The 57,340-nt window shown below is 58.2% G+C and carries 51 protein-coding genes (1 of these 51 running past the window's edge); 31 read left to right on the top strand and 20 right to left on the bottom strand.

Features of this window, described 5'->3' with window-relative positions; genetic code table 11:
* Window positions 1-43: 43 nt before the first annotated feature.
* Together rplK and rplA are read left to right on the top strand one after the other, a co-directional pair.
* On the top strand, window positions 44-493 hold the full coding sequence (rplK, locus tag AC2TAD_RS05290) for a 50S ribosomal protein L11 (protein WP_010440985.1): 450 nt from the start codon (window positions 44-46) through the stop codon (window positions 491-493).
* Window position 494: 1 nt separating this feature from the next.
* On the top strand, window positions 495-1,193 hold the full coding sequence (gene rplA, locus AC2TAD_RS05285; protein WP_170355304.1) for a 50S ribosomal protein L1: 699 nt from the start codon (window positions 495-497) through the stop codon (window positions 1,191-1,193).
* 63 nt (window positions 1,194-1,256) lie between these two features.
* Here the strand turns inward: rplA and AC2TAD_RS05280 are convergent, their stop codons facing one another.
* The 3 genes from AC2TAD_RS05280 to AC2TAD_RS05270 all read right to left on the bottom strand — a co-directional run bounded on the left by AC2TAD_RS05280 (window position 1,257) and on the right by AC2TAD_RS05270 (window position 4,543).
* Window positions 1,257-2,270 carry a phosphotransferase family protein gene (locus AC2TAD_RS05280; RefSeq protein ID WP_480866373.1) on the bottom strand — a complete coding sequence of 338 codons (1,014 nt, stop codon included), beginning with the start codon at window positions 2,268-2,270 and terminating at the stop codon, window positions 1,257-1,259.
* A 111-nt stretch (window positions 2,271-2,381) separates the two neighbouring features.
* On the bottom strand, window positions 2,382-3,407 hold the full coding sequence (locus tag AC2TAD_RS05275) for a Hint domain-containing protein (protein WP_480866372.1): 1,026 nt from the start codon (window positions 3,405-3,407) through the stop codon (window positions 2,382-2,384).
* Between the two features lie 164 nt (window positions 3,408-3,571).
* Window positions 3,572-4,543: a phosphotransferase family protein gene (locus AC2TAD_RS05270; RefSeq protein ID WP_480866370.1), complete on the bottom strand. Its 972-nt coding sequence runs from the start codon at window positions 4,541-4,543 to the stop codon at window positions 3,572-3,574.
* A 401-nt stretch (window positions 4,544-4,944) separates the two neighbouring features.
* Here AC2TAD_RS05270 and rplJ point away from each other — a divergent pair, with 401 nt between their 5' ends.
* The 5 genes from rplJ (at window position 4,945) to AC2TAD_RS05245 (ending at window position 16,170) form a co-directional block, all read left to right on the top strand.
* Window positions 4,945-5,463, top strand: a complete 519-nt coding sequence (rplJ, locus tag AC2TAD_RS05265) for a 50S ribosomal protein L10 (protein WP_170355300.1) — start codon at window positions 4,945-4,947, stop codon at window positions 5,461-5,463.
* A gap of 79 nt (window positions 5,464-5,542) precedes the next feature.
* Window positions 5,543-5,917: a 50S ribosomal protein L7/L12 gene (gene rplL / locus AC2TAD_RS05260; RefSeq protein ID WP_008755409.1), complete on the top strand. Its 375-nt coding sequence runs from the start codon at window positions 5,543-5,545 to the stop codon at window positions 5,915-5,917.
* Window positions 5,918-6,166: 249 nt separating this feature from the next.
* On the top strand, window positions 6,167-10,303 hold the full coding sequence (rpoB, locus tag AC2TAD_RS05255) for a DNA-directed RNA polymerase subunit beta (RefSeq protein WP_480866368.1): 4,137 nt from the start codon (window positions 6,167-6,169) through the stop codon (window positions 10,301-10,303).
* A 50-nt stretch (window positions 10,304-10,353) separates the two neighbouring features.
* Entirely contained in the window at window positions 10,354-14,595 is a 4,242-nt protein-coding gene (rpoC, locus tag AC2TAD_RS05250) for a DNA-directed RNA polymerase subunit beta' (protein ID WP_353393923.1), read from the top strand.
* Between the two features lie 705 nt (window positions 14,596-15,300).
* Window positions 15,301-16,170, top strand: a complete 870-nt coding sequence (locus AC2TAD_RS05245; RefSeq protein WP_480866366.1) for a DMT family transporter — start codon at window positions 15,301-15,303, stop codon at window positions 16,168-16,170.
* On the opposite strand, the gene AC2TAD_RS05240 is transcribed toward AC2TAD_RS05245, so the two are convergent.
* Window positions 16,155-16,961 carry a putative rhamnosyl transferase gene (locus AC2TAD_RS05240; protein WP_480866364.1) on the bottom strand — a complete coding sequence of 269 codons (807 nt, stop codon included), beginning with the start codon at window positions 16,959-16,961 and terminating at the stop codon, window positions 16,155-16,157. The genes AC2TAD_RS05245 and AC2TAD_RS05240 overlap by 16 nt on opposite strands.
* 398 nt (window positions 16,962-17,359) lie before the next feature.
* On the opposite strand from AC2TAD_RS05240, the gene rpsL reads away from it, so the two are divergent.
* The 6 genes from rpsL (at window position 17,360) to AC2TAD_RS05210 (ending at window position 24,672) form a co-directional block, all read left to right on the top strand.
* Window positions 17,360-17,731 carry a 30S ribosomal protein S12 gene (gene rpsL, locus AC2TAD_RS05235; RefSeq protein WP_005621086.1) on the top strand — a complete coding sequence of 124 codons (372 nt, stop codon included), beginning with the start codon at window positions 17,360-17,362 and terminating at the stop codon, window positions 17,729-17,731.
* Between the two features lie 15 nt (window positions 17,732-17,746).
* Complete coding sequence (gene rpsG / locus AC2TAD_RS05230; protein WP_039529242.1) at window positions 17,747-18,217, top strand: 30S ribosomal protein S7; 471 nt, start codon at window positions 17,747-17,749, stop codon at window positions 18,215-18,217.
* Between the two features lie 18 nt (window positions 18,218-18,235).
* A complete protein-coding gene (gene fusA, locus AC2TAD_RS05225; RefSeq protein ID WP_480866362.1) occupies window positions 18,236-20,353 on the top strand; it encodes an elongation factor G in 2,118 nt (705 codons plus the stop codon).
* A 60-nt stretch (window positions 20,354-20,413) separates the two neighbouring features.
* Entirely contained in the window at window positions 20,414-21,589 is a 1,176-nt protein-coding gene (gene tuf / locus AC2TAD_RS05220) for an elongation factor Tu (RefSeq protein WP_170356932.1), read from the top strand.
* A 274-nt stretch (window positions 21,590-21,863) separates the two neighbouring features.
* Window positions 21,864-23,576: an amidohydrolase gene (locus AC2TAD_RS05215; protein ID WP_480866361.1), complete on the top strand. Its 1,713-nt coding sequence runs from the start codon at window positions 21,864-21,866 to the stop codon at window positions 23,574-23,576.
* Between the two features lie 349 nt (window positions 23,577-23,925).
* A complete protein-coding gene (locus AC2TAD_RS05210) occupies window positions 23,926-24,672 on the top strand; it encodes an FkbM family methyltransferase (RefSeq protein WP_480866359.1) in 747 nt (248 codons plus the stop codon).
* An 85-nt stretch (window positions 24,673-24,757) separates the two neighbouring features.
* On the opposite strand, the gene AC2TAD_RS05205 is transcribed toward AC2TAD_RS05210, so the two are convergent.
* Together AC2TAD_RS05205 and rpe are read right to left on the bottom strand one after the other, a co-directional pair.
* Entirely contained in the window at window positions 24,758-24,976 is a 219-nt protein-coding gene (locus AC2TAD_RS05205) for a hypothetical protein (RefSeq protein WP_480866358.1), read from the bottom strand.
* A 113-nt stretch (window positions 24,977-25,089) separates the two neighbouring features.
* Window positions 25,090-25,776 carry a ribulose-phosphate 3-epimerase gene (gene rpe / locus AC2TAD_RS05200; protein WP_480866356.1) on the bottom strand — a complete coding sequence of 229 codons (687 nt, stop codon included), beginning with the start codon at window positions 25,774-25,776 and terminating at the stop codon, window positions 25,090-25,092.
* Window positions 25,777-25,944: 168 nt separating this feature from the next.
* Here rpe and phnC point away from each other — a divergent pair, with 168 nt between their 5' ends.
* From phnC to AC2TAD_RS05175, 5 genes are all read left to right on the top strand, one after another.
* Entirely contained in the window at window positions 25,945-26,766 is an 822-nt protein-coding gene (gene phnC, locus AC2TAD_RS05195) for a phosphonate ABC transporter ATP-binding protein (RefSeq protein WP_480866354.1), read from the top strand.
* A gap of 63 nt (window positions 26,767-26,829) precedes the next feature.
* The gene (phnD, locus tag AC2TAD_RS05190) at window positions 26,830-27,732 is read left to right on the top strand and encodes a phosphonate ABC transporter substrate-binding protein (protein WP_480866353.1); all 903 of its coding nucleotides are present in this window, start codon (window positions 26,830-26,832) and stop codon (window positions 27,730-27,732) included.
* Window positions 27,733-27,801: 69 nt separating this feature from the next.
* Entirely contained in the window at window positions 27,802-28,683 is an 882-nt protein-coding gene (gene phnE / locus AC2TAD_RS05185) for a phosphonate ABC transporter, permease protein PhnE (protein ID WP_170769857.1), read from the top strand.
* Window positions 28,680-30,026 (top strand): phosphonate ABC transporter, permease protein PhnE, encoded by a 1,347-nt coding sequence (gene phnE, locus AC2TAD_RS05180; protein WP_480866351.1) that lies wholly within the window; start codon window positions 28,680-28,682, stop codon window positions 30,024-30,026. The genes phnE (AC2TAD_RS05185) and phnE (AC2TAD_RS05180) overlap by 4 nt, the downstream gene beginning before the upstream one ends.
* Window positions 30,027-30,048: 22 nt before the next feature.
* Window positions 30,049-30,663 carry an LbetaH domain-containing protein gene (locus AC2TAD_RS05175; protein ID WP_480866349.1) on the top strand — a complete coding sequence of 205 codons (615 nt, stop codon included), beginning with the start codon at window positions 30,049-30,051 and terminating at the stop codon, window positions 30,661-30,663.
* Between the two features lie 162 nt (window positions 30,664-30,825).
* Here AC2TAD_RS05175 and phnF read toward each other — a convergent pair whose 3' ends face one another.
* Entirely contained in the window at window positions 30,826-31,536 is a 711-nt protein-coding gene (gene phnF, locus AC2TAD_RS05170; RefSeq protein WP_480866348.1) for a phosphonate metabolism transcriptional regulator PhnF, read from the bottom strand.
* Between the two features lie 103 nt (window positions 31,537-31,639).
* Here phnF and phnG point away from each other — a divergent pair, with 103 nt between their 5' ends.
* Genes phnG through phnN form a run of 9 tightly spaced genes read left to right on the top strand, consistent with a single transcriptional unit; the run spans window position 31,640 to window position 37,625 of the window.
* On the top strand, window positions 31,640-32,098 hold the full coding sequence (phnG, locus tag AC2TAD_RS05165; RefSeq protein WP_480866347.1) for a phosphonate C-P lyase system protein PhnG: 459 nt from the start codon (window positions 31,640-31,642) through the stop codon (window positions 32,096-32,098).
* Entirely contained in the window at window positions 32,098-32,673 is a 576-nt protein-coding gene (gene phnH, locus AC2TAD_RS05160) for a phosphonate C-P lyase system protein PhnH (protein ID WP_480866345.1), read from the top strand. Before phnG ends, phnH begins: the two co-directional genes overlap by 1 nt.
* Before the next feature lie 2 nt (window positions 32,674-32,675).
* A complete protein-coding gene (locus AC2TAD_RS05155; RefSeq protein WP_480866344.1) occupies window positions 32,676-33,767 on the top strand; it encodes a carbon-phosphorus lyase complex subunit in 1,092 nt (363 codons plus the stop codon).
* Entirely contained in the window at window positions 33,764-34,360 is a 597-nt protein-coding gene (locus tag AC2TAD_RS05150) for an HAD family hydrolase (RefSeq protein ID WP_480866342.1), read from the top strand. The genes AC2TAD_RS05155 and AC2TAD_RS05150 overlap by 4 nt, the downstream gene beginning before the upstream one ends.
* Window positions 34,357-35,217 (top strand): alpha-D-ribose 1-methylphosphonate 5-phosphate C-P-lyase PhnJ, encoded by an 861-nt coding sequence (locus tag AC2TAD_RS05145; RefSeq protein ID WP_480866340.1) that lies wholly within the window; start codon window positions 34,357-34,359, stop codon window positions 35,215-35,217. Before AC2TAD_RS05150 ends, AC2TAD_RS05145 begins: the two co-directional genes overlap by 4 nt.
* Complete coding sequence (locus tag AC2TAD_RS05140; protein WP_480866338.1) at window positions 35,214-35,618, top strand: VOC family protein; 405 nt, start codon at window positions 35,214-35,216, stop codon at window positions 35,616-35,618. Before AC2TAD_RS05145 ends, AC2TAD_RS05140 begins: the two co-directional genes overlap by 4 nt.
* Window positions 35,619-35,622: 4 nt before the next feature.
* Complete coding sequence (gene phnK / locus AC2TAD_RS05135; protein WP_480866336.1) at window positions 35,623-36,393, top strand: phosphonate C-P lyase system protein PhnK; 771 nt, start codon at window positions 35,623-35,625, stop codon at window positions 36,391-36,393.
* A gap of 3 nt (window positions 36,394-36,396) precedes the next feature.
* Complete coding sequence (gene phnL, locus AC2TAD_RS05130; protein ID WP_170790316.1) at window positions 36,397-37,080, top strand: phosphonate C-P lyase system protein PhnL; 684 nt, start codon at window positions 36,397-36,399, stop codon at window positions 37,078-37,080.
* Window positions 37,077-37,625 carry a phosphonate metabolism protein/1,5-bisphosphokinase (PRPP-forming) PhnN gene (gene phnN / locus AC2TAD_RS05125; protein WP_480866334.1) on the top strand — a complete coding sequence of 183 codons (549 nt, stop codon included), beginning with the start codon at window positions 37,077-37,079 and terminating at the stop codon, window positions 37,623-37,625. Before phnL ends, phnN begins: the two co-directional genes overlap by 4 nt.
* Here the strand turns inward: phnN and AC2TAD_RS05120 are convergent.
* A complete protein-coding gene (locus tag AC2TAD_RS05120) occupies window positions 37,607-38,290 on the bottom strand; it encodes a DUF1045 domain-containing protein (RefSeq protein ID WP_480866333.1) in 684 nt (227 codons plus the stop codon). The two genes, phnN and AC2TAD_RS05120, sit on opposite strands and share 19 nt — an antisense overlap.
* A gap of 52 nt (window positions 38,291-38,342) precedes the next feature.
* On the opposite strand from AC2TAD_RS05120, the gene AC2TAD_RS05115 reads away from it, so the two are divergent.
* Window positions 38,343-39,482, top strand: a complete 1,140-nt coding sequence (locus tag AC2TAD_RS05115) for an alpha-D-ribose 1-methylphosphonate 5-triphosphate diphosphatase (RefSeq protein WP_480866332.1) — start codon at window positions 38,343-38,345, stop codon at window positions 39,480-39,482.
* A 9-nt stretch (window positions 39,483-39,491) separates the two neighbouring features.
* Here the strand turns inward: AC2TAD_RS05115 and AC2TAD_RS05110 are convergent, their stop codons facing one another.
* Genes AC2TAD_RS05110 through AC2TAD_RS05080 form a run of 7 tightly spaced genes read right to left on the bottom strand, consistent with a single transcriptional unit; the run spans window position 39,492 to window position 45,995 of the window.
* On the bottom strand, window positions 39,492-39,983 hold the full coding sequence (locus AC2TAD_RS05110) for a class I SAM-dependent methyltransferase (protein ID WP_480866331.1): 492 nt from the start codon (window positions 39,981-39,983) through the stop codon (window positions 39,492-39,494).
* Window positions 39,980-40,744, bottom strand: a complete 765-nt coding sequence (locus AC2TAD_RS05105; RefSeq protein WP_480866330.1) for a polysaccharide deacetylase family protein — start codon at window positions 40,742-40,744, stop codon at window positions 39,980-39,982. The genes AC2TAD_RS05110 and AC2TAD_RS05105 overlap by 4 nt, the downstream gene beginning before the upstream one ends.
* Window positions 40,741-41,883 carry a glycosyltransferase family protein gene (locus AC2TAD_RS05100; protein ID WP_480866328.1) on the bottom strand — a complete coding sequence of 381 codons (1,143 nt, stop codon included), beginning with the start codon at window positions 41,881-41,883 and terminating at the stop codon, window positions 40,741-40,743. Before AC2TAD_RS05100 ends, AC2TAD_RS05105 begins: the two co-directional genes overlap by 4 nt.
* Entirely contained in the window at window positions 41,880-42,464 is a 585-nt protein-coding gene (locus AC2TAD_RS05095) for a histidine phosphatase family protein (protein ID WP_480866326.1), read from the bottom strand. The genes AC2TAD_RS05100 and AC2TAD_RS05095 overlap by 4 nt, the downstream gene beginning before the upstream one ends.
* Window positions 42,461-43,537 (bottom strand): glycosyltransferase family 4 protein, encoded by a 1,077-nt coding sequence (locus AC2TAD_RS05090; protein WP_480866324.1) that lies wholly within the window; start codon window positions 43,535-43,537, stop codon window positions 42,461-42,463. Before AC2TAD_RS05090 ends, AC2TAD_RS05095 begins: the two co-directional genes overlap by 4 nt.
* Complete coding sequence (locus AC2TAD_RS05085; RefSeq protein WP_480866322.1) at window positions 43,537-44,784, bottom strand: glycosyltransferase; 1,248 nt, start codon at window positions 44,782-44,784, stop codon at window positions 43,537-43,539. The genes AC2TAD_RS05090 and AC2TAD_RS05085 overlap by 1 nt, the downstream gene beginning before the upstream one ends.
* On the bottom strand, window positions 44,781-45,995 hold the full coding sequence (locus tag AC2TAD_RS05080; protein ID WP_480866320.1) for a glycosyltransferase family protein: 1,215 nt from the start codon (window positions 45,993-45,995) through the stop codon (window positions 44,781-44,783). Before AC2TAD_RS05080 ends, AC2TAD_RS05085 begins: the two co-directional genes overlap by 4 nt.
* Window positions 45,996-46,363: 368 nt before the next feature.
* On the opposite strand from AC2TAD_RS05080, the gene AC2TAD_RS05075 reads away from it, so the two are divergent.
* Window positions 46,364-48,739 carry a mechanosensitive ion channel domain-containing protein gene (locus tag AC2TAD_RS05075; RefSeq protein ID WP_480866319.1) on the top strand — a complete coding sequence of 792 codons (2,376 nt, stop codon included), beginning with the start codon at window positions 46,364-46,366 and terminating at the stop codon, window positions 48,737-48,739.
* A gap of 88 nt (window positions 48,740-48,827) precedes the next feature.
* Here AC2TAD_RS05075 and AC2TAD_RS05070 read toward each other — a convergent pair whose 3' ends face one another.
* The 5 genes from AC2TAD_RS05070 to AC2TAD_RS05050 are packed head-to-tail and all read right to left on the bottom strand — an operon-like array spanning window position 48,828 to window position 56,048.
* Window positions 48,828-50,183, bottom strand: coding sequence for a CoA transferase (locus tag AC2TAD_RS05070; RefSeq protein WP_480866318.1), 1,356 nt, complete (start codon window positions 50,181-50,183; stop codon window positions 48,828-48,830).
* Window positions 50,180-51,334 carry an ABC transporter permease gene (locus AC2TAD_RS05065; protein ID WP_170354822.1) on the bottom strand — a complete coding sequence of 385 codons (1,155 nt, stop codon included), beginning with the start codon at window positions 51,332-51,334 and terminating at the stop codon, window positions 50,180-50,182. The genes AC2TAD_RS05070 and AC2TAD_RS05065 overlap by 4 nt, the downstream gene beginning before the upstream one ends.
* A complete protein-coding gene (locus AC2TAD_RS05060) occupies window positions 51,331-52,359 on the bottom strand; it encodes an ABC transporter permease (protein WP_170753594.1) in 1,029 nt (342 codons plus the stop codon). The genes AC2TAD_RS05065 and AC2TAD_RS05060 overlap by 4 nt, the downstream gene beginning before the upstream one ends.
* A 13-nt stretch (window positions 52,360-52,372) precedes the next feature.
* Window positions 52,373-54,262, bottom strand: coding sequence for an ABC transporter substrate-binding protein (locus AC2TAD_RS05055; protein WP_480866656.1), 1,890 nt, complete (start codon window positions 54,260-54,262; stop codon window positions 52,373-52,375).
* A 13-nt stretch (window positions 54,263-54,275) separates the two neighbouring features.
* Window positions 54,276-56,048, bottom strand: coding sequence for an ABC transporter ATP-binding protein (locus AC2TAD_RS05050; protein ID WP_170354825.1), 1,773 nt, complete (start codon window positions 56,046-56,048; stop codon window positions 54,276-54,278).
* 200 nt (window positions 56,049-56,248) lie between these two features.
* Here AC2TAD_RS05050 and AC2TAD_RS05045 point away from each other — a divergent pair, with 200 nt between their 5' ends.
* Window positions 56,249-56,779 (top strand): class I SAM-dependent methyltransferase, encoded by a 531-nt coding sequence (locus AC2TAD_RS05045; RefSeq protein WP_170753598.1) that lies wholly within the window; start codon window positions 56,249-56,251, stop codon window positions 56,777-56,779.
* A gap of 11 nt (window positions 56,780-56,790) precedes the next feature.
* Window positions 56,791-57,340 carry the 5' portion of a glutathione S-transferase family protein gene (locus AC2TAD_RS05040; RefSeq protein ID WP_480866316.1) on the top strand. 80 nt of this gene lie beyond the right edge of the window, so only the first 550 of its 630 coding nucleotides appear in the window; its start codon is at window positions 56,791-56,793; its stop codon lies off the right edge, out of view.

Raw genomic sequence — 57,340 nt, 5'->3', positions numbered from 1 at the left:
AACCGGGTGGAACGCGTTTCACCTACGTTGAAAGGAAAACCAAATGGCTAAGAAGCTTGCTGGTACAATGAAACTGCAGGTTCCTGCAGGTCAGGCGAACCCGTCGCCGCCAGTTGGTCCGGCGCTGGGTCAGCGCGGCATCAACATCATGGAATTCTGCAAGGCGTTCAATGCCAAGACTGCAGACATGGAGCCCGGCGCCCCATGCCCCACCGTGATCACCTACTATCAGGACAAGTCCTTCACCATGGACATCAAGACGCCGCCCGCGTCTTATTACCTGAAAAAAGCAGCTGGTCTGAAGCCGGTTGGTAAGCGTAACCGCCCCCGTGGCGCGGAAAACCCAGGTCGTGAGACCGTGGCAACCGTGACCTCGAAGCAGGTTCGTGAAATCGCCGAAGCCAAAATGAAAGATCTGAACGCCAACGACGTCGAAGGCGCAATGCAGATCATCCTGGGCTCGGCCCGCTCTATGGGCATCGAGGTGAAGTAAGATGGCAAAACTTGGTAAACGCACCCGCGCTGCGCGCGAAGCTGTCGCCGGCAAGGAAAATCTGTCGATCGAAGACGCAGTTGCCCTGGTCAAAGCCAACGCAACCTCGAAATTCGACGAGACCATCGAAATCGCGATGAACCTGGGCGTTGACACCCGTCACGCTGACCAGATGGTTCGCGGCGTTGTTGGCCTGCCCAACGGCACCGGTAAAGCGATGCGCGTTGCTGTTTTCGCTCGTGGCCCCAAGGCTGACGAAGCGAAAGAAGCAGGCGCGGATATCGTTGGCGCAGAGGACCTGATGGAAACCATTCAGGGCGGCACCATCGAATTCGATCGCTGCATTGCCACCCCGGACATGATGCCCATCGTTGGCCGTCTGGGTAAGGTTCTGGGCCCCCGCAACCTGATGCCAAACCCCAAGGTTGGCACTGTGACCATGGACGTCAAAGCAGCCGTGGAAGCAGCCAAGGGCGGTGAAGTTCAGTTCAAGGCGGAAAAAGGCGGCGTTGTGCACGCTGGCGTTGGCAAAGCGTCGTTCGACGAAGCCAAGCTGGCCGAAAACGTGCGCGCATTCGTTTCGGCTGTGGCCAAGGCCAAGCCGTCGGGCGCAAAAGGCACCTACATGAAGAAAATCGCGCTGAGCTCGACTATGGGCCCAGGCGTGACTCTGGATGTGGCGGCTGCGGCGGGCGAATAAGCCCTGACGCACGACTACAAAGAATTGGTCCCGGGTGGTGAGAACTGCCCGGGATTTTTTGTGTCAATTGGTAAAGTGATCCGGCTGAAAAGCCCTTTTCGCAAAGGGTCGTAGCCGCCGCAGAGTTCTTTGTTTAGCCGCAGTGCGCAGCGCCTTTTTCTGTGGCACGCGGGCCAAAGTCGACAAGACGCGTGGATAAAGAAGAAAAGCCACGCTGGGATCATTTGGACCGACCAGTTTATACCCTTCGAAAAAAGCTGAGGTGACATCGTCGGGGACGACTCGGCCGGGCGCTACCTCGTTTGCAGAACGGGTCAGGGTGGTGAAATCCAGCAAGACTTTTGAAATGTCATGTCCGACCGGCGCCATTTGATCGCTGGAAAAGTCAAGCCCGAGTGTCCGCTGGTCGTCTCGTATCAGATTGGATAGGTGAAAGTCGCCGTGCTGAATTGCCGAAATCGTTTGCTGGCCCTCGAACTGTGGCGCCAGCTCGATGATCCGTCGGATACCGGCGAGAAACAGTTGCCGTGCGGGTACGGTTGCAGTGCCTGCGGTGATCTGTCTTTCCAGCTCCTGATAGTAGCAGACCGTGTATTTGGGCTGAAAGATGCGACGCTCTTCGATCTGTGTGCGGTGATAGGCATCCAGCCAGACCCCGGCTTGTTTTAAAAGGTCCAATTGTTGGACAGGCCGATCCTCAACCTTGCGGACGAGTTCAGCGAAGGTGTGACCCCTTATGTATTCAAAGAGGCTTGTTTGAGCGTCCTGTGACACGTGGATAGGTTTGGGCGCGGTCAGGGTGGCGTCTTCCCCCAGAGCATGAAACGCTCGTTCCTGACGCATGTGGTGGGCGACAAACCCCTGTTGCGACTCGGGTTTAAGCTGGAACTTGTAGGCGTAAGACAAACCCGACCTGTGTTTTGCGCGAAGAACAATCCGAGAGTTTTCCGGATCGTCTCGGCGGGACAGTTTGGTCAGCGTCCAGCCATGGCGAGACAACCCCGCCTTGGCGGCGAAACCTGGCCAAAGTTTTAAGGCTGTTTTGTCGAGGGTCGAGTCCTGAAAGTTCCACCACATGCCAAGGTTTTTCTCTTCGCATTAATCGTCTGCATTTGTATCTGCAGACAATGCAGCGTTCGGGTGCGTTGCGCAAATGCCGGGATTGGCGGCATCCCGCATCCTGTCAGTTCACATATACGCGCTTAGAACTGCTGCTTCACGGGCGTTGATCGTCGCGGCTGCAGTGTGACGGAAGGCGTCCCTTGCGTGGTCAAGCGAGGGGAACAGGGCCACAATCTCGGCTCGCTGCGCCGAGGACAAAGCATGTTTTGCGCTTTCGCCAAAGAAATAGCTTTCTGTCAACGCTCCGTTCGACCGAACGATGTGATGATGGTCGAACATGAAATGCGTGTAGGTGATCCTGTCCATCTCGCGGATTTCAACACCCGGCAGGCTGCAAAGATGCTTGGCCGCAACGAAAACCTCAGAAGACCCGAACAGCATGCTTATCGCGGGCGAAGCGACGAGAACCCGATGTTGCTGTGACAGAATAAGTTTTTTGGTGTTTCCGATGGCCCCCTGTTCAATGACAACAGGTGCAAAGGCGCCGCGCCCGGGGACTGTGGTCGTGTCGATCCACATGATTGGCTGAAAACCGGCATCGCGGGTCCAGATGTTCTGACCACGGCTGAGTTGCGCGATATCGACATCCCCTTCAGATGTTGCGATCAGAGTGCCTGGGCCAAAACAGGGGATGTAGTCGTCATAAGCCGAACTGCCTGCGTTGGATCCTGAAACCTTGATATAGGATGTTCCGGGGTCCAGTGGTGCAGACGTTGCAAATCCCCAAACGTCCGAGGTGACGCCGTTTTGCGAAAAAACGTAGACCTCGATTTCGGGTCCGACCGGGTTGCCATCACCGTCCAGGGCGCGCAGGACGATAATGGATTCTGACTCGACCGGCGTACCGTCGGCGACAATCCCGCCGCCATCCGTGATGATATGTCCGCCCGCCTGGTCGTCGTTGAAAATATCCGGGCTGCCGCTAGTGTCGTCCAGCGTGACGGTCGTCCCGCCGCCGCCAGAAAACGAAAAGATGGTCCCGTCCGGAGTATCCGAGTTGTTGATAATCGAGTTGCCTACGATGCCGCCAGAAGAACTGGAGGTCACAATCAGGCTAGAGCTGTCCTGAGCGAAAAAACTGCGAAGTACCATGTGCTCGACTTAACCTTACAGAAACTTGTTAACCAGGCGGAGGCTTTAGGTTGGAAACCGGCAAAACCTATATCCAGTACGCAATTTAATTTGCTTGGGTCTGATTTTGCCAGCCATTTCTTCAGCTCCGATCACACAATTTTGTTAGCAGCGCGAAAGTTGCGTTAATCAACACTGTCGTGAAATGCGATGCGCAGTCGGTTGCCCAGCCTGTGCCGTTTGTCTTCCTCGTACGGGCTGCAGCGATGGTTTAAGTGCCACAGTGCCAACCAGTCCAAAATCAACCGTCCTCGGATGCAGGTGTCCAGAATGTCCATATGGATGGGGTGTTCGTAACGCCGGAAAAACATCTCTTTGTTTGTTTTCAAAATGCCACTGCGATCCACTTCCTGAGGGGGAGCGTCGCGAAACACATCGGACTTCAGGAAGTCCACGATGTCATAGGGGGCCAGTTTCACCCTGACCTCGGTGAAATCCAAACCGATCATATGCCCTCGGCCGACGATCAGGTTCTGTGCATGGAAATCACCGTGTGAAAACACCTGCGTTTCCAGAGTGCCCCCGAGGCTCCATGCTTGGTTTGTCAGCACATCCAGCATTGCCGTGCTTTCGCGTTGAATCTCTTGTGGGACATGCGCCGCTGCGGCCTGAATGTTGTCGAGCATCCATTTCGGTCGAAATCCGTATTTCTGTAGCGGGCGGTACGCGTGCAAATGGTGCAGCCATTCTCCGGCGCGTCGATAAATCTGGGCGACCTGATCCGCATCAGGGCTTCTGTGAATAATATCCGCTGCGGTTGGACGGTCGATATACTCTGTCACGAAGAACGTCTGCGAGGGTGAGATGTGGACAGGGCGAACAACCCGCACAGTCTGCGTGTCTTCGAAATAAGCCGACAGGGTCGTCAGAAGGTCATATTCCTTCTGCAACCGACCCGTTTCCGGAGAGGTTGTATCAATCTTTAGGGCGTACTCCCCTGAACCGGTTCTCAGGCGCAGTAGGTACCGGGTGTCAGCAAAATCATGCGATCGGTAGACGCATTCAAACCCGGATAAGCTTAGGTTCCTGCCATGTGCAGAGAATTCTTTGACGCAACCTGTCGCAAATCGGTGTTCTTGCGGGGAGAGTTTCGGCATTTGCAGCGTGTTATCCGGGGTTTGGGTGCGCGAGACAGGACCTTAGCGTGAATGACATGTCAATGCCGCACAATACAGTTTGGACAGGGTGCCTCGCTGGGAAGGGATTGCAGCGATTTGATGTGATTTACCTCTTGGAAACCCCGCCTATCTGCCCTAAAGAGACTTGCGGAGTAAAGCGTGCGATTCGTCGTGCGCTTTATTTCGTTTCGTCCAAGACGGTGGGTGACCTTGCGAAAGGTCTTAATTCCCTGCCTGAGACGGGTAAGACCAAAGAATTCTGAGGGTCGCATTCCTCGGGCGCATTTTGGCCAATCCCGTAACAACGGACCTGAACGCTGGGGTTTCGGCCTCGGCAAATATGAGCCGGGATGTCCAACATCCCAAACTTGGAGAGAACTGTGGATAGAGCCCAGAAAGAGAAAGTGGTCGAGGAACTCGGCCAAATCTTCGAAAGCTCTGGCGTCGTAGTGGTTGCCCATTACGCCGGTCTGACAGTTGCCGAGATGCAGGACCTTCGCGCACGTGCTCGTGACGCGGGTGGCGCCGTGCGTGTTGCCAAGAACAGGCTCGCCAAAATCGCCCTCGACGGAAAGCCATGTGAAAGCATTGGTGACCTGCTGACGGGTATGACCGTTCTGACCTATTCCGAGGATCCCGTGGCAGCAGCCAAGGTGGCCGAGGACTTCGCCAAAGAGAACCAAAAGTTCGAAATCCTTGGCGGTGCAATGGGCGAGAACGCTCTGGACCGGGCTGGTGTTACAGCCGTGTCGAAAATGCCGTCGCGTGAAGAGCTTATTGCTACGATCGCGGGTATGCTTGGCGCGCCTGCTTCGAACATCGCCGGTGCAATTGGCGCACCTGCAAGCAACATCGCAAGCATCCTTTCCACCATCGAAGAGAAGGCGGAAGCTGCGTAAGCGGTTGGCACTGAATGATCTGCGTAGGGTGAGCACCCTGACGTTGGAACACACACTGTAAACGGAAAGAGCTGATAAAATGGCTGATCTGAAAGCACTCGCAGAAAGCATCGTGGGTCTGACCCTGCTGGAAGCACAAGAACTGAAAACCATCCTCAAAGACGAATACGGCATCGAGCCCGCAGCAGGCGGCGCAGTTGTCATGGCAGCTGGTGGCGACGCCGGCGGCGCAGCTGAGGAAGAAAAAACCGAATTCGACGTCGTTCTGAAGAACGCCGGCGCTTCGAAAATCAACGTGATCAAAGAAGTTCGCGGCATCACCGGTCTGGGCCTGAAAGAAGCCAAAGAGCTGGTTGAAGCTGGCGGCAAGATCAAAGAAGGCGTTGACAAGGCAGAAGCCGAAGAAGTCAAAGCCAAGCTGGAAGCAGCTGGCGCCGAAGTCGAGCTGGCCTAAGCCAACTGACAGGTGCATCGCTGATGTGCCGAAAATTCAGGCTGGGCCCGGAGAAATCCGGGTCCAGCCGAACCTGTCTTAGCAAGGGCCTCATATGTTGGGGCGTTTTCTAAGACGCGGTTCATGGATCGGGAGGCTGCCTTCGGGACGGTGGCCACGAATTGATCCGGACGTGTCGTCTCGAATGTGCAGGATGCCGGGGCCCGACGGTGTCTTTGCCCGCTGAGAACTTGAAAGGTGACATCTGACATGGCTCAAACGTTCCTTGGCCAGAAACGTCTTCGTAAATACTACGGCAAAATCCGCGAAGTGTTGGAAATGCCGAACCTCATTGAGGTACAGAAATCTTCTTATGATCTTTTCCTGCGCTCCGGCGATGCAGAACAGCCCACTGACGGCGAAGGCATCAAAGGCGTGTTCCAGTCGGTTTTCCCGATCAAGGATTTCAACGAGACCTCCGTTCTGGAGTTCGTGAAATACGATCTGGAAAAACCCAAATACGACGTCGAAGAGTGCATGCAGCGCGACATGACCTACAGCGCACCGCTGAAGGTCACTCTGCGTCTGATCGTGTTTGATGTCGATGAAGATACCGGCGCGAAGTCGGTCAAAGACATCAAAGAACAGGACGTGTTCATGGGCGACATGCCCCTGATGACGCCGAACGGTACGTTCATCGTGAACGGCACCGAGCGTGTGATCGTCAGCCAGATGCACCGCTCGCCCGGTGTGTTCTTTGACCACGACAAGGGCAAGACCCACTCGTCCGGTAAACTGCTGTTCGCCTGCCGCATCATCCCGTATCGCGGCAGCTGGCTGGACTTTGAGTTCGACGCCAAAGACATCGTTTTTGCCCGTATCGACCGTCGCCGCAAACTGCCTGTGACGACCCTGCTTTATGCGCTGGGTCTGGATCAGGAAGCGATCATGGACGCGTATTACAACACCGTCTCCTACAAGCTGGATGGAAAGAAAGGCTGGGTCACGCCGTTCTTTCCCGAGCGTGTCCGCGGCACTCGTCCGACATACGACCTGATCGACGCGAAATCGGGTGAAGTGATTGCCGAAGCGGGCAAGAAAGTCACTCCGCGCGCGGTCAAAAAGCTGATAGACGAAGGCAGCGTTACCGAATTGCTGGTTCCCTTTGACAACATCGTTGGGAAGTACGTCGCCAAGGACATCATCAACGAAGAAAACGGCGCGATCTATGTCGAAGCCGGTGATGAACTGACCCTGGAATACGACAAGGACGGCGACCTGATTGGTGGCACTGTCAAGGATCTGATGGATGCGGGCATCACCGACATCCCGGTTCTGGACATCGACAACGTCAATGTCGGCCCCTACATGCGCAACACCATGGCTCAGGACAAGAACATGAGCCGCGACACCGCGCTGATGGACATCTACCGCGTCATGCGTCCGGGTGAGCCGCCCACCGTTGAGGCTGCGTCGGCCCTGTTCGACACGCTGTTTTTCGACAGCGAGCGCTATGACCTGTCCGCTGTTGGCCGCGTGAAGATGAACATGCGTCTGGCTCTGGACGCGCCGGACACCCTGCGTACCCTGCGTCGCGAAGACATCGTGGCCTGCATCAAAGCGCTGGTGGAACTGCGTGACGGCAAGGGCGACATCGACGATATCGACCACTTGGGCAACCGTCGTGTGCGCTCGGTCGGCGAACTGATGGAAAACCAGTACCGCGTTGGCCTGCTGCGCATGGAGCGCGCGATCAAAGAGCGTATGTCGTCGGTCGAGATCGACACTGTCATGCCGCAGGACCTGATCAACGCGAAACCGGCTGCGGCTGCTGTTCGTGAATTCTTCGGCTCGTCGCAGCTGTCGCAGTTCATGGACCAGACCAACCCGCTGTCGGAAGTCACCCACAAACGCCGTCTCTCGGCGCTTGGCCCCGGTGGTTTGACGCGCGAGCGTGCGGGCTTTGAGGTGCGCGACGTACACCCGACCCACTATGGCCGGATGTGCCCGATTGAAACGCCCGAAGGTCCGAACATCGGTCTGATCAACTCGCTGGCCACCTTTGCCCGCGTGAACAAGTACGGCTTCATCGAAACACCCTATCGCGTTGTCAAAGACGCCGAGGTGACCGATGAGGTTCACTACATGTCCGCGACCGAAGAAATGCGTCACACCGTGGCGCAGGCGAACGCGACGCTGGACGCTGATGGTAAGTTCATCAACGATCTGGTATCGACCCGTCAGGCCGGTGACTACACTCTTGCCCCGCGCGAGAATGTTGACCTGATCGACGTAAGCCCAAAACAGCTGGTTTCGGTCGCTGCATCGCTGATCCCGTTCCTTGAAAATGACGACGCCAACCGCGCTCTGATGGGCTCGAACATGCAACGTCAGGCGGTTCCGCTGCTGCGCGCCGAGGCACCGCTGGTCGGTACCGGGATCGAGGAAAAGGTTGCGATCGACTCAGGCGCTGCGATTCAGGCGAAACGCGCCGGTATCATCGACCAGGTCGATGCCCAGCGTATCGTTATCCGCGCCACCGAAGATCTGGAACTGGGCGACGCTGGCGTTGACATCTATCGTCTGCGTAAATTCCAGCGTTCGAACCAGAACACCTGCATCAACCAGCGTCCGCTGATCAAGGTGGGTGACACCGTCCAGAAGGGCGAAGTCATTGCCGACGGTCCGTCGACCGACATGGGCGAACTGGCCCTTGGTAAGAACGTGGTCGTCGCGTTCATGCCGTGGAACGGTTACAACTACGAAGACTCGATCCTGATCTCGGAACGTATCGCGCGTGACGACGTCTTTACCTCGGTCCATATCGAGGAATTCGAAGTCGCCGCTCGTGACACCAAGCTGGGTCCGGAAGAGATCACCCGCGACATCCCGAACGTCGGTGAAGAAGCGCTGCGCAACCTCGACGAGGCGGGCATCGTTTACATCGGTGCGGATGTTGAGCCGGGCGATATTCTGGTCGGCAAGATCACTCCGAAGGGCGAAAGCCCGATGACCCCGGAAGAAAAGCTGCTGCGCGCCATCTTTGGCGAAAAAGCATCTGACGTGCGCGACACCTCGCTGCGCGTGAAGCCGGGTGACTACGGTACGGTCGTTGAGGTTCGCGTTTTCAACCGTCACGGCGTCGAAAAAGACGAGCGTGCGCTGCAGATCGAGCGTGAGGAAGTCGAACGTCTGGCCCGTGACCGGGACGACGAGCTGGCGATCCTGGACCGCAACATCTATGCGCGTCTGCAAGGTCTGATCCTGGGCAAAACCGCTGTGAAAGGCCCGAAAGGCGTCAAGCCGGGCTCGGTGATCACCGAAGAGCTGCTGGAAACCCTGACCCGTGGTCAGTGGTGGCAGCTGGCGCTGGAAGGTGAGCAAGACGCACAGATCGTTGAGGCTCTGAACGAGCAGTACGAAGTGCAGAAACGCGCTCTGGACGCCCGTTTTGAAGACAAGGTCGAGAAAGTCCGCCGTGGCGACGACCTGCCCCCGGGTGTGATGAAGATGGTCAAAGTCTTCATCGCCGTGAAGCGTAAGCTGCAGCCGGGCGACAAGATGGCCGGTCGTCACGGGAACAAAGGTGTGATCTCCAAGGTTGTTCCGATGGAAGACATGCCGTTCCTGGCCGATGGTACGCCGGTTGACTTCTGTCTGAACCCGCTGGGTGTGCCTTCGCGTATGAACGTTGGTCAGATCCTTGAAACCCATATGGGTTGGGCCGCGCGCGGTCTGGGTCTGAACATCGACGAAGCTCTGGGTGAATACCGCCGGTCCGGCGATCTGACCCCGGTGCGCGAAGCGATGAAGCTGGCCTATGGCGAGAATGTCTACGAAGAAGGCATCACCGGTCTGGACGAGGATGGCCTGATCGAGGCTGCGGGCAACGTGACCCGTGGTGTTCCGATCGCAACCCCGGTCTTCGACGGCGCCAAAGAGGCTGACGTCAACGACGCGCTGGTGCGTGCGGGCTTCTCGGAAAGCGGTCAGTCGGTTCTGTTCGACGGTCGCACCGGTGAGCAATTTGCACGTCCGGTCACCGTGGGCATCAAGTACTTGCTGAAACTGCACCACCTTGTGGACGACAAAATCCACGCGCGTTCGACCGGGCCGTACAGCCTGGTTACCCAGCAGCCGCTGGGTGGTAAGGCGCAGTTCGGTGGTCAGCGCTTTGGTGAAATGGAGGTCTGGGCTCTGGAAGCTTACGGTGCCGCCTACACCCTGCAGGAGATGCTCACCGTGAAATCGGATGACGTCGCCGGCCGGACCAAGGTCTATGAGTCGATCGTCAAGGGCGAGGATAACTTTGAAGCGGGCGTACCGGAATCGTTCAACGTTCTGGTTAAAGAAGTCCGTGGCCTTGGCCTGAATATGGAACTCCTGGATGCGGAGGTTGAGGAGTAAGGGCGCTGCCCTTTCTCCCGTCCCCCCTTCCGCAAGATTTGAGGTAACAAATGAACCAGGAAATCACCAACAACCCGTTCAACCCGCTGACGCCCCCGAAGGTTTTCGACGAGATCAAGGTCTCGTTGGCGTCGCCCGAGCGGATCCTGTCTTGGTCCTATGGCGAGATCAAGAAACCCGAAACCATCAACTACCGGACGTTCAAGCCTGAACGTGACGGCCTGTTCTGCGCGCGTATTTTTGGCCCGATCAAAGACTACGAATGTCTGTGCGGCAAATATAAGCGGATGAAGTATCGCGGCGTTGTCTGCGAGAAGTGTGGCGTTGAAGTCACTCTGCAAAAAGTCCGCCGCGAGCGTATGGGCCACATCGAACTGGCAGCACCCGTTGCGCACATCTGGTTCCTGAAATCGCTGCCGTCCCGCATCGGTCTGATGCTGGACATGACGCTGCGCGATCTGGAACGCGTCCTGTACTTTGAAAACTATGTCGTCATCGAGCCCGGTCTGACTGACCTGACCTACGGCCAGATGCTGACCGAAGAAGAGTACATGGATGCGCAGGATGCCTATGGCATGGACGCGTTCACCGCGAATATCGGTGCCGAAGCCATCCGTGAGATGCTGGCCCAGATCGATCTGGAAGCCGAAGCCGAGCAGCTGCGCGCTGATCTGGCCGAAGCAACCGGCGAACTTAAGCCCAAGAAGATCATCAAGCGCCTGAAGGTTGTTGAGAGCTTCCTCGAGTCGGGCAACCGACCCGAGTGGATGGTGATGACCGTGATCCCGGTCATTCCGCCGGAACTGCGTCCGCTGGTTCCGCTGGATGGTGGCCGTTTCGCGACTTCGGATCTGAACGATCTGTATCGCCGCGTCATCAACCGGAACAACCGTCTGAAGCGTCTGATCGAACTGCGCGCACCTGACATCATCGTCCGCAACGAAAAGCGGATGTTGCAGGAATCCGTTGACGCTCTGTTCGACAACGGCCGTCGTGGCCGCGTAATCACTGGCGCAAACAAGCGTCCGCTGAAATCGCTGTCGGACATGCTGAAGGGTAAGCAGGGTCGCTTCCGTCAGAACCTTCTGGGTAAGCGGGTCGACTTCTCGGGCCGTTCGGTCATTGTGACCGGTCCGGAACTCAAGCTGCACCAGTGTGGTCTGCCCAAGAAGATGGCGCTGGAGCTGTTCAAGCCGTTCATCTACTCGCGCCTTGAAGCCAAGGGTCTGTCTTCGACCGTGAAACAGGCGAAGAAACTGGTCGAAAAAGAGCGTCCCGAAGTGTGGGATATCCTCGACGAGGTGATCCGCGAACACCCTGTCATGCTGAACCGTGCACCGACGCTGCACCGTCTTGGCATTCAGGCGTTCGAGCCCGTTCTGATCGAAGGTAAAGCCATCCAGCTGCACCCGCTGGTCTGTTCGGCCTTTAACGCCGACTTCGACGGTGACCAGATGGCCGTTCACGTCCCGCTGAGCCTTGAGGCCCAGTTGGAAGCGCGTGTTCTGATGATGTCGACGAACAACGTTCTGTCGCCTGCAAACGGCGCGCCGATCATCGTTCCGTCGCAGGATATGATTCTGGGTCTCTACTATGTGACGCTGGAACGCGAAGGCATGCCGGGCGAAGGCAAGGTGTTCGGGTCGATCGACGAAGTTCAGCACGCGCTGGATTCCGGCGAAGTGCACCTGCACTCGAAAATCACCGCGCGGATCACGCAGATCGACGACGAAGGCAACGAGGTTCAGAAGCGTTTTGAAACCACTCCTGGCCGTCTGCGCCTGGGTGCATTGCTGCCGATGAACAACAAAGCACCGTTCGAGCTGGTCAACCGTCTGCTGCGGAAGAAAGAAGTGCAGCAGGTGATCGACACCGTCTACCGCTATTGCGGTCAGAAAGAGTCGGTTATCTTCTGTGACCAGATCATGTCGATGGGCTTCAAAGAAGCGTTCAAGGCGGGCATCTCGTTCGGTAAGGACGACATGGTCATTCCGGACGACAAGTGGGGCATTGTTGATGACACCCGCGGTCAGGTGAAGGACTTTGAACAGCAGTACATGGACGGCCTGATTACTCAGGGCGAAAAGTACAACAAAGTTGTCGATGCCTGGTCGAAGTGTAACGACCGCGTCACCGAGGCCATGATGTCGACGATTTCGTCGTCGGATCGGGCAGCGGACGGTTCTGAGCAGGAGCCGAACTCGGTCTACATGATGGCCCACTCGGGCGCGCGTGGCTCGGTCACTCAGATGAAACAGCTGGGCGGTATGCGCGGCCTGATGGCCAAGCCGAACGGTGACATCATCGAGACGCCGATCATCTCAAACTTTAAAGAAGGTCTGACCGTTCTCGAGTACTTCAACTCGACCCACGGTGCCCGTAAGGGTCTGTCGGATACCGCTCTTAAGACGGCGAACTCGGGTTACCTGACCCGTCGTCTGGTGGATGTGGCGCAAGACTGTATCGTTCGTGAGATCGACTGTGGCACCGAACGTGCGATCACTGCCGAAGCCGCCGTGAATGACGGTGAGGTTGTTGCTTCGCTGGCCGAGCGCGTGCTGGGCCGTGTATCTGCTGACGACGTTCTGCGTCCGGGTACGGATGAGGTGCTGGTTGCAGCTGGTCAGTTGATCGACGAACGCATGGCCGACACTATCGATGAAGCTGGCGTTGCCTCGATGCGCATCCGCTCGCCTCTGACCTGTGAGTCCGAGGAAGGCGTCTGTGCCACCTGCTACGGTCGTGACCTTGCACGCGGTACCATGGTGAACACGGGTGAGGCTGTCGGCATCATCGCCGCGCAGTCGATCGGTGAACCCGGTACACAGCTGACCATGCGGACCTTCCACATCGGTGGCGTTGCGCAAGGTGGTCAGCAGTCGTTCCAGGAAGCGAACCAAGAAGGTGTTGTCGCGTTCGAGAACCCGCAGATTCTGATCAATGCCGCAGGCGAAAGCCTGGTCATGGGCCGGAACATGAAGCTGGTGATCAACGACGAACACGGCGAAGAGCGTGCCAGCTTCAAGCTGGGCTACGGCTCCAAGCTGTTCGTCAAGGATGGCGCCAAGGTTGCTCGCGGCGACAAGCTGTATGAATGGGATCCCTACACTCTGCCGATCATCGCCGAGAAAGCCGGTACCGCGAAATATGTCGACCTTGTTTCGGGCATCGCTGTCCGGGATGAGACCGACGATGCAACCGGTATGACCCAGAAGATCGTGATCGACTGGCGCGCCGCCCCCAAAGGCAGCGACCTCAAGCCCGAGATCATTCTGGTCGGTGAAGATGGCGAACCAGTCCGCAACGATGCGGGCAACCCGGTTCACTATCCGATGTCGGTGGATGCGATCCTGTCGGTCGAAGATGGTCAAACTGTCGAAGCTGGTGACGTTGTCGCGCGTATCCCGCGTGAAGGCGCCAAGACCAAGGACATCACCGGTGGTCTGCCGCGTGTGGCCGAACTGTTCGAAGCCCGTCGTCCGAAAGATCACGCGATCATCGCAGAAGCCGATGGTTACGTGCGCTTTGGCCGCGACTACAAGAACAAGCGCCGCATCAGCATCGAGCCGGCTGACGAGTCCATGGAGACCATTGAATACATGGTGCCCAAGGGCAAGCACATCCCGGTCGCCGAAGGGGACTTCATCCAGAAGGGTGAGTACCTGATGGACGGTAACCCTGCTCCGCATGACATCCTGTCCATCATGGGTGTCGAAGCGCTGGCGGATTACATGATCGACGAGGTGCAGGACGTGTATCGTCTGCAGGGCGTGAAGATCAACGATAAGCACATCGAGGTTATCGTGCGCCAGATGCTGCAGAAGTGGGAGATCTTGGATTCAGGCGACACCACCCTGCTGAAAGGCGAGCATGTCGACAAGCAAGAGTTCGATGCGGCCAACGAGAAGACCATCGCCCGCGGTGGTCGTCCGGCACAGGGCGAGCCGATCCTTCTGGGGATCACCAAAGCCTCGCTGCAAACGCGTTCGTTCATCTCGGCGGCGTCGTTCCAGGAAACCACTCGCGTGCTGACCGAAGCCTCGGTTCAGGGCAAGAAAGACAAGCTGGTTGGCCTGAAAGAGAACGTCATCGTTGGTCGTCTGATCCCCGCTGGTACCGGTGGCGCGACTCAGGCCGTGCGTCAGGTGGCCCAAGGTCGCGACAACGTCGTCATCGAGGCGCGCCGGGAAGAGGCCGAAGCAGCCGCTGCTCTGGCTGCTCCGGTTATTGACGACGACATGGTCGGTGATGAGCTGGACATCGTGGTCGACGCCCCCGAAAGCCGCGAATAAACACGGTTTCAGAGCAAAGAACAGGCCCTGCGGAAACGCGGGGCCTTTTTTTGTTGTTGTGGTCTTGCCGAACAGAGCGCCGATCGTATCAAAAAAGGCGCGCGGTGGGCTCAGGCAATGCGACAGATGTGCGTTCAAGTGCTCAGATTCAGGAACAGAACGCCAAGCGCAACCTCCACAAACGCGCCCGTCGCAAACCAATTAAGAAGTAGTTTTCCGCTTAGCGCACTTCGATAGACGCCGAGAACAAACAAGACTGGAATGGCGGCGATCCAAACAATGGTCAATATGGCAACAGGCACTCCAAACGCGCCCGGCGTGTCACCGTTTTTCACGGATTCCGGTGCCAGATCAGAAATTGCTTGAAGGTTGAAAAATAGGAAAAACACAACAACGAGCTGAGAGCGCCCCAAAACACTAAGTCAAATCTGATAGGGGTCGGGCCAGGCTGAGATCTGCGGGTTTTCGACTGTGTCACGCGCGCCTTTGGTTGCGGCTGATCACCACGGGTTTGGTAGCGATGTGGTCGCTGACCAAAACCTTGAGAATTCTTCTCAAACACAATGTCTCCAGAAAATTAGCTTTAGAATGGTCAAACCGTTCAACACATTGGTGCGATCTGCAATTCACTTTTCCAGCCACGTCTATTGACTTGCAGCGCGTCATCCCCGCGAATGAGCACGAAAATATCTGAGTTCTGTTTCCATGTCTCCAAACATAAAAGGCGCCCTGCTGATGATGGGCAGCATGGCGGGCTTTACCATCAATGATACGCTGATCAAGCTGGCAGGGGAGCAGGTGCCTTTGTTCCAGATGGTGGCGATGCGCGGGGCTTTGGCGACGGTTCTGGTCTATCTCTTGGCGCGGCATTTGGGGGCTTTGCATCTGAACTTTCCACGCCACGACAAATGGCTGATCGCCGCGCGTTGTCTGGCCGAGTTGTCGGCCACGTTCTTCTTTTTGACTGCGTTGTTGCACATGCCATTGGCCAATGTGACCGCCGTGTTGCAGGCGCTACCACTGACAGTGACTTTAGGCGCGGTGCTGTTCTTTCGGGAGCAAATCGGTTGGCGGCGGATCGTGGCTATCGGGTTGGGCTTTACTGGCATGCTGCTGATCGTCCGGCCGGGCCCCGAAGGTTTCAGCATCTATGCCATCTACGCTCTGATTGCGGTATTGTCCGTCACTGTGAGGGATCTGATCACGCGGCGCATGACCGTTCATGTGCCTTCGCTGACGGTGACGCTGGCGACATCGGTTACTATTACGGTGTCGGCCGGGATCGCCTCTGCGACCACGGGCTGGCAACCTGCCCCATTCGACGCGGGGGTGATGATTGCCTGCGCTGCGGTGTTTGTGCTGATCGGGTATCTGTGCAGCGTCATGGTCATGCGCGAGGGCGATGTGGGTTTCATCGCGCCATTCCGTTATTCAAGTCTGCTGTGGGCGCTGGCATTGGGCTGGGTCGTGTTCGGAGATTGGCCTGATGCCGTCACCATGGCTGGCGCTATTTTGGTCGTCGGCGCCGGGCTGTTTACTCTATTCCGCGAACGTGCGGTTCATACAGCCGAGTGAACCCGACGCACGGCGTCCTGATCGATGGCAAAGCGGGCGATGAACTCGCCCTCTTGTTCGGGGGTCAGGGGTGCAAGCTGGGTGTTGCTTTTGCGGGCATGGGGTGAATCGTTGAACGAATTCAGCGTGCGCACCCACATCGGCGCGTCTGGATAGCTGATCACCGGCATGTAGTTTCCGATCCTGTGATGCCCAAAATTCATGATTGTCAGATCACTTCCACCCCGCACGTACATGGCAAACCCGATCCCCAGCAGCGGTTGAAACACCTGCGCGGCGTGAATGCCCTCGGGCCCGAACCGCGCCAGGAACCCTTGGTTATAGTCGATGGCGACCGTTTTGTGGTTGCGCATCAGCGCGCCGCCTTCGTCAGCGGCGATACGTAGCCGTTCGACGAAATCCACCGACACGGCGTCGTCATCATCATGCCGGAACTGGATGCAGGGCACGTTGGGATCGTGACGCGCGGCGTTCAGGATCTCTTTCATCACCCGGCGGTGGCGCATGGGACGACGGGCGATGATCTGCACCTGTTTCATGCCTGCGGTCAGGTCGTGCAGCCGATCAAATGCGGGTTTCGGCAGGCAATCCCCGATCACGATGAGCAATTGGAAATCTTCATCCGTCTGTTCGCGCAGACAGGGCAGGGTGGTGGTTTCAAACAGGCGAAACCTCTCTTCCAGCCGGGTAGGGTGGTAGAGATAGGCGCGCCGTTCCTCGATCGTGTCATGTTCGACCTGAAAGCCGCCATGGGCGGGGTAGGAAAAGCGGCACAGGCCGATGATTTGCATGGGTCATCCGTGGTGCGTGGCGTTGTCCCCGACTATGCCCCTGCGCCCCCGAACCCGCAATGGCAAGCAGCACTGGCGGCCGACGATCGGACCGTATAAGTCAACGGAATGCAGGCTGATAGGCGACGGGTCCGGTGTACTGTTGACACTTGCGCCGACTCCCCTTAATACGCGCCCATCTCGGTACCGGGGGCCGCCTCAAAACCGATCTCAGTAATGGACTGGTCAAGACCCGAACAATTTTGCAGTTCGCGTCCTCTGATAACCAACCGCGACGTTCACCTCGGAATGGGAACGCTCGCGGGTTTTGCGCTTGTGGACGCATGAGTGCAGCAAAGTTTAACCGCACGCAATGCGCGTGCATGTCATGTGTGTTGCAAAACGGGGAAGAAACCGGAATGCCAACTATTCAACAGCTGATCCGCAAGCCGCGGCAGCCCAAAGTAAAACGCTCGAAGTCCATGCACCTGGAGCAGTGCCCGCAGAAACGCGGCGTCTGCACCCGTGTGTACACCACCACACCGAAAAAGCCGAACTCGGCTATGCGTAAGGTTGCCAAAGTGCGCCTGACCAACGGGTTCGAGGTCATCTCGTACATCCCCGGTGAAAGCCACAACTTGCAGGAACACTCGGTTGTTCTGATCCGTGGCGGCCGTGTAAAAGACCTTCCCGGTGTGCGTTACCACATCCTGCGCGGTGTTCTGGATACTCAGGGCGTCAAAGATCGTAAGCAACGTCGTTCGAAATACGGCGCGAAGCGTCCCAAGTAAGAAGGAGAGGCTGATATGTCACGTCGTCACGCCGCCGAAAAACGCGAAGTCCTGCCTGACGCCAAATTTGGCGACAAGGTTCTGACCAAGTTCATGAACAACCTGATGATCGACGGCAAGAAGTCGGTCGCAGAGCGCATCGTTTACAACGCCTTTGACCGCGTTGAGAACAAGATCAAGCGCGCACCTGTTGAAGTGTTCCACGAAGCGCTCGACAACATCAAACCGTCGGTCGAGGTTCGCTCGCGCCGGGTTGGTGGTGCAACCTATCAGGTTCCGGTCGAAGTGCGCCCCGAGCGCCGCGAAGCACTGGCCATCCGCTGGCTGATCACCGCCGCCCGTGGCCGCAACGAAAACACCATGGAAGAACGCCTCGCCGGTGAGCTGCTGGACGCTGTACAGTCCCGCGGTACTGCCGTGAAGAAGCGCGAAGACACCCACAAGATGGCCGAGGCGAACAAAGCCTTCAGCCACTACCGTTGGTAATCCAGAGGCTTATCCAAAATGGCACGCGAATATCCGCTCGAACTATACCGTAACTTCGGTATCATGGCGCACATCGACGCAGGTAAGACCACCTGCTCGGAGCGTATCCTGTATTACACTGGTAAATCCCACAACATCGGTGAGGTGCACGATGGTGCAGCCACCATGGACTGGATGGAGCAGGAGCAGGAACGCGGCATCACCATCACTTCGGCTGCGACCACCACTTTCTGGGAGCGCACCGAGGACGGTCAGACCGCCGATACCCCCAAGCACCGCCTGAACATCATCGACACCCCCGGCCACGTTGACTTCACCATCGAAGTTGAGCGTTCGCTGGCGGTTCTCGACGGTGCCGTCTGCGTTCTGGACGCAAACGCCGGTGTTGAGCCCCAGACCGAAACCGTGTGGCGTCAGGCTGACCGCTACAAGGTTCCGCGTATGGTTTTCGTCAACAAGATGGACAAGATCGGCGCAGACTTCTTCAACTGCGTTCGCATGATCGAAGACCGCACCGGCGCACGCGCTGTTCCGGTTGGTATTCCGATTGGTGCCGAGTCCGAGCTGGAAGGTCTGGTCGACCTGGTCACCATGGAAGAATGGCTGTGGCAGGGCGAAGATCTGGGCGCAAGCTGGATCAAAGCGCCGATCCGCGACAGCCTGAAAGACATGGCTGACGAATGGCGCGGCAAGATGATCGAAGCGGCCGTCGAAATGGACGACGACGCGATGATGGAATACCTGGAAGGCAATGAGCCCGACGTTCCGACCCTGCGCGCCCTGCTGCGCAAAGGTACTTTGGACATCGCGTTCGTTCCGGTTCTGGGTGGTTCGGCGTTCAAGAACAAAGGTGTTCAGCCTCTGCTCAACGCTGTGATCGACTATCTGCCCAGCCCGCTGGACGTTGTTGATTACATGGGCTTCAAACCCGGCGACGAGGAAGAAGTTCGTGACATCGCCCGTCGTGCTGATGACGACATGGCCTTCTCTGGTCTGGCGTTCAAAATCATGAACGACCCCTTCGTTGGCTCGCTGACCTTCACCCGGATCTACTCGGGCACCATGAAAAAGGGTGACTCGATCCTGAACTCGACCAAAGGTAAGAAAGAGCGCATCGGTCGTATGATGATGATGCACTCCAACAACCGGGAAGAGATCGAAGAAGCGTTTGCAGGCGACATCATCGCGCTGGCGGGTCTGAAAGACACCACCACCGGTGACACCCTGTGTGACGCGAAAGAGCCGGTCGTTCTGGAAACCATGACCTTCCCCGATCCGGTGATCGAGATCGCGGTTGAGCCCAAAACCAAGGGCGACCAAGAGAAGATGTCCCAGGGTCTGGCCCGTCTGGCCGCCGAAGACCCGTCCTTCCGTGTGGAAACTGACTTGGAATCCGGTCAGACCATCATGAAGGGCATGGGCGAACTTCACCTGGACATCCTGGTTGACCGTCTGAAGCGCGAGTTCAAGGTTGAAGCGAACATTGGTGCACCGCAGGTGGCCTATCGTGAAACCATCTCGATGCCGGTCGAGCACACCTACACCCACAAGAAACAGTCGGGTGGTTCGGGTCAGTTCGGTGAAGTTAAGCTGGAAATCCAGCCGACCGAGCCAGGCGAAGGTTATTCGTTCGAAAGCCGCATCGTTGGTGGTGCCGTTCCGAAGGAATACATCCCGGGTGTTGAAAAAGGCATCAACTCGGTCATGGATAGCGGCCCGCTGGCTGGTTTCCCCGTGATCGACTTCAAGGTTGCCCTGCTGGACGGTAAGTTCCACGACGTTGACTCGAGCGTTCTGGCGTTCGAAATCGCGGCCCGTATGTGTATGCGTGAAGGCATGCGCAAAGCTGGCGCGAAACTGTTGGAACCGATCATGAAGGTCGAAGTGATCACTCCGGAAGAATATACCGGCGGTATCATCGGCGACCTGACCTCGCGTCGTGGCCAGGTGTCTGGTCAGGAACCGCGCGGCAACGCGATCGCGATCGATGCGTTCGTTCCGCTGGCGAACATGTTCGGCTACATCAACACTCTGCGTTCGATGTCGTCGGGCCGTGCCCAGTTCACCATGCAGTTCGATCACTACGATCCGGTTCCGCAGAACATCTCGGACGAGATCCAGGCGAAATACGCATAACCAAAGATTTGAGGGGGTCCGGTTCACGGGCTCCCTTCATTACCGAAAAAGGAGGCCATCATGGCAAAGGAAAAGTTTGAGCGTACAAAACCGCACGTCAACATCGGCACGATTGGCCACGTTGACCATGGTAAAACCACGCTGACCGCAGCGATCACCAAGTATTTCGGTGACTTCAAAGCGTATGACCAGATTGACGGTGCGCCGGAAGAGAAAGCGCGCGGCATCACCATCTCGACCGCCCACGTGGAATACGAGACCGAGAACCGCCACTACGCGCACGTTGACTGCCCCGGCCACGCCGACTACGTCAAGAACATGATCACCGGTGCTGCCCAGATGGATGGCGCGATCCTGGTTGTGAACGCCGCTGACGGCCCGATGCCGCAAACGCGTGAGCACATCCTGCTGGGCCGCCAGGTTGGCATCCCGAAGATGGTCGTGTTCATGAACAAAGTTGACCAGGTTGACGACGAAGAGCTGCTGGAACTCGTGGAAATGGAAATCCGCGAGCTGCTGTCTTCGTACGAATACCCCGGCGACGATATTCCGATCGTTGCAGGTTCGGCTCTGGCCGCGATGGAAGGCAACAACCCGGAAATCGGCGAAGAGAAAATCAAGGAACTGATGGCGGCTGTTGATGAGTACATCGATACCCCTGAGCGCGCTGTTGACCAGCCGTTCCTGATGCCGATCGAAGACGTGTTCTCGATCTCGGGCCGTGGTACCGTTGTGACCGGTCGTGTTGAGCGTGGCGTGATCAACGTTGGCGACGAGATTGAAATCGTCGGCATCCGTGACACTTCGAAAACCACCTGCACCGGCGTTGAAATGTTCCGCAAGCTGCTGGACCGCGGTGAAGCGGGCGACAACATCGGCGCCCTGCTGCGTGGTGTTGACCGTGACGGCGTTGAGCGTGGCCAGGTTCTGTGTAAGCCGGGTTCGGTTACACCGCACACCAAGTTCGAAGCCGAAGCCTACATCCTGACCAAGGAAGAAGGCGGTCGTCACACGCCGTTCTTCGCGAACTACCGTCCTCAGTTCTACTTCCGTACAACTGACGTGACCGGCACCGTGACCCTGGCGGAAGGCACCGAGATGGTCATGCCTGGCGACAACGTGTCGTTCGGCGTTGAGCTGATCGCGCCGATCGCGATGGAGCAGGGCCTGCGCTTCGCGATCCGCGAAGGCGGCCGCACCGTCGGCGCCGGCGTTGTGTCGAAAATCACTGAGTAATCGGTGACGGTGCTGAGATTATTCGTCGAATAATCTCGGGCCTAAACGTTGCACTAAAGAAGGCCGTTCCACAGGGGCGGCCTTTTTCGTTTTTGGCGAGGCTCAAATCGATGCTAAAATATATCACATTGAAATGTTTGGATTGAAAAGGAACCTCAGGATGCCTTTAGCAATACGTTCGCTTTGTTTTGCCGCAGCAATTTCTTTTTCAGCCACTTGTGCGTTTACACAACAAATTGCCGATCGTATTTATTCAGGCGGCCCCATTGTAACGATGAATGATGCACTCCCTTCCGTCCAAGCGGTCGCGGTCAAGAACGGTCGTATTCTGGCGGTTGGATCTCTGTCTGATCTCTCGGTGCATGAAGGTGAGGGCACACAAACTTTCGATCTGAATGGGCGCGCACTTCTTCCGGGCTTTGTTGACAGTCATGGGCATGTTGTGATGGGCGGGCTGCAGGCATTGTCGGCCAACCTGCTTTCGCCACCTGACGGAGAAGTCACGGATATCGCCAGCCTGCAAGCCACACTGTCGAATTGGGCAGAAGAAAATTCAGAGGCCGTCGAACAGGTGAAAATGATCGTTGGTTTTGGATACGACAACGCTCAACTGCAAGAGCTGCGTCATCCCACGCGAGAAGACCTTGATGTAGTTTCCAAGGACTTGCCCGTCATAATTATCCATCAGTCCGGGCATCTGGGAGTCGCGAACACAAGGGCTTTGGAGTTGGCTGGCATTACGGCCGCTTCAGAAGCTCCGCCGGGTGGCGTGATTCAGCGCGATGAAGAAGGCGAACCCAACGGTGTTCTGGAGGAATATGCCTTTTTCTCGGTTCTTGTGCCGATGCTGGGAAATCTGGGTGAGGAAGGTCTAGTGGCCTTCGCCCGTGCCGGAGCCGACCTTTGGGCCAAGTTTGGGTATACGACCGGACAAGAGGGGCGATCTTCTGGTGAGATCGTAGAGGTACTAAGAAAGGTCGGTGCCACGGAAGGACTTCCCATCGACGTTGTCGCGTTTCCTGACGTATTGGAGGCCCGGGATTATATTCGCGACAACACCTCTGCGGACTACGTCGACCGGGTTCGGGTCGGCGGCTGCAAACTTACAATCGACGGGTCACCGCAGGGTTTTACTGCTTTGCGGGATCGTCCCTACTATGATCCAGTCGGCACCTATGATGCCGGCTACGCAGGATATGCTGCAATAACAATGGATCAACTGCAGGACGCTGTGAACTGGTGTAATGAGAATGGGTTCCAGATCCTTGTGCATTCAAACGGAGAAGGCGCGTCGGACATGCTGATTGCCGCACTGGAAGAAGCGCAACTCAAATATGGCGATCCGGGCAACCGCCCGGTTCTGGTGCACGGGCAGTTTCTGCGGGAAGATCAAGTGGCCAGCTTCAAGCGCCTCGGGGTCTTTCCATCACTTTTCCCGATGCACACCTTCTATTGGGGCGACTGGCACCGTGATCATACTGTTGGACCAGTGAACGCCGACAATATCTCGCCCACTGGATGGCTCCGCGAACGGGATATGATTTTTGGCACGCATCACGACGCGCCCGTCGCCTTTCCAGACAGTATGCGTGTTCTTGCGGCAACGGTGACCCGCCGCACCAGATCGGGTGATATTCTTGGGCCTCATCAGCGGGTTGATGTCATGACCGCCTTGAAGGCGATGACGATCTGGCCCGCGTGGCAGCACTTTGAAGAGGACAGCAAGGGCTCAATTGAGGTCGGAAAAGTTGCGGATTTTGTGATCTTGTCCGACGATCCCACGTCTGTGAATCCAGAGACTTTGGCGGGCCTCAAAGTGCTTGTAACCGTCAAGGGGGACGAGATTGTCTACGAGGCTGAGGAAGGCGTTGAAGAAGGCAAACTGCAGTTTTTCCCGTTTTCAACAGACCCTGTCATTGCCCATCTTTTCATGCACGCAGTCTATCAAGGTCTGAAGGTCGAAGAGCCTTGGCTTGTAAAGAACTAAGGTATGGTTGATGGGTTTAACTGCAGAGGCGTCAACTCGAGTCTGGTTGCAGGGTAAGACTTTATGGTGCTCTCATTGCGATGACGAGCGAAGGAAGTCATTTCGACAGCGCCCGTATTGCTTGTAGTGGTCTTGAGTATGCGGCGGCGCGGATGGGATTAATCGCCGAATAATCTCAGGCCCTGATGTTGATTCAACCGCTTATAATGCTGCGTTTTGCAAATAGGTTATTTGGGAACGCATATTCCATTCCACCAACGAGATTCCCGATTGTGCTTTGTCAGTCATGGTGTTTCTTTAGCCGTGCTGTCGCATGGGATGCCTTCCCCGCGCATAGGAGAGCTTAAGAATGGACGACATCGAAATACGCTTGACCCGCCGTCTGAAACGTCGAGGGTACCAAGTTTCCCCTGACAAAGAGACAGGCAGTTACATCGCAGGTCTGGGGTTCGATGTTGCGACAGTTTTCGATGTCGGTGTCGCCGGTGGGACCGCGCACCTGTACGAGGCTTTTCCGACGACAAAATTTGTGTTGATCGAGCCGATCTCTGAGTATGAGGACAAGCTGAGACGAAATTGGAGCGACAAGATCGACTTTGACTTTCATGCCTGCGGAGTCGGCTCCCAGGCCGGGCAAACGACGCTGCGTATTCCAACAGTCGGCCACCGTTCCATGGGCACGAGAGCTACCATGATGACGTTTGACGAGGCTGCGCGTGCCCATACTAAGGCCATCGAAGAACGTCAGGTCCCGGTTCGGACGTTGGACGACATCGCCGTGGATTATCAGGGGCCCTACGGGTTGAAGATTGATACCGAGGGTTTCGAAGTCGAGGTGATCCAGGGTGCTTCAGAAATGCTGAAAAACTGCGCCTTTGTCTTGGCCGAGGTCTCGGTCCGGCGCCGTTATGAAGGTGGCTATAAGTTCAGTGATTTTGTAGCCGTTATGGCTGCGCATGGATTTGAACTACACGATTTTACTCGGCCACCTTCGCCCGAGGCGACCGACTGCGATGCAATCTTCGCACCGTTTGAAGGCCCGAGATTTGATTATCGAGACGCCAAGCTGTCGCGCATCGTTCAGAAAAGCAAGTAAACCAAGAACACTCGACCGGGCAGGGTGTGGATATACTGCCTGGCTATCAAAATCCGGTCTGCCCCAGCCAAGGACTGGTGCTGTGCTAGATGACGTCAGCCAGCACCAGACGAATGACGTCTTCGCGTTTCAGGCCGCGTGCGCGCAGCTCGTCGTCGTTCATCAACCAATATGCGCGAATTCGGCGCACTGAAGACCGGGCCGCGGCGACCCGGTTCTGTAACATGCGCAGTTTTTGGGGCAGGATGCCGACAAACCCGACCGGGTAGGCGGTATACGGGCGGGGTGTGGTTGTTTTAGCCATGGACGTGTATCGCAGGTTTTGAAATGGGCCTTCGGCATCTAAACGATTGAAGGATGCTCAGGTAGCCCGGATTGTTCATATCCGATGTGCAGCACGCGCAATGAAGCGCCTTGTTAGAGCGCTGACTCTGCTGCCGCGCGCACATTGCGGATGTTTTCGCCATAGACTTCAGGGTTGGAAACCGAGCCACCCTTGAATACTGCCGAGCCAGCGACCAGAACATCCGCGCCTGCGGCTGCTACCAACGGTGCGGTGTTTGGGTCGACGCCTCCATCAATCTCGATATGGACAGGTCGATCGCCGATCATCTGGCGCAGGCGGCGAACTTTGGCTGTCATATCAATGAATTTTTGACCACCAAAACCGGGGTTCACCGTCATGACGCAGACCAGATCGGTCAGGTCCAACAGGTGTTCGACCGCTTCGGCCGGGGTGCCGGGGTTCAGGGCAACACCAGCCTTCATGCCAGCAACGCGGATCGCTTGCAGGGTTCGGTGAGTGTGCGGCCCTGCCTCAACATGCGCGGTCAGGATATCGGCCCCGGCGTCGGCATAGGCTTGAATATAAGGGTCGACCGGAGCGATCATCAGATGGACGTCCATCACCGTCTTCACGTGTGGGCGAAAGGCTTTGACCGCAGGCGGGCCGAAGGTCAGGTTCGGAACGAAATGGCCGTCCATCACGTCCACATGGACCCAATCGGCCCCCTGCGCTTCGATCGCCTGAATCTCGGCGCCGAAATTGGCGAAATCGGCGGAGAGGATCGACGGTGCGATCTTGATGCTGCGGTCAAAGGACATGTGTGGCCTCGTTTCAATGTCTAAGAGTCGGCCCGCATATACCTGCGGTAGGCGCAGAAGTGTAGAGCCATCGATCTTTGGCGCTGCGTTACAAAACTTTCACCCAAGTTACACATAGCCGTTGAAGATTGCCTTTAGCAGACCGCCAACACGAACTGGGGGTGGCCTGTGCTGCACATCAAGAAACTGACCAAGCGCTTCGTTGAAAACGTCGCAGTCGATTCAGCCACGTTGGAAATAGATAAACCCTGCATGATCGGCATCATCGGTCGCTCGGGGGCCGGTAAATCGACGCTCCTGCGGATGATCAACCGTCTGACCGACGCGAGCGACGGAGAAATCCTTTTCGGTGGCCGTGATGTCACCAAGCTGAAGGGCCGCGACAAGCGTGCCTGGCAGGCCGATTGCGCGATGATCTTCCAACAATTCAATCTGGTGCCGCGCATGGACGTGGTATCAAACGTTTTGCACGGTACGTTGAACCGCCATTCTACGCTGGCGACCAAGTTCAACCTGTTTCCTATGGCCGATATCCACCGCGCCATCGACATTCTGGACCGTCTGGGCATTGCAGAACACGCGCCTAAACGCGCCGAGGCGCTTTCAGGTGGGCAGCAACAGCGGGTCGCCATCGCGCGCGCTCTGATGCAGGACCCAAGCATCATTCTGGCGGACGAACCCATTGCCTCGCTGGATCCGATGAATGCGCAGGTCGTCATGCAGGCACTGCGCCGCATCCATGAAGAAGACGGCCGCACAGTAATCGCCAACCTGCACACGCTGGATACGGCTCGTCGCTATTGCGACCGCGTTGTCGGTATGCGTGACGGTCGCATCGTGTTCGACGGCCTGCCCGAGCAACTGACAACCGGCGTCGCCCGCGAGATCTATGGCGCTGATGCCAGCTTCTCGGAAGAGGCGACATCGACCGAGATTGAGACGCTGGATGCGACTCAGAAGGCCCTGATGGAAGCGGAAGCAACCATCTAAGCCAACCACCCCTTTCATCGACCGGCCGATGAAAGGCCGGCATATCAAACCGGAGAGAGACAGATGAAAAAACTGATGGCAGCCCTGGTGGCCACAACTGCAATGGCCGCGCCGGCCCTGGCCGCGGATATCAACGAATTCCGCATCGGCATTCTGGGCGGTGAGAACGCTCAGGACCGTCTGAACAACAACGAATGCCTGCGCGAATACACCGAGGAAACACTGGGTGTTGAAACCAAGCTGTTCGCACCGGCTGACTATGACGGCGTGATCCAAGGCCTGTTGGGCGGCACCATCGACATGGCGTGGCTGGGTGCTTCGGGTTATGCGAAAACCTACCTGTCTGATCCCGAAGCGGTCGAGCCGGTTCTGGTCAAGGTCAACACCGATGGCGGTTATGGCTATTTCTCGATCGGTTTTGCGCGCAAAGACAGCGGCATCACCTCGCTGGAGGACATGAAGGGCAAGACCTTTGGTTTTGGCGATCCGAACTCGACCTCGGGCTACCTGATCCCGTCGATCGAAATCCCTGCGGCAACGGGTTCCACCATGGAATCGGGCGACTATTTCGGTGAGGTGAAATTCACCGGTGGCCACGAGCAGACCATCGTTGCCGTGAACAACGGTGACGTCGATGGCGGCGTGACCTGGGCGGACGGTCTGGGCGATTGGGAAGATGGGTATCAGTCGGGCGCGCTGCGTCGCGCTGTTGATGCCGGTCTGGTCGACATGAACGACATGGTCCAGATTTGGAAATCCAAGCCGATCCCCGAAGGCCCGGTTGTTCTGCGCACCGCACTGCCTGAAGATGTAAAAGAGAAAATGACCGCTCTGATGGCTGGTCTGGCTGAGAAAGACCGTGAATGCTTCTACGGCGTTGCTGCTGGTGAAGCCCGCGCGTTCGAGCCGATCACCCACGAAGCCTACGAAGTCATTATCGAAGCACGCAAGCTGAAGTCCAACTAAGCCTGTACACCCCTAAGACCGGGGTCCGGTGTTCCAAGCCGGGCCCCGTTTTCCACTCAGGAGCATTCCATGACAGACCTGACCGCAGGGTCCCTGACCGTCGACCAGATCCGGGCCGACTATACCGAGATGACACGACGCAAGCGGGTCTATGGTGGTATTCTTCTGATCGTTTTCGTGGCCTTGATGGCCGCCGGGTTCCGCACTGCGGATGACCGCAACGCGGGCAGTTTCGCGGATGGTTGGCACCGTATCTTTGACTACCCGGCAGAGGTGCTGTCCGAAGCCTGGGAAAAGATCGACGCGTTGCCTGCCAATCTGGTCAAGTTCTTCCCTGCGCTGGTCGAGACGATCAACATCGCCGCTGCGTCCACACTGATCGGCACCATCGCGGGTACGTTCCTTGCGCTGATGTCCACACGTGGAATGGCGCTCTGGCCTGCGCTGATCCCTCTGTTCCGGCGTATCGCCGATATCTGCCGCGCAATTCCTGAAATCGTGATCGCTCTGGTCCTGATCTTTATTCTGGGTGGTGGCCCGGTTCCGGCGATGATCGCCATTGCAATCCATACGGCTGGCGCACTGGGCAAGTTGTTTTCTGAGGTGAATGAGAACGCCTCATTGAAACCGGTCGAGGGTTTGGCTTCGGTCGGCGCGAACTGGTCGCAGCGCATGTACCTGGGCGTGATCCCTCAGGTTGGGCCGAACTATGTCAGCTACGCGCTGCTGCGGTTCGAGATCAACATTCGCGCCTCGGCCATTCTGGGTTTCGTCGGTGCAGGTGGTCTTGGCTATGAGCTGCGCAACTCGATGTCCTGGGGGCAGGGCAAGTACGATCAGGCTGCCGCGATTTTCTTGCTGTTGTTCGTCACCATCGTTGTGGTCGACCAAATCTCGGGCCATCTGCGTGATCGCCTGACCCACGGATCCGAGAAAGGAGCGCGGGCATGAGCACCTTCGCCACTGACCTCACCCTTGATGAGTTGAAGGCCGAGGCTGATCGTCTGTTCAGCCGAAAGCGCCTGATCAATTTTGGATTGCCTGCGTTGGTGCTGGTCTATCTGACCTATGTGTTTTTCGCTTTCGACGTGCCCGGATTGGCCGGACGCGCCAACTGGGAAAACGGCAAGACGCTTGTGGCTGACAGCTACAGTTACAAAACCCACATCGAGCGTGACAATCGCACAGGTGAAGTCTCGGCCGCTATCGAAGGTGAGCGCAAGGGTGCATATCCCGAAGGCCAAGCGCCGGATTGGGTCGCTCTGGGCGAGACTACGGTGATTGATCTGAAAGACGGCCATATCGTGCGGTTCGGCCCCGAGACGGTGGAATATGACATCCCCGGTTATGGCACGGTGCGTGCAACGCCGACCCGTTCGGCGGGCGTTCAGGCCGAGCTGCCCGCAGGCGACGTGCCCGACTGGATCAATGTCTCAAAGAACCGGATGGCGATCACCACGGATGCGGGTCGACTGACCGTGACGCGCAACCGATCCGAGGTGTTCCGCTATTTCAACGGGTGGGAGCTGTTCTTCTTCACCCTCGATAGCCCCTACTATGGCAAGTCGTTCCCGCAACTCATGGGGCTGGCCGGAAATGGTGAGGCGGGCGCGATCCTGAATGATTTCTGGACCAACAAGATGTGGCGCCATCAGGACGTGGCCTGGGCCATTTTCGAGACGATCCTGATGGCCTTCCTCGGGACATTGGGGGCGGGCATGGTGGCACTGCCACTGGCTTTCCTTGCGACCCGTAACTTCAACCCGTTGCGTTCGGTACGGTTTCTCACGCGCCGTGTGTTTGATTTTGTGCGTGGTGTGGACGCTCTGATCTGGACCGTCGTTCTGGCGCGGGCTTTTGGACCCGGTCCGCTGACGGGTGCGCTGGCCATTCTGGTGACAGACACGGGGACGTTCGGCAAGATTTTCTCGGAAGCGCTGGAGAATGTGGATCAAAAACAGATCGAGGGCGTCCAATCGACCGGAGCCAATGCGCCGCAACGTTATCGGTTCGGGGTGATCCCGCAGGTGACGCCGGTGCTGCTCAGCCAGTTGCTCTATTTCCTCGAATCCAACACACGCAGCGCCACTGTGATTGGTGCGATTACGGGCGGTGGGATCGGTTTGTTGCTGACGCAGGCGATTATCACCCAGAAAGACTGGGAAGAGGTTGCCTACTACATCGTTCTGATCATCCTGATGGTGATGCTGATGGATTGGTTCTCGGGCTGGTTGCGCCGCCGATTGATCCAGGGCGAAACGAAATCCAAACGGGTAAAAACCAAGACCGCCTGAGTGTTGGTCCAGAGGAACTTTCATGCCAAGACTGCGAGCGGATCAGCCATTCATCCATCCCGATTGTGCGATCACCAACAGCACGTTTGGGGAATACGTCGAAATAGGTGCCGGGACGCGCTTGGCAAACGCGATCTTCGGGGATTATTCGTATTGCGACCGAACGTGTGACATTGCAAATGCGCGGATCGGCAAGTTTGCGAACATAGCCAGCTATACCCGGATCGGTGCGACGGATCATCCGTATGCCAAGGCTTCCTTGCATCATTTTTTGTACCGCTCAGCAGACTACTGGGATGACGCCGAAGATGACGCGGATTGGTTCCAGCATCGCGCAAGCCGGGTGACGGAAATTGGCTATGACACATGGATTGGCCATGCAGCTATTATCAAGCCCGAAGTTACCGTGGGTCACGGAGCAATCATTGCTTCTGGTGCGGTCGTCACCAAAGACGTTGCGCCTTACAGCATTGTGGGTGGGGTTACGGCCGGTCTGATCCGTCCACGCTACCCGGATGGCGTAGCAGAGCGTATGTTGACTTTGGCGTGGTGGGATTGGGACAACGCGCGTTTACGAGCCGCCTTGCCGGACTTTCGAATGCTCGATGCCGAAGCCTTTTTGGAGAAATACGAATAGGCCGAGAACCTGTTTGACATGTGCTCTCGCGCCCGCGTGCGCATCGGCTTCGCCGACGCGCTCTGGCGGCCTTGGGCCGGGCGCCGCGCTTTGCGCGGCGCTACGCCCAACGGGACGAGACCTCCGGAAGGAGGACGAAGACGGGCGGGAACGTTCTGGTCCCTACTCGTTGTCCATCGTTAGTGTGACTCTTTCGCCGGCAAAATAGGTGCGTCCGAATTCAACGGGAATTCCGTTCGTATCTGCGTTTACGCCCACTGAGTACAGGACCGGAGCGCCTTCGCTGAGTTGCAGATGCAGCGCTTGTGTCGGCGTCGCGGCGCGGGCCGTCAGCCGTGTCGATAAACGAACGTAATCCTCGACCCCGCATTGCTGCAGCGCTTTGGTCACCGACCGGGTCTCTACCAGTGCGGCAAGAATGCCCGGCAGACGCCCAGCTGGAAAGACGCTTTGAAAAAGCCCTATCGGCTGACCGTCGGCCAGGGAAAGACCATCGTAGACATGAACGGCTTCACCTTCGGACAGTTCCAAAGCTTCAGCTTCGGCCACATCAGCCGTTCGCGTGGTGAGGGTAAGGATTTTCTTGCCAGGAATCTTGCCGCTGGCCGAAATGCTCTTGTGGTAACGTACGCGTTTCCCGATGGGGTAATCCGTCGGGCGCGCCGTCACGAAAACTCCGGCTCCTCGTCTCGAGCGTACCAAGCCCTGGTCAGACAGATCTGACAAAGCCCTGCGGACCGTATGGCGATTGACCCCGTATTTGGCAGCCAGCTGCGCTTCGGTCGGGAGGCGATCACCAGTGTTATAGCGGCCTTCTGCAATGTCGGTTGTCAGACCAAGAGCGATGCTTTTCCAAACTGGCGATTTGCCCATGTCACTAAATCTTCACAAGTAAGCGGATTGCGGCCCGCGGGGTTAAGATGTATTATTTGTCTAGTTGTATAGCTTGTGTAGACAACCCAGCCAAGAGGGTTCGATGGCAGATCTCGATAAACCAACGGATGCAGAACGTCGGCAATGGATGGGCGTGTTGGCCCGCGCGCCCGAGGACGCGCTGATGGCCCTTTGGGACAGAGTCCAACTGCGCCCGACATTTGAATGGCTACGCGCGCCCGAGATTGGCGGGGTAATGGTCCGGGGGCGCACCGGCAGCACGGGGGCGCCGTTCAATCTTGGTGAAATGACCGTAACCCGGTGTTCGCTGGTGTTGCAGGGCGGTGCCGTCGGTCATGGCTATGTTCAGGGCCGGTCGAAGCCCAAAGCCGAAGTCGCTGCCCTTGTTGATGCGCTGATGCAGACAACAGCAGCCGACGCCATCCGCGCCGAAATCATTTCCCCCCTGTCACGGCAGTTGCAGGACGCGCGAGCCAAGCGGGCGGCCAAGGCGGCGGCGACAAAGGTCGAATTCTTTACTCTGGTCCGAGGAGAAGACTGATGAGCGCGCATCCTCAATTCTCAGGTGGTTTTGCAAATGCCCCGATCGAGGCGGCCCACGCCTTTCGGGCCGCAATGACGGTCATGGCGCGACCTGGCGAAATCCGATCAATTGCGGGCGCGCGCCCACCCGAGCCATTGTCCCAAGCAGCGGGTACTTTGTTGCTGACCTTGTGTGACCCGGATACAGGGGTCTTTCTTGCAGGCGCAGCAGACACTGACGCAGTGCGCCAATGGCTGACCTTTCACACCGGCGCGCCGATTGTCAAAGCGTCCAGCGCGGATTTCGCAGTAGGGACATGGGCGGACCTGCAACGCAATTCCAACTATCGCATAGGCACACCGGAATATCCTGACCGCTCGGCTACTCTGATTATCGAGTGTGAAACGCTTGCGCAGAACGGGGCAACGCTGACAGGGCCGGGTATTCGGGACCGATCACAATTGCCTTTACCGGATGTCGCGGTCTTTCAGGGCAATTCGGATCTCTATCCTCTGGGATGTGATTTCTTTTTCACCTGCAGAGACAAAGTCGCGGCCTTGCCGCGCAGCACGCAAATAACGGCGGGATCATAAGAATGTACGTAGCAGTCAAGGGCGGCGAAAAAGCCATCGACAACGCGCATTCCTGGTTAGCAGAGGAGCGGCGGGGATCAACGGATATCGCCGAACTGTCGATCGCCCAGATCCGAGAACAGTTGAGCCTTGCGGTAAATCGGGTCATGGCCGAGGGCTCTCTGTTCGATCCCGATCTGGCCGCGCTAGCGATCAAACAGGCGCGCGGCGACCTGATCGAGGCGATCTTTCTGATCCGCGCCTATCGCACCACGTTGCCGCGATTTGGCTATTCCAACCCGGTTGATACCGGCGATATGGCCTGCGACCGCAGAATCTCGGCCACGTTCAAGGACGCTCCGGGCGGGCAGGTGCTGGGGCCGACTTTTGACTACACCCACCGGCTGCTGGATTTCAAACTAGCTGCAGATGGCAACGACACGGTTGCACCCATGGCCGGGCCGCGTACTGAGCCTACGCCTCACATTGCCGAGTTCCTAAAGGGTGAAAATATCATTCAGGACGAACCCACTAGCGACGACCTGCCGGGCGACTTGACCCGCGAACCGATGGAGTTTCCCTCCACCCGCCCGCTGCGCTTGCAATCACTGACACGCGGCGATGAGGGGTTCGTGCTAGGCATGGCCTACTCAACCCAGCGCGGATACGCCCGCAACCACGCTTTTGTGGGAGAGTTGCGGATCGGAAAAGTCGCCGTCGAAATGGACATTCCCGAGCTGGGCTTTGCCATTGAGATTGGTGAGGTTGAACTAACCGAATGCGAGACAGTCAACCAGTTCAAGGGCTCGAAAACCGAACCGCCGCAGTTCACCCGTGGCTATGGTCTGGTCTTTGGTCAGTCCGAGCGCAAGTCTATCGCCATGGCTCTGGTCGATCGCGCGCTGCGTTGGAAGGAGCTGGGCGAGGACAATTTGGGCGCGCCTGCACAGGATGAGGAATTTGTCCTAAGCCATGCCGACAACATTCAGGCCACCGGTTTCTTGGAACACATCAAACTGCCTCATTACGTGGATTTCCAGTCCGAACTGGAACTGGTCCGAAAACTACGCCGCGAGGCTGAGGAACGGATCGCGCCAAAGGAGGCTGCGGAATGAAGGTCGTTGTATTCGATATCGGCGGCGTATTGGTTGATTGGCACCCCCATCTTGCCTGGGTTGACGATCTGGGGTCCGAGGACGCCGCCCATGCTTTTATCGAACGCACCGGGTTCAAAGCGAAAAACGCGCGGGGAGACAATGGCGAGCTGTTCTCCGATATGGCCAAAGAGTTGGCGGACCCGGAGGATCAGAACCTGTTTGCCTCCTACGTGGAGCGATATACACTCACTGTTCAGAACGCGGTTAACGGCACTTGGGATATCCTCGATCGCCTCAAGGCAAATGGAACCCCCGTCCACGCCATCACCAATTGGTCGGCTGAAACCTGGCCAGAGGGTCTAAAGGTGCACCCCCGGTTGGGTGAGGTGTTCGGAACGTTGGTGGTGTCCGGTCAGGAAGGCGTAATGAAGCCCGACCCGCGTATTTTCAAACTTCTGTGCGAACGTGCCGCTGTTCAGCCCCAAGACTGCGTGTTTATCGACGATGGTTTGCACAATGTCGAAGGTGCGCGTGCTGTGGGAATGGACGCTATTCATTTTGTCGGCGCCCGAGCACTGGAAGCCGAATTGTCCGAGAGGGGAATACTATGAGCGAGTACAATTTCGCCTATCTCGACGAGCAAACTAAGCGGATGATCCGGCGGGCGATCCTCAAAGGACTGGCGGTACCCGGATATCAGGTGCCTTTTGCCAGCCGTGAAATGCCGATGCCTTATGGCTGGGGCACCGGTGGGGTGCAGGTCTCGGCCGCGACGCTGACGCCGGATGATACGTTCAAGGTGATTGATCAGGGCGCGGATGACACGACCAACGCGGTCTCGATCCGTAAGTTCTTTGAGAACACCGCCGGGGTCGCGACCACCGAAGAAACCGAAAAGGCCACTGTCATCCAGACCCGCCACCGGATCCCCGAGGCGGAACTGACCGAGGATCAAATCCTCGTCTATCAGGTGCCTATCCCGGAGCCTCTGCGCTTTCTGGAACCGCGTGAGACGGAAACGCGCAAGATGCACGCGCTTGAAGAATACGGGCTGATGCATGTGAAACTGTATGAAGATATCAGCCAGCACGGCGCGATTTCGACCTCGTATGCCTATCCGGTAAAAGTGTCCAGACGCTACGTGATGGATCCGTCTCCGATCCCTAAATTCGATAACCCCAAGCTGGAAATGGACGCGATCCAGCTGTTCGGCGCGGGGCGCGAGCAGCGCATCTATGCGGTGCCGCCGCACACCAAGGTCGTCAGCCTCGACTTTGAGGACTATCCGTTCGAGGCGACCAAGGCAGACCATCCCTGCGACCTGTGCGGGGCCGAAGACAGCTATCTGGACGAGGTGATCATGGATGACGCGGGCAACCGGATGTTTGTCTGCTCCGACACCGATTACTGCCGCTCGCGCCGCGCTGCCGGGCACGAAGGGCGTTTGGCCAAGGAGGATGCAGCATGATGCGTGAACACGTACTGGGAATTGATCATCTGGGCCTGACGGTTTCGGACCTTGAGGCGACCAAGGCGTTCTTTGTCGAGGCGCTGGGCTGGGATGTGGTCGGTGGACGGCCCGAATACCCCTCGGCCTTTATCAGCAACGGCTCGGCGGTTCTGACGCTGTGGCAGCAAAAGGGCGAAGATCAGCACGGCTTCGATCGTCACGCCAATGTCGGACTGCACCATGTGGCGTTCAAAATCCCATCGCGCGAGTCTTTGGATGTGGTGTTTGCCGCTGTGAAAGACTGGCCGGGTGTTCAGGTGGAGTTTGCGCCTGAACCTTCAGGTGCCGGGCCAAAAATCCATTTCATGATCCGAGAGCCGGGCGGCAATCGGATCGAATTTGCCTATGACCCGAGGTAGAGCCATGACCCCGTTGTTAAGCGTTCGGAATATCAGAAAAACCTATGGCACCCGGATCGGCTGTACCGACGTCAGCTTTGACCTTTATCCCGGTGAGGTGATGGGGATCGTCGGTGAAAGCGGCTCGGGCAAGTCGACGCTGCTGAACTGTCTGGCCGGTCATCTGGAACCAGACGCAGGGCAGGTGGTCTTTGACACGCGTGCCGATGGGCCGGTGGATACGGTGACGATGTCAGAACCCGAGCGCCGGATGTTGGGGCGCACCGACTGGGCCTTTGTCCACCAGCACGCCCGCGACGGGCTGCGCATGTCTGTCAGCGCGGGCGGCAATATTGGTGAGCGTCTGATGGCCGTGGGCGACCGTCACTATGGTGACATCCGCGACAAGGCCATCGACTGGCTGGGCCGGGTCGAGATCGAAGCGAACCGAGTCGATGACCGCCCTACCGCCTTTTCTGGTGGGATGCAGCAACGCCTGCAGATCGCCCGCAATCTCGTGACGGGGCCTCGGCTGGTGTTCATGGATGAACCGACGGGCGGGCTGGATGTTTCGGTTCAGGCGCGTCTGCTGGATTTGCTGCGCGGGTTGGTGCGCGAGATGGGGTTGAGCGCCATCATCGTCACGCATGATCTGGCCGTGGTGCGCCTGCTGGCGGATCGGCTGATGGTGATGAAAGACGGTCACGTGGTCGAATCCGGCCTGACCGATCAGGTGCTGGACGATCCGCAACATGCGTACACGCAGTTGCTGGTCTCAAGCGTGTTGCAGGTGTGAGAGATGATTGAACTGAACAACGTCAGCAAAAGCTTTACCCTGCATAATCAGGGCAGCGCGGTGATCCCTGTGATGGAGGGCGCGACACTCAGCGTGGCCCCCGGGGAATGCGTGGCTTTGACCGGAGCGTCCGGGGCGGGCAAATCCACCCTGATGCGGGTGATCTACGGCAACTATCTGGCTGCCTCGGGGCAAGTCATGGTGGGCGGCGTGGATGTGGCGCAGGCTGAACCGCGCGAGATTCTGGCCCTGCGGCGGGACACTCTGGGCTATGTCAGCCAGTTCCTGCGGGTGGTGCCGCGCGTGCCGACGCTTGAGGTGGTGGCCGAGCCTCTGCTGGCCGTCGGATGCGACCGTCAGGCGGCGCTCGACAAGGCGGCAGGGCTACTGGCGCGGCTGAATATTCCTGAACGCCTCTGGACGCTTAGCCCCACGACCTTTTCGGGCGGTGAGCAGCAGCGCGTGAACATCGCGCGGGGCTTTGCGCACGACTATCCCGCGATGCTGCTGGATGAGCCCACCGCCTCGCTTGACGTGCAGAACCGTGAAACCGTGCTGAGCCTGATCGAAGAGGCCAAAGCGCGTGGAGCGGCCATCATCGGCATTTTCCACGATGTCGGCGCGCGAGAGCGTGTATGCGATCGTGAGATCAACGTCTCGGATTTCACGCCGGGGATGGCCGCATGACCCTTGCGCCGATCATCGCGGTTGTCGGACCCTCGGGCGTTGGCAAGGACAGCGTGATCGAGGCGCTGGAGGCGCGCTCCGCACGAATTCACCGGATGCGCCGGGTGATCACCCGCCCCGAGGGCGAAGAGGGTGAGGATTTCGACCGGGTCTCCGAAGGCACATTTCAGCAGATGGTGGATGAGGATGCCTTTGCCCTGCACTGGCCCGCCCATGGGTTGCTGTATGGGGTGCCCCAAAGCATCCAGCAGCTGCGGGGCCAGGCGGATGCAGTTTTGGTGAACCTGTCCCGATCCGTGCTTTTGCGCGCGCAAGAGGTATTTGGCGATCTGGTCGTGATCTCACTGACCGCCGACCCGCAGGTGCTGGCGCAGCGCTTGTCGGCGCGTGGGCGCGAAAGTGCGACGGATCAGGCACGGCGGCTTGAACGCGCGCAGACTACGCTGCCCGATGGATTGCGCCGGGTGGTGCAGATCGACAATTCCGGTCCGCTGGACCAGACGGTCAACACCATCCTGACCAAGCTTCAGCCGGAAAGTGCATAGCGATGGATCAGGTGAAACCGCCCGTCCTCGGCCTCGCCCATCAGCGCCAGATCCGTGATGTGGAACGGTGCGGGCAGCAGGGGTGCAAGCCGCGTGTCCAGCGCATCCTGAACGGTGGCCAGCGTGGGTTTGTCCAACTTGCCGCTGAGGGTGATGTGAAAGCGGAACGAGTCCATCACGTAAGGGTATCCCCATTGCACCAGATTGACCTCATGCGCGGGCGACAGTCCGGTGCCACGACGGCGCTGCAATTCGGCGTCGGATGCGGGCGCACGGAAGGGATCCAGATCGCGCACGCAGGCAGCCGCCAGCGCGTTCAGCGCCGCCTCGTCGCCTGTGGGGCGCAGGGCCAGAAACCGACCCAGTCGCGCGGTCTCAAGTCCATCCAATTTGACCGGGGCTTGCGCAGCGGCCAATTGCGCGCAAGCCTCGCGCAGCGCCTCAACCGTCTGCCCATTGCGCAGTCGGAACGGAGGCTTCATCGTCGCGTGCAGCCCGTATTTGCGCGGCACTTGCGTGACGGCGGCCACATCCACGCCGGGGATATCGGGGTGCGCGACCGAAGCGCCGGCCTCTATGTCCCAGCCCAGCCAGCTTGTGCCAAACCGGGTCCACTCGGCCCCGGCGGGTGGCGCAAAATAGATCGCGTATCGCGTGAATGTCACATTGGCCTCCTATGCGTGGCCTACCCAATAGCTCAGACCGTGTGAAGTTCAGATGACAGAAGAAATGATCCTTGCCAATGCCACGCTGGTTCTGCCCGATGAAACGGTCACAGGTAGCATCCGCATCACCGGCGAAACCATTGCCGAGATCGCCACGGGCAGCACCGTGCCGCCCGGCGCGGTGGATTGCTGCGGCGACTATGTCTGCCCCGGTCTGGTCGAGCTGCACACTGATAATCTGGAACGCCATATTCAGCCGCGCCCCAAAGTCGACTGGCCCCACGCGGCGGCGATTCTGGCCCACGATGCGGAACTGGCCAGCACCGGAATTACCACCGTATTCGATGCGATGCGCATCGGTTCGATCCCATCGGGCAACCGCTACAAGAAATACGCCCGCGAGCTGTCGCGCGAGCTGTGGGATCTGCGCGAACAGGATGCGCTGAAGATCAGCCATTTTTTACACCTGCGGGCCGAGGTCTGCTCGGAAACCCTCGTGGCCGAGCTGAACGAGTTCGGCCCCGAGGATCGCGTCGGTCTGGTGTCGCTGATGGATCACACGCCCGGCCAGCGGCAATTCCGCGACATGACCCAGCTTGAGGCCTATATGAAGGGCAAGCATGGCATGAACGATGATGACTTCCTGCAGCACGTGGCACAACTGAAGGCGTTGCGCGATCGGTTTGGCGATCAGCACGAGGTTGAGACGGTCAAGGCCGCCAAACGGTTCGGGGCGATGCTGGCCAGCCACGATGACACGACGCAGGATCAGGTGGCCGTTTCGGCGGGGCATGGCATCACGCTGGCCGAATTCCCCACCACGGTCGAGGCCGCCCGGGCCTGCCACGATCACGGAATCAAGGTTATGATGGGGGCACCCAATGTGATCCGTGGCGGGTCTCATTCCGGCAATGTCGCGGCGCAGGAACTGGCTGATCTGGGCCATCTGGATATTCTGTCGTCAGACTACGTGCCCGCCGCGCTGCTGCTGTCGGCAACCCGCCTGGGAGATATGTGGGGCAATATGGCGCGTGGCCTGCGTACCGTTACCCAGACGCCGGCTCAGGTGGTCGGTCTGGGCGACCGGGGCGAGCTGCGCTCGGGCACCCGCGCCGATGTTATCCGCTTTCGTATCCGCGAAGGCGCACCAGCGTTGAACGGGGTATGGTCGCGCGGGCGGCGTGTCGCCTGATAGGGCGCGTTAAATCACTACCAATTGGGCTCGGTAGAAAAGATATCGGTCCGGGGCAATGGTTTCCGGCCCGGCAATCTGGTCGAAACCAACCAGTGGCTGACCCGATATCAATAGCCCTCCGGGCAGCATGACCTGCGCGATCAGCGGGCTGAGGCGGGCTGCCTCGGCCACATCGTCTTCCTTGACGCCACGCCCGAAATCATAATGTGCCAACGCAATCTTGGGGCCGCCTTGTGCCAGCTTCTCCAACATCGGCTCGGCCTCGCCTTGCAGGAAATCCTCGGCCGGCGGAGTGCTGGAGGGATGGCATTGTAGCACCCGGTCCATCACCCAGATGCGCCGGTCGGACAGGATCTCGCGCAGGTGGTCATAGGTGCGGCCATTGCCCAGGCCCATGTCCAGAACGTCGCCGGGGTGATCCGCGATCTGTTCTACGGCCCAGTTCAGCCCATCGCGTTGGGCGGTCAGGCGGCGCAGCATTGAATCCAGTCGGCTCATTCGGGTCTCCGTATTTCGTTGGTCGCGACCCAGGGGACGCCGGGTCCATCCAGAAGAAGGTGCAAAAGGTCGTGGGTAAAGGCCCAGATCGCGTCATCATGCGCGAGGTGGTGGGTCAGAATGCCGAAGGGTTCGGAATTATCGCTGCGGCCTTCTCGTCGATCTCGCAATAACGCGGTTGTCGTGTCAATCAGACGCTCGGGCGACACTAGCCCCCGCGAGCCGCGCCAATCTATCGGATCAAGATGCGTGTTGACCAGGTGCAACCCGGGCGCGGCGGTGGGCGTGGCCCGAGGCGTGGCCGTGGACAAAATGCGATAGCCCAGTGCAGGCAGTTCCGCGACGACCTCGGGCGCGATACGGTTCCAGGGCGGTACGAACATAGGCGCCAAACGCTCGCCGAACAGATCCTGCAGCCGGTCCAACCCCTGCTGTGCGTCGCCAATGATCGTTGGCATCGACCGGTGCATCCGAAACTCGGATTTCTTTTCCTGCTTGGGCGCGTGGTTCAGATGCGCCCATCCATGGACGACGGGGATCAGGGTGCTGCTGTCGACCCGGGCGACAAGGCTTGTGTCGCACGTCTTTGGAATGACAGCCAGGTGAACTGGTACCCCAAGTGTATCCGACAGGGCGATCAGTCGGTCAAGCTGCGGTGTTGCCGAGATAGCATCATCGTCACGCCACCATAGGGGCAAAGACAGTCTGTGCTGTTCCCACACGGCCAATTCGTCCTGTAGTGGGCGCCAGTTGGGAATCATATACGGCCCTCCAACAGCGTCTTCGCGATCTCGACGGTTTTGGCAGCCCCGTCAAACCCACGGTCGGGAACGGTTCGTTCAGGGCCCGATGTCGCACTTACTATCGCCCGAGCCAGCAGTTCTGCATCTAGCATCTGGCTTGGAATGACTTCGATGGCTGGAAGGGCGTCTAGTGTTCGTGCGCGCAGCGTCTGCTCAACTTCGCTGCCGTCGTCGAAAGGGACAAACACGGATGGGGTTCCGGTCTGCAGAATATCCAGGGCGGTGTTGTATCCGCACATGCTGACCGATGCGGCTGCGATTGGCAGCATTTGTCGAAAATCGGGCCTCACCGGTTCCAACGTAACCGGCGCATCCTTGACCAAAGGCGTCAGCTGTTTGATGCGCGCTTGGGCATCCTGGCCTCCGACCAGCAGGCGCCAGCGCCTGTTGGGCATCTTTCGGGCAGCCTCGATGGCTGTCTGAAAGATCGGCTGTCCAACCGACCCTCCGCCTGCACTGACAAGGATTTCACCTTCACCAGTGCGCTGTGGGTGCGCGGTCGGCGCGTCAGGCGCAACGAATCCGGTATAGTGCAACCGCTTCTGAAGTTGCTCGGAAACCGGCCAGCTGACCTCAAGCGGGATGACTGTTTGATCCGAATGCACAAGGACACCGTCGTAGTGTTCGGATATGATCTGATCTGTCCGTTCAGCCTTGGAGGGCTTCGAGGGCGGCGCAAGAATGTCTCGGACCGATCCCAAGATGACAGGAGGTCGGGGGAACGCACGGGCCGCGTCCAAGGCGGCGGTGAACTCGGCTGACAACGACCTGCGCCCGAACGGGTACAACTCGGTGATCAGTACGTCCGGTGAGAAGCTTCTGACAGCTTTGGTCAGGGCAACACTACGAGCGGACATGTAATCCGCATCTGCCACCTCACCTGATTGCGTCAGCAGGCGCGTAAAGTTGGTACCGTCTGACCGCAGTGGGGGCAGCCCCAGCAAAGACATCCCAAAACTGTCCAGTTGGGGCGCAGGCATGCCACCAGATACTGTCAGAACTTCGTGCCCCGCTTGCACAAAAGCGCGTCCAAGGGTCAAGGCGCGACTCAAATGTCCGGTGCCCAGCAGGTGGGTGACCACGATCATCACTTTCATGCGACGGGCTCCGAGCGGATCAGGCGCACGGGCTCAGGCCACGCGCGCAGAGGTTGTGTTTCAACGATATACAGTCTGTTGCGTTTGATTTTAAAGGGGGGCGGCCCGTCGAAATTCCAATCCCATGCACTGGCCAGAATGACACGCATGATGCCTATGTGACAGACGGCCACCGTATCGGCCTGTAAGCCGTCAAGCCAGGGGCGCACGCGGTGCCAAAGCTCTGCGGGGCTTTCTCCGCCGGGTGGGCGAAACTGCCAGCTCCAATCTTCGATGTGGCGATAACCGCTGTCAGGGTCCGCGATCAGGTCGACCCCGCGCAACCCTTCCCATTCGCCCCAGTTCATCTCAGTCAAAGCGTCGTGGGTGTCTGGGGTGCGCCCAGAGACCAGACGCGCTGTTTCAACTGCGCGTTGCAGCGGGCTGGACCAGAGCTCGGCTTTATCCCAAGGTTCGGGCAGAGCATAACCCGCAAGATCCTGACGGGCATCATCGTCCAACGGAATATCACTGCGTCCCTGAATCCGGCCTGCGCGGTTCCAAGGTGTATGACCATGGCGGAGCAGCGCAAGTCTCGTCATCCCCGACCCTCGATCAAGGGGCGGACAGCTTTCCAAAAAGTCTCGGTTGCGTTCGGCAAAAGGTGACGGGCAGCGACGTAGGCGCGCGCCTCGGTTCCGGTTTTCAGGCGCTGCGTGTGGTCACGCAGCAGGCTTTGTAAATGTGCCGCTAGCCCTGCTGGCCCTGTCTCGGCCTTGGGGTAGGTCGAGGGCAGCAAAACATCCCGCACGCCGGGTCTATCCTGCGCAACAACTGGAACACCGCTGGCCTGCGCCTCAAGGTAGATCATACCATACGCCTCATTCACGCCCGGCCAGAGCAGGACCGACGCGGTGTCATAGCACATCTGAACTGCAGCACGGTCAAGTTGCCCCAGAAAGCGCACTTTGGACCCGAACCGGGCCATCATGGCCTCAACTTCGGGTCTGACGGGCCCATCGCCGACAATGTTCAAAGCCCATTGGCCTTTCAGATGCGCCAATGTTTGGGCCAGTATGTCGTAAGAAGCCAGCTTGTCGCCGTGGCGCATCATCGCGACCGTCAACATCGGCCCATCACATGAAGACGCCTCTGGCAAGTCTTCTGCGGGCAGGAACGGCGGCAGCTCGATCAGTTTCTGCGAGCCGAACCTTTCGCGCTCTAGGGTAATCAGGTCGTTCGCGGTGTGATAAAAGATCACGTCGGCCGCGTCACAAGCATTGTGTGCGGCTTTGGCGAAACCCGCCCAAGGGCCGGTCAAGCGGCTGGTCGCGCGCGTGCTTTCCAACTGAACATAGGGAATTCCTCGGGCGGAGCTGACACGTGGACCCAGCAAATCGGGGGCCTTGTAATAGTTGTGGTAGGTCACCCAAAGCGCGGTGTTTGTGGGCAATTCTGTTACAAGACGCTCTGCTTCGCGTTCCGCGGCTTCGTGCAGCTGCGTCTGAACCCGCGTGTCCCCGGTTTTGTCGTAGAGGCGAAGGGACGAGGCCAGCTCGACCGTATCACCCTGCGCGGCGATTGCGGTCATCAAGTTCCGGGCCATTTCCCTATCGCCGGACGGCACCGGGCTGTCCGGGGATTTCATCGGAGCGTAGAACGCAACCCGCGCCATCAGCCCCTGTCCGCCCCCAGAGCGGTCAGACGTTTGGACAAAAGTGCGATTCCGGGGTCCATACGGAAGTCAGCGATCAACCTGTCATAGGCCGCTTTCGCCATGTTTTCAGTTGATCCAGGGTCGGCTGCCATGCTGGAAATGGCCGCCGCCAGCGCGGTGGGGTCATCACTGGACAGCACACCGTGGGTTCCTGTTTCGATGAATTCGGGAATGGCCGAGACCGGGGTCGACAGGATCGGCAGCCGCTGAGACGCAGCCTCCATCAGCACATTGGGCAACCCGTCGCGATCTCCGTCCGTGGCAATGCGGCTGGGCAGCACAAACAGGTCCGCCTCGCGCATGGCGGCAATCACCTCGGGTTGGTCGCACGCGCCTTTCCAAGACAGGCGGTCCGCGACCCCTAAATCTTGTGCGAGGGTGCGTAGCGCGTCCCCCAAAGCGCCGCCGCCGATATGGGTCCAGTGCCAGTCCAGGGTTGTGGGCAATAAGGCGAAAGCGTCGAGCAGGCGGTCAAAGCCCTTTTTCTCGACCAGACGCCCTACGGAGAGCATGTGGAAGGGTGCATCGGGCGCGCGTGGGTTACGTTTCGGAGGAGACGGAAAACGGCTCAGGTCCAACCCGTGATAGATCAGATCAACGCGCGCGGGGTCATCGGCAAGGCTGCGCAGATGGTTTGCGCCAACGGCGGTGCATGTGGCGCCAAAAGATGCACCATGCGTTTCAGCGTGCAGTTTCTCGGCCTTTTCCCATTCGGGCGAGGTCCAGATGTCTTTGGCATGGGCGGAAAAGCTCCACGGTAGTCCCCGCATGATGGCGGCATAGCGTGCGACCGAAGACGGGGTATGCATAAAATGCGCATACAGGACACGTGTATCCTGCGGCAGTTCGGCGGCCAGAACGCACGCCTGCCCAAAGCGTCGGATGCGGTTATGTGTGGGGTCGCGGCGCAGATCAGCGCGCCAGATTCGGTATGCTTCGCCATAGCCGGGCATGGCGCGTGCAACAGCGCGGGCGGCCCAAACGCGCTGGGGTTCCTGATATAGGTATTCGGGTAGGTAATGGACCTGCCCTGTGAACCTTTCGTGCAGGGGATGACGTTTGACGTCAGTAGGATGGCGAAGCGACCAGATGTCAAACCGGTGGCCCGCATCCTGCAATGCTACCAATTCTTGCGCGATAAACGTTTCCGACAGGCGCGGCCATCCTTTGACCAGCACCGCCAGTTTCGGTTGTGTAAGGCTCATCCGGTGGCCCGTTCCTGCTCTCCGGTCAGCAAGGCGTGTGCTCGACTTGTGACATAGTCCAGACCGTCCAGCAGCCCATCGCAGATGACCTCGGATGGAAGGGACTGATTGGGCAATGCTCGGATGGCATTGATCATCGCATCGGTCGTCAACCCATCGCGGCTTTCGTCGAGCATTCGAACAAGGCCCAGTTCTTCGGCGCGCGAGGCCCGGATCCATTGTTCCAGCCGGGGCGTGGTGCGGGGCACGATCACGGCACGCTTGTCAAATGACAGCACCTCGCAAAACGTGTTGTAGCCGCCCATACAGACCACACCCGCCGCACCGGCAAACAGGGTTTCGATCTGGGATTCAAATCCGACGGCCGTTACGCGACCGTTCAGGGCTGCGACGCGCGTTTCAAACTCTTCGCGCAGTTCTCCTGACAGGAAGGGGCCGTAAACTAGAACAGCCCGAGGCGAAAGCGTCGGGTCGTGCTCGTAGGCGGACAACACAAGGTTTACCATCGCCTTGCCATCGCCTCCGCCGCCGGGCGTGATCAGGATGTAAGGCTGCTCGGGCGGTTCTGCGACCGGTCCCAGATCGCGGCGCAAATATCCGGTCCAGTGCATACGCGCTTGGGTGGCAGGGCTAAGAGGCAACCCCTGTGTTGGATCATAGATCGACCGCAACCCATAGACCCAAATCTCATCATAATAGGTCTCGGTGGCATCCAGGGCTTCTTTTCGGTCCCATTCAGCGGCCAGCACTTCGGGCTCGTCTAACACGTCACGCAAGCCCAGGACGATCTGGGTTCGTTTGGTTTTCAAAAGGCAGTCCAGCGTTGGCAAAAGTTCCCCGCGAAATCCGGTGGGTTCTTTGTCAACGATCAGAACATCAGGATCGAATTGCTGAACGGCAGTTTGGATAAGGCTCGAGCGCAACTCCGTCACGTCTTCAATCCCCATCCCCATCGTCTGCGAGGCATAAGACCCGTCGGCGCGCTTGGTAACCCCCGGCAGGCGTACGTGGTCGACGCGACGGGGAAAGGTGAAGCGGCCTGCAACTGGAGACCCGGTCAAGATCAACGCCGAAGCCGAAGGATCAGCCTGAGTTATTGCAGCTGCCAAAGCACGGGATCTGCGCAAATGCCCCAATCCGAACGTATCATGGCTGTAGAACAGGATGCGAGGCGCACGGCCGGTTTTGTCGTTTTGTTTTCCTAGGCTCATTCTTTCGCCCGTCTTAGTGTCTGAGTGCAACTCCGCGCGCTTGCACGTCTATCGTATTTGTTTTTCGGCTGCTTGTAAAAAACTCTGCTTTGACCTGCCGAAACCGACAAACATGGCGAATTGGCTACATGTTGTAGATCCTTTCTGTGGTTCGCCGTGTTTTCCACCAATGGATACAACCATCTAAGCCGTGCAACGCACCCCGCTCCTCATATTCAGTTTTTGTCAGATTGGAAACACTCGACACGTGCCTATTGTACCGCGCACCCAGTAAAAAACCGTTCCCGAAAACAAGCGGTTGATGATTTGAACACGCAAATGTGCTTTTGTATTGTGCGTTGCAAATGTCGAACTGGATAGAATCCCCTATGAAACCAAGATTTGGTGCCATCCTTGCCCTGTTGATCTGGGCGACCACTTTGGTGTTTGCAGTCGGGGCCACAGCGCAGACCTCGCTTATACCCGGTTATACAACGAACTCTGATACTGCAGCATCTACGACCGAAGAGGGCGACCTGGCTACTGCCATCCGGTCGGCCACCGAGGCCGGAGCCAGTGTCATCGTTATCGACAGTGCGGGCAAAGTCGTGTCTTCGGGTCAACAAACAGTATCGGCTGACGGTGCGGGCCCTTCAGACCCGATGTCTGATGGCTCTCAACTTATGAAAGCGCAGGAGAGGTTCTCTAAGTTCCGCGAGTCGATGCAATCCCGGCTCGAGGCGCTTCCCTATTCGATCTTCGAGGTCAAATACGTCCTGCGTCAGACCAGCCCCGATGGTCGGATACAGACCTATGTCGAGGTGCTGTTCTGGAACATCCTGTTCCTGCTGCTGGGGCGTTGGCTCTCAACCGAGATTTACGGCAAGCGCATTGCCAAAGGGATTGTCGTCGCGCGGTCCAAGGAAAACCCGCAAGGTTATCGCGAAAAAATGCCGTTTCTGGTGTTCCGCTTCCTTATGGGGATCGGGGGCACGATCTTTGCCATGCTGATGGCCCTGATCGTCGGGTTCCTGTTCTTTGGCGAGGCTGAGGACATCTCGATCCAGTTTACGGTAACAGCGATTTTCGCGGCCTTCTTCCTGTCGCGCACGGTCTCTGATCTTTGGCGCATGGTATTGTCACCGTATCTCAGCCAGTACCGGCTGCCGCCCTTTTCCGACCGGGACGCCAAGCGGCTTTATATCTGGGCATCGGCGATCGCGACTTACGACATTTCGGTCGTGATGTTTTCGACATGGGTTGCGGATTTCGGGTTGAACTACAACGTCTATGCCATGGTCTATGGCGGTCTGACTATGCTGGGCGCGTTGGGCAATGTTCTGATGATACTGTTCAACGGCCGTGCAATTTCCAATGCCATCCGGGGCGGGCGAGCCAAAGAACAAGTGTCATGGATACTGCGCTTTATCTCTTTGGCGTGGGCGCCAGTTTTGATCCTGTATATCGTTTTCAGTTGGTTCAAACTGGCCGTCGATCTTGTGCTGGAGAATGAAAACTCGATCCCTATTGTTGCCAGCAGCTATGCCATCTTCATGTCGGTCGTGATTGCTTATGGCGCGATGAACTATCTGCTCGAGCGGTATTTTGACCGAAACCGTCAGATAGAAGAAATGAACGCCGAAGGTGAGGTCAGCCCAGTGGAAGTGGTTATAGAGACCCCTCTGGCCGAAAAACGCGCGCATTCGATTGTGACCTATGAGGATCTGGCCCGTCGTGTCGCGGGTATCCTGGCCTTTGTGGTGGGCCTTTATGCGCTGGTTGTCATCTGGAACCCGGATGCCAGCTGGAGCGAGGAACTGCCCATCGAACGGTTCCTGGATGTGATGGTCATCATGTTCATCGGCTATATCCTGTTCCATTTCTTCCGCATCTGGATCGATACGAAGATCGCAGAAGAGATTGACGATGGCGGTGCCGAGGCCGAGTTGGGTGATGAAGGAGGTGAAGGTGGGCAGAGCCGCCTTGCCACTTTGCTACCCCTGTTCCGGGGGGCCATATTGGCTGTGGTCGTTGTCACCATTGTCCTGATCGCACTGATGGAGCTGGGCATCAATGTCAGCCCGCTATTTGCTGGCGCGGGTGTCGTTGGTCTGGCCGTGGGATTTGGCTCTCAGACCCTTGTGCGGGATATCTTCTCGGGGGCATTCTTCCTAATGGATGACGCGTTTCGCAAAGGGGAATATATCGACATTGGCGATGTGAAAGGCACGGTCGAAAAGATTTCGGTCCGGTCGTTCCAGTTGCGCCACCACTTAGGTGCGCTGAACACCATCCCCTTTGGCGAGATCAAAGTGCTGACGAACTATTCTCGTGACTGGGTGATTATGAAGCTGCCCTTGCGGGTGACTTATGACACCGATGTCGAGAAGGTGCGTAAGCTGATCAAGAAGCTGGGTCAGCAATTGCTGAGTGACCCTGTGATCGGCGACAATTTCATTCAGCCGCTCAAGTCTCAGGGTGTGATCGAGATGCAGGATTCAGCGATGATCATCCGCGTCAAGTTCATGACCAAGCCTGGCGATCAGTGGCTGGTACGCAAGAAGGTTTATCAGGAAATTCGCGAACTGTTCGCGCGCGAAGGTATCCGCTTCGCCCATCGAGAAGTGACAGTGCGCTTGGCCGATGAAAAAGCTACCGAAGATCTGACGCCGAAACAGCGCGAGGCAGTAACGGGCGCTGTTCAGGCCGCGATTGACGAGGACTATCTGGACGATATCGGCCCTGGTGGAGGGGATGACAGGTAGGACGCGCTCCCGCCTCTTTTGGACACGTCTCTGACGAGACGCACTCAAAAGCGTTGGGCCGGGCCGCGCGTTCCGCGCGGCGGTTGCGCTATGGCTTAAGCGAAGGCCAGATGGGATCAGACGTTCCCAGTTTGGAGGCAGGCCGGGACCAGATCATATCCGTGCCACCCACGCGAAGGGCTGGTTTGAGGCGATGGCCGACACCCCAGTCGGATTTCTCAGGGGCCTGCGCATAATCGGTTGGGTTGGCGCGAGTGATTTCATTTGAGGTTTCGGCTTTACCCAACACGGCCAGCAACTCGGCCGTTCGGGCCAGAGACAGTCGCGCCTGCATGATCGAATTGCCCAAGGCTGCTTCGGACAACGCCGACAGCGCTGCGGCCGCCATCAGATAGCCGGTCGCGTGATCCAACGCCTGAACCGGCAGCGGCGTTGGTTTATCTGCTTTGGCCCAGCTGCGCCCGGCATCCGCGATGCCCGCGCTCATCTGCACGAGGCTGTCAAAACCGCGCCGATTGGACCAAGGTCCCAACCAGCCATAGGCATTCAAGGTGACTTCAATGCGGTTGGGTGCCAGCGCATCCCGTTTCGTCTGTGTCAGGCCAAGCGCGTCCAGTGCGCCAGGGCGATAACCATGCACGAACACATCCGTCTGAGAGAGAAGGTCTTGCACGGCTTCAAGGCCGGCGGGTGTTTTCATATCCAGATAGGCGCAACGCTTGCCCAGCGAAATATCGGGGATCACGCCGGGTTCGTCCCAGCCAGGGGGGTCGATGCGTAGAACTTCGGCGCCAAACCCCGCCAGCGTGCGCGTCGCAATCGGGCCTGCAAGTACGCGGGTCATGTCCAGAACGCGTAACCCTGCCAACGGACGTTCGGCTGTCGCTTGCGGTCGGTCGCGTAACGTAACTTGACGCGGATTGTGCCAGCCGATCAACGGATCGCGGGAGACAGCCCGGCCCTGTGGATGTTCCAGCCATTCCGAGCGGCTGCGCATTGCGGCTGTTGCTCCTCCCTCGGCCACTATGGCTGCTTCTAAATCGACGATAGACCATGTTCTGACTGCTTGGGCCACGGCATCCCTGTCAGGCTTGACCTTGAGAACTTTCAGGGCGGCCTGCCGATGGGCGGGCAGGTTCGTATGCAACCTGATCCAACCGTCGGATGCCTGATAGTCTCCGGCGATGGCGTCCCAGAGGCTGGGCATTTCCCACCCTTCCGGTTTGAACGAGAAACCGTACCACAGCGAGGCCAAACGGTGATCAACCGTTAATTCGGGCGCGTCGCTGACAAGGTTCAGCGACTTCATCAATCGGATGAGTTCCTGACCGACGGCCGCAAAGCTCGCGGTTGCCAGCTCGGACACGGCAAAAGCGCTGGGCCGCGCCCCGCTGCCGGTCACGCGGTAGCTGTCGGAAGCGGGAAGCGCAGAGAGCAGGGTCATTGTTGATAGGGGTCCAGACTGTCACGCAGCCCGTCGCCAAGGAAGTTGAAGGCCAGAACCACCACGATGATTGGTAGCATCGGAATTGCTGTCCACGGGTAGATCTCGATCGAAGCGAGGTTCTGGGCATCGTTCAACATTACGCCCCAACTGACGGCCGGAGCCCGCAAACCAAGTCCAAGGAAGGACAGTGCTGTTTCCCCAAGGATCATTGCAGGTATCGACAGCGTGGCCGAGGCGATCAGATGGGACATGAAGTTCGGCAGCAGGTGCTTGCGGATCACGCGGCCCGAACTTGCGCCCATCATCTCGGCAGCGCGGACGTATTCTTCTTCGCGCAGCGACAGGAACTTGGCGCGCACGGATCGCGCAAGGCCAGGCCAGTCTAATATCCCGAGGATGATCGAGATGATGAAGAACACAGCCACGGGGCTCCAGTTCGAGGGCACCGCCGCAGACAAGGCCAGCCACAAAGGCAGTTCGGGCAGTGACCGTAGAATCTCGATGACGCGGTTGATGACCCAGTCGATCTTGCCGCCGAAATAGCCCGCCATCGACCCGAACAAGATGCCCAGGAAGAACGACACCGAGATACCGATCAGACCCACCGTCAGCGACAGTTGCGCGCCATAGAGAATGCGGCTGAAGACATCCCGACCCAGACGGTCGGACCCCCACAGGAACAGCGTTGCGCCTTCGGGCGCACAGAACAAATGCGTGTCCGACTTGATCAGCCCCGCCAGCTTGTATTCGGCCCCTTCACAGAAGAACTGGAGCGGGCGCGGATCGCTGGTGTCGGTCACAGCTTTCCACTGGAAGGTCTCAAGGTCGGCCTCGATCACCGTCGGGTAGACAAACGGACCGACGAATTCGCCTTCGTGGAACCAGTTGACGCTTTGGGGCGGGGCATAAAGATGCTCGTCATTGCGTTCATTCGCACCATAGGGGGCAATGAACCCAGCAAAGGGCAGCATCAGGTAGCACAGCAGCAGGAAGATGCCCGAAATCAGGCCCAGTTTGTGGGTGCGGAATTTGCGCCAGACCAGCAGCCAGTTGGGGGCGTCCAGATCGGCGCGCTCAAGCTGTTGCAGGGCGGCGTCTGGATCGAAGGGTGCATCGTCGACATAACGATCATCAGAGCGTTTGGTCATGCTTCACGCCCCTCATACCGAATTCGCGGGTCCAGCATGACCAGCAAGATGTCCGAGATCATGGTCCCAATCAGCGTCAGCAGGGCCACAAACATCAGGATAAAGGCCGACAGGAACTGATCCTGCGTCTTGAGCGCCGTCAGCAGGGTCGGGCCAATGGTCTGCAAACCCAGCACCACCGAGACCAGGACCGACCCCGACACCATAGAGGGAAGCAAGTTGCCGATATCGGCCACAAACGGGTTGAAGGCCACGCGCAGGGGATACTTGGTCAACATCCGCGACGGTGCCATACCCTTCGCTATGGCGGTTTCCACATAGGGTTTGCCCAGCTCGTCCAGCATGTTCGCGCGTAGCCGCTGCATCATCGCGGACGCGCCCGAGGTGCCGATCACGAAGGTTGGAACAATCAGGTGGATCAGGATGGACTTCAGCTTGTCCCAGCTCATCGGCTGCCCCTCGTAGATCGGATCCATCAAACCCCCGATGGGTAGGTTGAAATATTGGTGACCGTAGTAGAACAAGATCAACGCCAGCAGAAAGTTTGGCGTGGCCAGACCCAGATACCCTACGAAAGCCGAGGTATAGTCGATCCAGGTCCGTGACCGCGCCGCCGCGAGTACGCCCAGCGGCAGGGCGACGGCATAAACAAACAGGATCGCGGCAAGGTTCACCACAACGGTCAGCCACAGGGTGTCGCCCACGATCTCGGCTACGGGACGATCGAACTCGAAGGACCAGCCGTAGTTGCCTTGTATCAGGCCTTCAAACCCATGTGGCCCGGGCCAGAACCCCATCCAGATCAGGTATTGTTCCCACATCGGACGGTCCAGAGCGTATTCTGTGCGTAGAAATTCCGCCTTGGCTACACCTGCAGACTGACCCGATGCCTGAAGCTCTGCGATCTGGTTGCTGAGGTAATCTCCGGGCGGCAGGTTGATGATCACGAAGATCAGCACTGACACCACAAGCAGCGTCAGCAGCATCGTGAAAAAGCGATACACCACGTAGCGCAGCATTACCATTTAGCTGCTCCTGTCAGTCGGCGAAGAAGAACTCGTCGGGTCGGTGAATACCAAAATGCGCGCCGGGTTCCCATGCCCACATGGCCTGTTCGGGTACGTTGCGCAGACGGTTCGATACTACGACGGGTTGTGGGGCACCATTCAGGATACCAATCGCATAAAGCTGGTCAGCGTGGATCTTCAGCATCTCGGTCCACACGGCTTTGCGCTCATCATCTGTGGTCGCGATTTCCCAGTCATGAGCCAGTTCCATCAGCCGTGCGGCTTCAGGCATATCAGGGGCTTCCCCTACATCACCACCGGTTTGATAATATTGACCCCATTTCGGCCAAGCCAGAAACACCTGATCCGTTGGGGCCAGATAGGCAGGTGATGTGTGGGCTTGCGGAATGCCGTCATCCCAGCCGAACCAGACCGAGGCCATGGTGTTGCCCGCAAATACTCGGTTGCGCAGGATGTCGCGGTCCAGCGGGCGCATTACCAGATCAACACCAATCTCACGCCACGTATCTGTCACGATCTGCAGGGCATTCTCGACCTCCTGACGCTCGCCTGCGGTTTCGATGATCAGCTCCATCGGGCGACCGTCAGGCAGAAGGCGAACACCGTTCTTGTCGCGTTTGTTCAGCCCGGCTTCATCCAGCAATGCGTTGGCCTTGTCGATATCATACTGCGCCCAGGCCTTGGCGTTTTCTTCGTTGTAGAAAGGAGAGGCCGGCAGGACCGACATCGCGCCCGGCTGTGCCAGTTTGAAATATAGCGCCTGATTTATCGTCTTGCGGTCGATGGCCAGCGAAAGCGCGCGCCGTACGCGCACGTCACGCAGTACATCACGCCAGCCTTCATCGGAATAGTTCAAGTTGGGATAAATCGCGATCTGGGACGCAACACCAGTTTTCCAAAGCAGTGTCTTGTAGTCCCCGCCGGCTTCACCTTTTTTCAGGATCGACGCATCCCGGAACGCCAGCCCGCGACCTTGAAGATCGGTCTCGCCTGCGTTGGTTTTTGCGGCAACCAGACCGGGTGCCACGATCTCCATCTCGACCACGTCGATATAGGGCAGTTGGACGCCCTTGCTGTCGATACGGTGGTAGTAAGGATTGCGCACGAAATTGTGCCGGATCTTTTTACCTGAGCTGGCGTTCAGCCAGGGTTGCAGTGTCGGCAACTCGTGATTGTCGAACTTATAGAGGTTGTCGAGTTTGTTGTGCAGTGCAGCCCAGCTTTTGACGCGGGCGTCCTCGACGTAAAAGGCCAGCTCCTCTGCATCTGCGAACTTCTCGTGATATTGTTTCAAAAACTCAGATGGGCGGTAGATAAACGGCGGGCGCGCCTGAGCAAGCGACTGCAGGAAATCCGGGTTTGGGTCTTCCCATTCAAAAACAACGGTTGTTTCATCCGGGAAGGTGACGGTCGGTGTCTTGCCTTCGACGATCAGAAAATCTGGTGGTCCCGACGGGCTGAGCAATTCATTGTTTGCCACGTCCTCCCACCAATACCGGAAATCCTCGGATGTGAAGGGGGATCCATCCGACCATTTGTGGCCTTCGCGTAGGTTCAGAGTGAATTTCCGGTTGTCTTCGGTGTCAAAGGATTCCAGCAGATCGGGCACGATTTCGTAGTTCTCATCGAACCCTACCAGCCGGGCGTAGCCATAGACGACCATCTGCCGGATGTCCTTCGAACGGGTAACCATGGTTCGCAAGGTTCCTCCCGGAGTGCCGAATTCGCGCCCCTTGGCGTTCAGATCGACGATCAGTGGTTCGGCGGGTAGGCGTTCTTGCACAGGGGGGAGGTTCCCGGCAGCCACTTCGGCTTGCCAGAAAGCGCTTTCCTGCGGGGTGGGTGTCTCGGCCACGACGGGCGGAAACCAAAACGCAGACAGGGCGGCTGCCAGGATCATGGGGCGAGGGGTCTTAAACATGGCATCGTACCTTATGGCCGGGCTCCATCTCTACCAACGAAGGTATCACGGAGTCCGTAAATCGGAAGGCGTCTTCCCAACTGTCGGGGGAACCGGCGCCCAAAGCAACCAAATTCAGGTCAATGGGCCGGTTGATGTCGGGTTCCGGTTGAGCGGCAATCAGCGCCTTTGTGTAGGGGTGGTGCGGGTTGTAGAACAGGGTCTCGGGCGGCGCTTGTTCCACCACAAGACCCCGGCGCATCACCGCGACTTCGTCGGCAATGCGGGCCACGACAGCAAGGTCGTGAGAAATAAAGAAGTAAGACAGGTTCAGGCTGTCCTGCAGGTTTTCCAGCAAGGTCAGGATCTGCTCTTGCACAGAAACGTCCAATGCCGAGGTCGGCTCGTCGCAGACAATCAGCTGTGGGTCCAGCATCATTGCCCGTGCGATCGACAGACGCTGTCTCTGGCCGCCCGAGAACGCATGCGGGTAGCGCTTTAGCATGTCGGCATTCAAACCGACGCGTTTCAACATGTCTGCCGCTTTGTCACGTTGTTCAGCTGGTGAGCCGATATTGTGAATCTCAAGCGGCTCGGTCATGGCGTCCTGAATGCGCATGCGCGGGCTGAGTGAGCTGTAAGGGTCCTGAAACACCATCTGAGCCTTGCGCTGAAACGCGGTGCGCTGGGCGCGGGTCATTTTATGGACCGTGATCGGATCGGCGTCGGGCGCGGTGCGAAACAGCACCTCGCCGCCCGGATCGGGGGGCTCGGCCCCTAGTGCAATACGGGCTGCGGTGGTTTTGCCCGATCCGCTTTCACCGACGATGGCCAGTGTCTTGCCGCGCGCCAGATTCAGATCGACGCCCCGACACGCGTAGATCATTCGATCGCCCTGCCAACCCTTGCTGGAGCGCATCGTATAGGTTTTGGACACATCCTTCATTTGCAGGATGAGGTCCTCATGGGGCATGGGCAGCCCTACTGCGTCCTTTTCAGGAATCGCGGGCGCGGCATTGAACAATTGCTGCGTGTATGGATGCGCTGGCGCGGTCAGAATTGGCGCAGCAGCGCCGGCCTCCATGACGCGGCCTTTGTGCATGACGACCACTTGTTCGGCCATGTTCGCCACCACGCCCAGATCGTGTGTCACAAGGATAAGCGCCATGCCCGTCTCGCGCTGCAGCTCCTTGATTAGCCCCAGCACCTGCGCCTGAGTGGTCACGTCCAACGCGGTGGTCGGCTCATCCGCGATCAGCAGCTCTGGCTTGGCGACCATCGCCATCGCGATCATCGCGCGTTGCCGCATCCCGCCGGACAGCTCGAACGGATAAGAATCATAGGCGCGCTGCGGATCGGGGAACCCAACGCGTTCGAATTGGGTCAGAACCTCTTTACGGGCTTGCGCCTCAGATGCGCCGCGATGCAACCACAGAACTTCGCTGACCTGATTGCCGATCTTGTGCAGCGGCGACAGCGACCGCATCGGTTCCTGAAAGATCATCGAGACCCGATTGCCGCGAATGTCGCGCATCTGGCGCTCGCTGATCGCGGTCAGGTTTTCCATGCCTTTGGAATCATTCAGAGTAATGGTCCCGCTGCGAATTTGCGCCGTGCGTGGGAGGATCCGAAGTGCTGCGCGGCACGAGATGGTTTTGCCAGAGCCGGACTCGCCCACCAGTGCCAAAGTCTGCCCGGCCTCGACGTCAAAACTGACACCTTGAACAACGGCCTCACCAGCACCGAACCCGATGCTAAGATCCCTGACAGACAACAACGCAGTCATGCGGGTTTTCCACCCGTTCGGCCGTCACTCGGCATAGGCTTGATCAACTCCCCGTGTTTTTTGACGCAGTTTCGCGCGGTTGCCCCTGTTTAGTCAAACCCGTTCTTGTGTTGAAATGTCGCGGAAATATGAAACTGCGGCGAAATTGCCTACACAAACCCTTGATGATTTGTCATCACAGGCGGTGTCGTTGCCTTGTTATGCGTCGGCAACTATCAAGGAGAGATTTCCCAGTGTCCGATCCCCAAAGTCGTCTTGATCTGTTTATCGACCGTATGGTCTCGCAAAGGGCTTGTCTGGACTTTGCCATTGACCAGACCCAGGACATGCCGGGACCGGTGTTCGAATTGGGGCTGGGCAATGGTCGCACCTATCATCACATGGTGCAGTATGTGCGGAACCGACCGGTCTATGTGTTCGAACGCGCGGTCGCGTCACACCCGGACTCGACACCTCCGGACGATCTGGTGATTCTGGGGGATGTCCGCGAGACGTTGCCGGCATCGCTGGACCGTTTTGGCGCAACCGCCAGCCTGATTCATGCTGACCTTGGCGGGCATAACCGCGAAAAGAACGACGCTTTCGCGCGGTTTGTATCCCCTCTGATCGAGCCGTTGCTGGCCGAGGGCGGACTGATGGTGTCTAGCGACCGCATGTATTTTGACGGATTGACCGAGTTGCCTTTGCCCGACGGGGCCGTCGCGGGGCGCTGTTTCGTCTATCGCCGCTGAAGGGGAGGCCAATGCTGTTTTATGATTGCTCGACCGCACCTAATCCGCGCCGTGCGCGGATGTTCTTAGCTGAAAAAGGGCTTGAAATTGAGACGCGTGACATCTCGATCGCCAAAGGCGAGCAGTTGAGCAATGAATTCCTTGCGGTCAATCCAAATGGCACTATTCCCGTACTGGTCACAGATGAGGGGACCGCGTTGACCGAAAACCTTGGCATCGCGGCGTATCTCGAAGCCCGCTTCCCCGAACCGCCGCTGATGGGCCGTACCTCTGACGAAAAGGGGTTGGTTCTGATGTGGAACAGTATTGTCGAACAGCAAGGCGGTGCGCCGGTCGCCGAGGCGCTGCGCAATACCCATCCCGTTTTCGAAGGTCGCGCGATTCCCGGCCCGGCGAATTATGCGCAAATCCCGGAATTGGCCCAACGCGGGATCGAAAGGGTGAGGCGATTCCTCGACATGCTCGAAGGGCGCTTAGCGGAAAGTGCCTATGTCGCAGGTCCGGAGTTTACCCTGGCTGATATCTCGGCCTTTGTATTTGTAGATTTTGCGCGCGTCATAA

It is taken from the genome of Ruegeria sp. HKCCD7628 (assembly GCF_057221005.1).
This window is presented reverse-complemented; position numbering and strand designations above follow the sequence as displayed.

Bases quoted from the DNA above. Each gene is read 5' to 3' on its own strand.
- rpoB (WP_480866368.1), top strand. From the start codon at position 6,167: ATGGCTCAAACGTTCCTTGGCCAGAAACGTCTTCGTAAATACTACGGC.
- fusA (WP_480866362.1), top strand. From the start codon at position 18,236: ATGGCACGCGAATATCCGCTCGAACTATACCGTAACTTCGGTATCATG.
- AC2TAD_RS05275 (WP_480866372.1), bottom strand. From the start codon at position 3,407: ATGGTACTTCGCAGTTTTTTCGCTCAGGACAGCTCTAGCCTGATTGTG.
- phnD (WP_480866353.1), top strand. From the start codon at position 26,830: ATGAAAAAACTGATGGCAGCCCTGGTGGCCACAACTGCAATGGCCGCG.
- AC2TAD_RS05150 (WP_480866342.1), top strand. From the start codon at position 33,764: ATGAAGGTCGTTGTATTCGATATCGGCGGCGTATTGGTTGATTGGCAC.
- rplL (WP_008755409.1), top strand. From the start codon at position 5,543: ATGGCTGATCTGAAAGCACTCGCAGAAAGCATCGTGGGTCTGACCCTG.
- AC2TAD_RS05280 (WP_480866373.1), bottom strand. From the start codon at position 2,270: ATGTGGTGGAACTTTCAGGACTCGACCCTCGACAAAACAGCCTTAAAA.
- AC2TAD_RS05240 (WP_480866364.1), bottom strand. From the start codon at position 16,961: ATGCAAATCATCGGCCTGTGCCGCTTTTCCTACCCCGCCCATGGCGGC.
- phnE (WP_170769857.1), top strand. From the start codon at position 27,802: ATGACAGACCTGACCGCAGGGTCCCTGACCGTCGACCAGATCCGGGCC.
- AC2TAD_RS05045 (WP_170753598.1), top strand. From the start codon at position 56,249: ATGCGTCGGCAACTATCAAGGAGAGATTTCCCAGTGTCCGATCCCCAA.
- rpsG (WP_039529242.1), top strand. From the start codon at position 17,747: ATGTCACGTCGTCACGCCGCCGAAAAACGCGAAGTCCTGCCTGACGCC.
- AC2TAD_RS05205 (WP_480866358.1), bottom strand. From the start codon at position 24,976: ATGGCTAAAACAACCACACCCCGCCCGTATACCGCCTACCCGGTCGGG.
- AC2TAD_RS05140 (WP_480866338.1), top strand. From the start codon at position 35,214: ATGATGCGTGAACACGTACTGGGAATTGATCATCTGGGCCTGACGGTT.
- AC2TAD_RS05085 (WP_480866322.1), bottom strand. From the start codon at position 44,784: ATGAGCCTTACACAACCGAAACTGGCGGTGCTGGTCAAAGGATGGCCG.
- AC2TAD_RS05065 (WP_170354822.1), bottom strand. From the start codon at position 51,334: ATGACCAAACGCTCTGATGATCGTTATGTCGACGATGCACCCTTCGAT.
- AC2TAD_RS05100 (WP_480866328.1), bottom strand. From the start codon at position 41,883: ATGAAAGTGATGATCGTGGTCACCCACCTGCTGGGCACCGGACATTTG.
- AC2TAD_RS05095 (WP_480866326.1), bottom strand. From the start codon at position 42,464: ATGACGAGACTTGCGCTGCTCCGCCATGGTCATACACCTTGGAACCGC.
- AC2TAD_RS05060 (WP_170753594.1), bottom strand. From the start codon at position 52,359: ATGGTAATGCTGCGCTACGTGGTGTATCGCTTTTTCACGATGCTGCTG.
- AC2TAD_RS05070 (WP_480866318.1), bottom strand. From the start codon at position 50,183: ATGACCCTGCTCTCTGCGCTTCCCGCTTCCGACAGCTACCGCGTGACC.
- phnN (WP_480866334.1), top strand. From the start codon at position 37,077: ATGACCCTTGCGCCGATCATCGCGGTTGTCGGACCCTCGGGCGTTGGC.
- phnG (WP_480866347.1), top strand. From the start codon at position 31,640: ATGGCAGATCTCGATAAACCAACGGATGCAGAACGTCGGCAATGGATG.
- phnH (WP_480866345.1), top strand. From the start codon at position 32,098: ATGAGCGCGCATCCTCAATTCTCAGGTGGTTTTGCAAATGCCCCGATC.
- AC2TAD_RS05055 (WP_480866656.1), bottom strand. From the start codon at position 54,262: ATGATCCTGGCAGCCGCCCTGTCTGCGTTTTGGTTTCCGCCCGTCGTG.
- AC2TAD_RS05115 (WP_480866332.1), top strand. From the start codon at position 38,343: ATGACAGAAGAAATGATCCTTGCCAATGCCACGCTGGTTCTGCCCGAT.
- phnL (WP_170790316.1), top strand. From the start codon at position 36,397: ATGATTGAACTGAACAACGTCAGCAAAAGCTTTACCCTGCATAATCAG.
- tuf (WP_170356932.1), top strand. From the start codon at position 20,414: ATGGCAAAGGAAAAGTTTGAGCGTACAAAACCGCACGTCAACATCGGC.
- AC2TAD_RS05075 (WP_480866319.1), top strand. From the start codon at position 46,364: ATGAAACCAAGATTTGGTGCCATCCTTGCCCTGTTGATCTGGGCGACC.
- rplA (WP_170355304.1), top strand. From the start codon at position 495: ATGGCAAAACTTGGTAAACGCACCCGCGCTGCGCGCGAAGCTGTCGCC.
- rpe (WP_480866356.1), bottom strand. From the start codon at position 25,776: ATGTCCTTTGACCGCAGCATCAAGATCGCACCGTCGATCCTCTCCGCC.
- AC2TAD_RS05105 (WP_480866330.1), bottom strand. From the start codon at position 40,744: ATGATTCCCAACTGGCGCCCACTACAGGACGAATTGGCCGTGTGGGAA.
- AC2TAD_RS05145 (WP_480866340.1), top strand. From the start codon at position 34,357: ATGAGCGAGTACAATTTCGCCTATCTCGACGAGCAAACTAAGCGGATG.
- AC2TAD_RS05215 (WP_480866361.1), top strand. From the start codon at position 21,864: ATGAATGATGCACTCCCTTCCGTCCAAGCGGTCGCGGTCAAGAACGGT.
- phnE (WP_480866351.1), top strand. From the start codon at position 28,680: ATGAGCACCTTCGCCACTGACCTCACCCTTGATGAGTTGAAGGCCGAG.
- rplK (WP_010440985.1), top strand. From the start codon at position 44: ATGGCTAAGAAGCTTGCTGGTACAATGAAACTGCAGGTTCCTGCAGGT.
- AC2TAD_RS05210 (WP_480866359.1), top strand. From the start codon at position 23,926: ATGGACGACATCGAAATACGCTTGACCCGCCGTCTGAAACGTCGAGGG.
- phnF (WP_480866348.1), bottom strand. From the start codon at position 31,536: ATGGGCAAATCGCCAGTTTGGAAAAGCATCGCTCTTGGTCTGACAACC.
- AC2TAD_RS05245 (WP_480866366.1), top strand. From the start codon at position 15,301: ATGTCTCCAAACATAAAAGGCGCCCTGCTGATGATGGGCAGCATGGCG.
- rpsL (WP_005621086.1), top strand. From the start codon at position 17,360: ATGCCAACTATTCAACAGCTGATCCGCAAGCCGCGGCAGCCCAAAGTA.
- AC2TAD_RS05175 (WP_480866349.1), top strand. From the start codon at position 30,049: ATGCCAAGACTGCGAGCGGATCAGCCATTCATCCATCCCGATTGTGCG.
- AC2TAD_RS05270 (WP_480866370.1), bottom strand. From the start codon at position 4,543: ATGCCGAAACTCTCCCCGCAAGAACACCGATTTGCGACAGGTTGCGTC.
- rpoC (WP_353393923.1), top strand. From the start codon at position 10,354: ATGAACCAGGAAATCACCAACAACCCGTTCAACCCGCTGACGCCCCCG.
- AC2TAD_RS05080 (WP_480866320.1), bottom strand. From the start codon at position 45,995: ATGAGCCTAGGAAAACAAAACGACAAAACCGGCCGTGCGCCTCGCATC.
- AC2TAD_RS05050 (WP_170354825.1), bottom strand. From the start codon at position 56,048: ATGACTGCGTTGTTGTCTGTCAGGGATCTTAGCATCGGGTTCGGTGCT.
- AC2TAD_RS05110 (WP_480866331.1), bottom strand. From the start codon at position 39,983: ATGAGCCGACTGGATTCAATGCTGCGCCGCCTGACCGCCCAACGCGAT.
- AC2TAD_RS05090 (WP_480866324.1), bottom strand. From the start codon at position 43,537: ATGGCGCGGGTTGCGTTCTACGCTCCGATGAAATCCCCGGACAGCCCG.
- phnK (WP_480866336.1), top strand. From the start codon at position 35,623: ATGACCCCGTTGTTAAGCGTTCGGAATATCAGAAAAACCTATGGCACC.
- AC2TAD_RS05155 (WP_480866344.1), top strand. From the start codon at position 32,676: ATGTACGTAGCAGTCAAGGGCGGCGAAAAAGCCATCGACAACGCGCAT.